The 56,901-nt window shown below is 69.6% G+C and carries 50 protein-coding genes and 2 pseudogenes (2 of these 52 running past the window's edge); 22 read left to right on the top strand and 30 right to left on the bottom strand.

Annotated features, from left to right (window positions below):
- Both OXS27_RS04115 and OXS27_RS04110 read left to right on the top strand, forming a co-directional pair.
- On the top strand, positions 1–1,009 hold the 3' portion of the coding sequence (locus OXS27_RS04115) for an FAD-binding oxidoreductase (protein ID WP_267354388.1). It extends 455 nt beyond the left edge of the window; the window shows 1,009 of its 1,464 coding nt (coding positions 456–1,464); its start codon lies off the left edge, out of view; its stop codon occupies positions 1,007–1,009.
- 255 nt (positions 1,010–1,264) lie between these two features.
- A complete protein-coding gene (locus OXS27_RS04110) occupies positions 1,265–1,558 on the top strand; it encodes a DUF2218 domain-containing protein (protein WP_243924984.1) in 294 nt (97 codons plus the stop codon).
- Positions 1,559–1,613: 55 nt separating this feature from the next.
- Here OXS27_RS04110 and putA read toward each other — a convergent pair whose 3' ends face one another.
- Both putA and OXS27_RS04100 read right to left on the bottom strand, forming a co-directional pair.
- The gene (gene putA, locus OXS27_RS04105) at positions 1,614–5,279 is read right to left on the bottom strand and encodes a trifunctional transcriptional regulator/proline dehydrogenase/L-glutamate gamma-semialdehyde dehydrogenase (RefSeq protein WP_267354387.1); all 3,666 of its coding nucleotides are present in this window, start codon (positions 5,277–5,279) and stop codon (positions 1,614–1,616) included.
- 97 nt (positions 5,280–5,376) lie between these two features.
- Positions 5,377–6,156, bottom strand: coding sequence for a hypothetical protein (locus OXS27_RS04100; RefSeq protein WP_267354386.1), 780 nt, complete (start codon positions 6,154–6,156; stop codon positions 5,377–5,379).
- A gap of 143 nt (positions 6,157–6,299) precedes the next feature.
- Between OXS27_RS04100 and OXS27_RS04095 the strand changes: the two genes are divergently transcribed.
- Positions 6,300–7,346 (top strand): saccharopine dehydrogenase NADP-binding domain-containing protein, encoded by a 1,047-nt coding sequence (locus OXS27_RS04095; protein ID WP_267354385.1) that lies wholly within the window; start codon positions 6,300–6,302, stop codon positions 7,344–7,346.
- Positions 7,347–7,569: 223 nt separating this feature from the next.
- Here OXS27_RS04095 and OXS27_RS04090 read toward each other — a convergent pair whose 3' ends face one another.
- The 4 genes from OXS27_RS04090 to OXS27_RS04075 all read right to left on the bottom strand — a co-directional run bounded on the left by OXS27_RS04090 (position 7,570) and on the right by OXS27_RS04075 (position 12,420).
- Entirely contained in the window at positions 7,570–9,093 is a 1,524-nt protein-coding gene (locus OXS27_RS04090; protein WP_267354384.1) for an altronate dehydratase family protein, read from the bottom strand.
- A gap of 29 nt (positions 9,094–9,122) precedes the next feature.
- A complete protein-coding gene (locus tag OXS27_RS04085; RefSeq protein WP_267354383.1) occupies positions 9,123–10,433 on the bottom strand; it encodes an MFS transporter in 1,311 nt (436 codons plus the stop codon).
- Between the two features lie 96 nt (positions 10,434–10,529).
- The gene (locus tag OXS27_RS04080; RefSeq protein ID WP_267354382.1) at positions 10,530–11,600 is read right to left on the bottom strand and encodes a malate/lactate/ureidoglycolate dehydrogenase; all 1,071 of its coding nucleotides are present in this window, start codon (positions 11,598–11,600) and stop codon (positions 10,530–10,532) included.
- Positions 11,601–11,703: 103 nt separating this feature from the next.
- On the bottom strand, positions 11,704–12,420 hold the full coding sequence (locus OXS27_RS04075; protein ID WP_267354381.1) for a DUF1194 domain-containing protein: 717 nt from the start codon (positions 12,418–12,420) through the stop codon (positions 11,704–11,706).
- Positions 12,421–12,663: 243 nt separating this feature from the next.
- On the opposite strand from OXS27_RS04075, the gene OXS27_RS04070 reads away from it, so the two are divergent.
- Entirely contained in the window at positions 12,664–12,885 is a 222-nt protein-coding gene (locus OXS27_RS04070) for a hypothetical protein (RefSeq protein ID WP_267354380.1), read from the top strand.
- A gap of 30 nt (positions 12,886–12,915) precedes the next feature.
- Here OXS27_RS04070 and OXS27_RS04065 read toward each other — a convergent pair whose 3' ends face one another.
- The 11 genes from OXS27_RS04065 to OXS27_RS04015 all read right to left on the bottom strand — a co-directional run bounded on the left by OXS27_RS04065 (position 12,916) and on the right by OXS27_RS04015 (position 23,022).
- Entirely contained in the window at positions 12,916–13,683 is a 768-nt protein-coding gene (locus OXS27_RS04065) for a DUF1223 domain-containing protein (protein ID WP_267354379.1), read from the bottom strand.
- A gap of 7 nt (positions 13,684–13,690) precedes the next feature.
- Positions 13,691–14,707: a lipid A biosynthesis lauroyl acyltransferase gene (locus OXS27_RS04060; RefSeq protein ID WP_267354378.1), complete on the bottom strand. Its 1,017-nt coding sequence runs from the start codon at positions 14,705–14,707 to the stop codon at positions 13,691–13,693.
- A gap of 83 nt (positions 14,708–14,790) precedes the next feature.
- A complete protein-coding gene (locus OXS27_RS04055; RefSeq protein ID WP_267354377.1) occupies positions 14,791–15,816 on the bottom strand; it encodes a zinc-binding dehydrogenase in 1,026 nt (341 codons plus the stop codon).
- A 53-nt stretch (positions 15,817–15,869) separates the two neighbouring features.
- Positions 15,870–16,220, bottom strand: a complete 351-nt coding sequence (locus OXS27_RS04050; protein ID WP_267354376.1) for a type II toxin-antitoxin system PemK/MazF family toxin — start codon at positions 16,218–16,220, stop codon at positions 15,870–15,872.
- Positions 16,195–16,548: a hypothetical protein gene (locus OXS27_RS04045; protein WP_267354375.1), complete on the bottom strand. Its 354-nt coding sequence runs from the start codon at positions 16,546–16,548 to the stop codon at positions 16,195–16,197. Before OXS27_RS04045 ends, OXS27_RS04050 begins: the two co-directional genes overlap by 26 nt.
- A gap of 101 nt (positions 16,549–16,649) precedes the next feature.
- Positions 16,650–16,937, bottom strand: a complete 288-nt coding sequence (locus OXS27_RS04040; RefSeq protein ID WP_267354374.1) for an SH3 domain-containing protein — start codon at positions 16,935–16,937, stop codon at positions 16,650–16,652.
- 31 nt (positions 16,938–16,968) lie between these two features.
- Positions 16,969–17,736 carry an SDR family NAD(P)-dependent oxidoreductase gene (locus OXS27_RS04035; protein WP_243924997.1) on the bottom strand — a complete coding sequence of 256 codons (768 nt, stop codon included), beginning with the start codon at positions 17,734–17,736 and terminating at the stop codon, positions 16,969–16,971.
- Positions 17,733–19,016 carry a beta-ketoacyl-ACP synthase gene (locus OXS27_RS04030; protein WP_243924998.1) on the bottom strand — a complete coding sequence of 428 codons (1,284 nt, stop codon included), beginning with the start codon at positions 19,014–19,016 and terminating at the stop codon, positions 17,733–17,735. Before OXS27_RS04030 ends, OXS27_RS04035 begins: the two co-directional genes overlap by 4 nt.
- Before the next feature lie 61 nt (positions 19,017–19,077).
- Positions 19,078–20,355 (bottom strand): Zn-dependent hydrolase, encoded by a 1,278-nt coding sequence (locus OXS27_RS04025; RefSeq protein ID WP_243925039.1) that lies wholly within the window; start codon positions 20,353–20,355, stop codon positions 19,078–19,080.
- A gap of 113 nt (positions 20,356–20,468) precedes the next feature.
- On the bottom strand, positions 20,469–20,930 hold the full coding sequence (locus OXS27_RS04020) for a tellurite resistance TerB family protein (RefSeq protein WP_267354373.1): 462 nt from the start codon (positions 20,928–20,930) through the stop codon (positions 20,469–20,471).
- Positions 20,931–21,507: 577 nt separating this feature from the next.
- The gene (locus OXS27_RS04015; protein ID WP_267354372.1) at positions 21,508–23,022 is read right to left on the bottom strand and encodes a CYTH and CHAD domain-containing protein; all 1,515 of its coding nucleotides are present in this window, start codon (positions 23,020–23,022) and stop codon (positions 21,508–21,510) included.
- Positions 23,023–23,360: 338 nt separating this feature from the next.
- Between OXS27_RS04015 and selB the strand changes: the two genes are divergently transcribed.
- Positions 23,361–25,322 (top strand): selenocysteine-specific translation elongation factor, encoded by a 1,962-nt coding sequence (gene selB, locus OXS27_RS04010; protein ID WP_267354790.1) that lies wholly within the window; start codon positions 23,361–23,363, stop codon positions 25,320–25,322.
- Between the two features lie 391 nt (positions 25,323–25,713).
- On the opposite strand, the gene fchA is transcribed toward selB, so the two are convergent.
- The 4 genes from fchA to OXS27_RS03990 all read right to left on the bottom strand — a co-directional run bounded on the left by fchA (position 25,714) and on the right by OXS27_RS03990 (position 29,718).
- Complete coding sequence (gene fchA, locus OXS27_RS04005) at positions 25,714–26,355, bottom strand: methenyltetrahydrofolate cyclohydrolase (RefSeq protein ID WP_267354371.1); 642 nt, start codon at positions 26,353–26,355, stop codon at positions 25,714–25,716.
- A gap of 10 nt (positions 26,356–26,365) precedes the next feature.
- Entirely contained in the window at positions 26,366–27,229 is an 864-nt protein-coding gene (locus tag OXS27_RS04000; protein WP_267354370.1) for an NADP-dependent methylenetetrahydromethanopterin/methylenetetrahydrofolate dehydrogenase, read from the bottom strand.
- 232 nt (positions 27,230–27,461) lie between these two features.
- Positions 27,462–28,406, bottom strand: a complete 945-nt coding sequence (locus OXS27_RS03995) for a D-2-hydroxyacid dehydrogenase (protein ID WP_267354369.1) — start codon at positions 28,404–28,406, stop codon at positions 27,462–27,464.
- Between the two features lie 103 nt (positions 28,407–28,509).
- The gene (locus OXS27_RS03990) at positions 28,510–29,718 is read right to left on the bottom strand and encodes an aminotransferase class V-fold PLP-dependent enzyme (RefSeq protein WP_243925004.1); all 1,209 of its coding nucleotides are present in this window, start codon (positions 29,716–29,718) and stop codon (positions 28,510–28,512) included.
- A gap of 514 nt (positions 29,719–30,232) precedes the next feature.
- Between OXS27_RS03990 and OXS27_RS03985 the strand changes: the two genes are divergently transcribed.
- Complete coding sequence (locus OXS27_RS03985) at positions 30,233–31,048, top strand: UDP-2,3-diacylglucosamine diphosphatase (RefSeq protein ID WP_267354368.1); 816 nt, start codon at positions 30,233–30,235, stop codon at positions 31,046–31,048.
- 10 nt (positions 31,049–31,058) lie between these two features.
- Positions 31,059–32,072: pseudogene (locus OXS27_RS03980) on the top strand (glycosyltransferase family 1 protein); the annotation flags it as partial.
- A 336-nt stretch (positions 32,073–32,408) separates the two neighbouring features.
- Here the strand turns inward: OXS27_RS03980 and OXS27_RS03975 are convergent.
- The gene (locus tag OXS27_RS03975; RefSeq protein ID WP_267354366.1) at positions 32,409–33,665 is read right to left on the bottom strand and encodes a lytic murein transglycosylase; all 1,257 of its coding nucleotides are present in this window, start codon (positions 33,663–33,665) and stop codon (positions 32,409–32,411) included.
- Between the two features lie 177 nt (positions 33,666–33,842).
- Between OXS27_RS03975 and OXS27_RS03970 the strand changes: the two genes are divergently transcribed.
- From OXS27_RS03970 to OXS27_RS03960, 3 genes are all read left to right on the top strand, one after another.
- Positions 33,843–34,337 (top strand): SRPBCC family protein, encoded by a 495-nt coding sequence (locus tag OXS27_RS03970; RefSeq protein WP_267354365.1) that lies wholly within the window; start codon positions 33,843–33,845, stop codon positions 34,335–34,337.
- A gap of 153 nt (positions 34,338–34,490) precedes the next feature.
- Positions 34,491–35,903, top strand: a complete 1,413-nt coding sequence (gene pyk, locus OXS27_RS03965; protein ID WP_267354364.1) for a pyruvate kinase — start codon at positions 34,491–34,493, stop codon at positions 35,901–35,903.
- 103 nt (positions 35,904–36,006) lie between these two features.
- Entirely contained in the window at positions 36,007–36,135 is a 129-nt protein-coding gene (locus tag OXS27_RS03960; RefSeq protein WP_192706684.1) for a TFIIS helical bundle-like domain containing protein, read from the top strand.
- Between the two features lie 44 nt (positions 36,136–36,179).
- Here OXS27_RS03960 and OXS27_RS03955 read toward each other — a convergent pair whose 3' ends face one another.
- Complete coding sequence (locus OXS27_RS03955; protein ID WP_267354363.1) at positions 36,180–37,367, bottom strand: patatin-like phospholipase family protein; 1,188 nt, start codon at positions 37,365–37,367, stop codon at positions 36,180–36,182.
- Positions 37,368–37,846: 479 nt separating this feature from the next.
- Here OXS27_RS03955 and OXS27_RS03950 point away from each other — a divergent pair, with 479 nt between their 5' ends.
- Entirely contained in the window at positions 37,847–38,377 is a 531-nt protein-coding gene (locus OXS27_RS03950) for a GcrA family cell cycle regulator (RefSeq protein WP_267354362.1), read from the top strand.
- A gap of 12 nt (positions 38,378–38,389) precedes the next feature.
- On the opposite strand, the gene OXS27_RS03945 is transcribed toward OXS27_RS03950, so the two are convergent.
- Complete coding sequence (locus OXS27_RS03945; RefSeq protein WP_267354788.1) at positions 38,390–39,289, bottom strand: TAXI family TRAP transporter solute-binding subunit; 900 nt, start codon at positions 39,287–39,289, stop codon at positions 38,390–38,392.
- A 16-nt stretch (positions 39,290–39,305) separates the two neighbouring features.
- Between OXS27_RS03945 and OXS27_RS03940 the strand changes: the two genes are divergently transcribed.
- The 6 genes from OXS27_RS03940 to OXS27_RS03915 all read left to right on the top strand — a co-directional run bounded on the left by OXS27_RS03940 (position 39,306) and on the right by OXS27_RS03915 (position 42,348).
- Positions 39,306–39,482, top strand: a complete 177-nt coding sequence (locus OXS27_RS03940; RefSeq protein ID WP_243925013.1) for a hypothetical protein — start codon at positions 39,306–39,308, stop codon at positions 39,480–39,482.
- 135 nt (positions 39,483–39,617) lie between these two features.
- Positions 39,618–40,592 carry a cysteine synthase A gene (gene cysK, locus OXS27_RS03935; protein ID WP_267354361.1) on the top strand — a complete coding sequence of 325 codons (975 nt, stop codon included), beginning with the start codon at positions 39,618–39,620 and terminating at the stop codon, positions 40,590–40,592.
- Between the two features lie 354 nt (positions 40,593–40,946).
- A complete protein-coding gene (locus OXS27_RS03930) occupies positions 40,947–41,444 on the top strand; it encodes a hypothetical protein (protein ID WP_267354360.1) in 498 nt (165 codons plus the stop codon).
- Positions 41,445–41,537: 93 nt separating this feature from the next.
- A complete protein-coding gene (locus OXS27_RS03925; protein ID WP_243925016.1) occupies positions 41,538–41,879 on the top strand; it encodes a hypothetical protein in 342 nt (113 codons plus the stop codon).
- Complete coding sequence (locus OXS27_RS03920) at positions 41,879–42,193, top strand: hypothetical protein (RefSeq protein WP_243925017.1); 315 nt, start codon at positions 41,879–41,881, stop codon at positions 42,191–42,193. The genes OXS27_RS03925 and OXS27_RS03920 overlap by 1 nt, the downstream gene beginning before the upstream one ends.
- Entirely contained in the window at positions 42,190–42,348 is a 159-nt protein-coding gene (locus tag OXS27_RS03915; protein ID WP_267354359.1) for a hypothetical protein, read from the top strand. Before OXS27_RS03920 ends, OXS27_RS03915 begins: the two co-directional genes overlap by 4 nt.
- Positions 42,349–42,363: 15 nt before the next feature.
- Here OXS27_RS03915 and OXS27_RS03910 read toward each other — a convergent pair whose 3' ends face one another.
- Both OXS27_RS03910 and typA read right to left on the bottom strand, forming a co-directional pair.
- Positions 42,364–42,591, bottom strand: coding sequence for an RAG2 PHD domain containing protein (locus tag OXS27_RS03910; protein WP_243925041.1), 228 nt, complete (start codon positions 42,589–42,591; stop codon positions 42,364–42,366).
- 147 nt (positions 42,592–42,738) lie between these two features.
- Positions 42,739–44,565 (bottom strand): translational GTPase TypA, encoded by a 1,827-nt coding sequence (gene typA, locus OXS27_RS03905; protein WP_243925019.1) that lies wholly within the window; start codon positions 44,563–44,565, stop codon positions 42,739–42,741.
- Positions 44,566–44,934: 369 nt separating this feature from the next.
- On the opposite strand from typA, the pseudogene OXS27_RS03900 reads away from it, so the two are divergent.
- The 3 genes and pseudogenes from OXS27_RS03900 to OXS27_RS03890 all read left to right on the top strand — a co-directional run bounded on the left by OXS27_RS03900 (position 44,935) and on the right by OXS27_RS03890 (position 50,037).
- Positions 44,935–45,636, top strand: a pseudogene (locus tag OXS27_RS03900) (SDR family oxidoreductase).
- Positions 45,637–45,885: 249 nt separating this feature from the next.
- Positions 45,886–48,531, top strand: a complete 2,646-nt coding sequence (locus OXS27_RS03895; protein ID WP_267354358.1) for an ABC transporter transmembrane domain-containing protein — start codon at positions 45,886–45,888, stop codon at positions 48,529–48,531.
- A gap of 69 nt (positions 48,532–48,600) precedes the next feature.
- Complete coding sequence (locus tag OXS27_RS03890) at positions 48,601–50,037, top strand: cytochrome P450 (protein WP_267354357.1); 1,437 nt, start codon at positions 48,601–48,603, stop codon at positions 50,035–50,037.
- Positions 50,038–50,178: 141 nt separating this feature from the next.
- Here the strand turns inward: OXS27_RS03890 and minE are convergent, their stop codons facing one another.
- From minE to minC (OXS27_RS03870), 4 genes are all read right to left on the bottom strand, one after another.
- Positions 50,179–50,517, bottom strand: a complete 339-nt coding sequence (gene minE / locus OXS27_RS03885) for a cell division topological specificity factor MinE (protein ID WP_243925022.1) — start codon at positions 50,515–50,517, stop codon at positions 50,179–50,181.
- The gene (minD, locus tag OXS27_RS03880) at positions 50,514–51,329 is read right to left on the bottom strand and encodes a septum site-determining protein MinD (protein WP_267354356.1); all 816 of its coding nucleotides are present in this window, start codon (positions 51,327–51,329) and stop codon (positions 50,514–50,516) included. The genes minE and minD overlap by 4 nt, the downstream gene beginning before the upstream one ends.
- Positions 51,330–51,358: 29 nt before the next feature.
- Entirely contained in the window at positions 51,359–52,087 is a 729-nt protein-coding gene (minC, locus tag OXS27_RS03875; protein ID WP_243925024.1) for a septum site-determining protein MinC, read from the bottom strand.
- A 204-nt stretch (positions 52,088–52,291) separates the two neighbouring features.
- Entirely contained in the window at positions 52,292–53,047 is a 756-nt protein-coding gene (gene minC / locus OXS27_RS03870; protein ID WP_267354355.1) for a septum site-determining protein MinC, read from the bottom strand.
- A gap of 115 nt (positions 53,048–53,162) precedes the next feature.
- Between minC (OXS27_RS03870) and addA the strand changes: the two genes are divergently transcribed.
- Positions 53,163–56,648, top strand: coding sequence for a double-strand break repair helicase AddA (gene addA / locus OXS27_RS03865; RefSeq protein WP_267354354.1), 3,486 nt, complete (start codon positions 53,163–53,165; stop codon positions 56,646–56,648).
- A gap of 244 nt (positions 56,649–56,892) precedes the next feature.
- Positions 56,893–56,901 carry the 5' end (the start) of a thioredoxin gene (trxA, locus tag OXS27_RS03860; RefSeq protein ID WP_243925026.1) on the top strand. It continues 315 nt past the right edge of the window, so 9 of the gene's 324 nt are visible here — the first part of the coding sequence; it begins with the start codon at positions 56,893–56,895; its stop codon lies beyond the right edge, outside the window.

The following is a 56,901-nucleotide window of genomic DNA, read 5'->3' as shown; positions in this document are numbered from 1 at the left end:
TGCCGGCGGCATCGCGGTGCTGGCTTACGGGAATGCCCGCGATCTCGTCCTTGGGCTCGAGGTAGTCCTGGCCGACGGGCGGGTGTGGAACGGCCTCCGGGCGCTGCGCAAGGACAATGCCGGCTACGACCTCAAGCAGCTCTTCATCGGCTCTGAGGGGACGCTCGGCATCGTCACCGCGGCCGTGCTGAAGCTGTTCCCGAAGCCGCGCAGCACCAGCGTCGCCTTGGTGGGTTTGAACTCGGCACAGGCGGCCCTCGACCTGTTCGTGGCTCTGCGGACCCGGCTCGACCGGGATCTGACGGCCTTCGAGTACCTGCCGCCCTTCGCGCTGGAGATCGTCCTGCGGCATGTCCCGGGCACGGTCCCGCCGCTGGCCGGCGCGCACGGTGCCTACGCGCTGATCGAGGCCGCCTCGGCCCGGCCGGATGCCGACATGCAGGGTGCGCTGGAAGCCGCCCTGGGGGATGCGCTGGAGGCTGGGACGATCGCCGATGCGGTGGTCGGCGCGAGCGGCGCGCAGAACGACGCCCTCTGGCGGCTGCGCGAGGGAGTTCCCGAGGCCCAGACCCGCGAAGGTGCCTCGATCAAGCACGACGTGTCGGTTCCACTCTCCCGCCTGCCTCAATTCCTCGCGCGGGCCGGCGCGGCCTGCGTCGCCGAAATGCCGGGTCTGCGCCCCTGCGGCTTCGGCCATTTCGGAGACGGCAACATCCACTTCAACCTGTCGCAGCCCCCCGACATGTCGGCGGCGGACTTTCTGGCGCAATGGGGCCGGTTCAACAGGATCGTCCACGACATCGTCCACGATCTTGGCGGCTCCATCGCGGCCGAGCATGGGGTCGGCCTGATCAAGCGCGAGGAACTCGCGCATTACGGCGATCCGGCCGGGCTCGACCTGATGCGGCGGCTCAAGGATGCCCTCGATCCCGGGCACATGCTGAACCCCGGCAAGATCCTGGCGGACGTCGCCCCGGAACGCGCGCGAGCGCCCGGATCCAAGGCGTGAAAAATTGTGCGGCGCGCCATAATTCGGCGCCGAGGCCGGTGCAGGACAGACACGGGCTGCCACCATCCGCGGCGGCCGACTACCGCGTTAAGCGTCTGCTAACGCGGTGGCCAGACCTTCTCAGATGACGGCGCAGGCGTGTCGGTAGTAGCCCGGCATGACAATTGCTCGGGAGCCTTCCTATCTCGCAACTGCGAGATCGAGCGACGAACCGTCAACGACAGGCTGGATCACGTCCTTTTGGAGATCGACGGAATGCCTACCTCACTGGCCCGCGTGCAGACCGCGGAAGCGAGCCGCTACCTTCAGCAGCTCTGCCGGCACTGGAGCCACAAGTTCAAGGTCGAGGCGACCCCGGAGCACGGCACCGTGCCGTTTGGCGAGGATCGCGTCTGCACCTTCGATGCCGAGCCCGACGCGCTGGTGATGCGCATCGACAGCGCGGATCCGGTCAACCTCACCCGGCTGGAGAACGTCGTAGCCGATCACTTGGCCCGCTTCGCCTTCCGCGAGAGCCTCGGCGACATCCGCTGGTCGCGCGCCGCCTGAGGGCGCGGGAGCGGTTCGATCGATCCCAGACGCTTGAGGGCGTGAGCGTGCGCCCTCAGCCGACACGCATCAGGCTGGCATTGCCACCGGCGGCGGCCGTATTGATCGCGGTCGACACTTCCCTGACGAGCCCGGCCACGCCGTAGAGATCCCCGTCCGCCAGCGCGCCCGGGGTACGGGCCTGGATGGACAGGATCGCGCCGTCTCGGGCGGCAACTGCCGCGTTGATGACCAACGCGCCATCGGCGCCGCCCTCGAACAGAACCGCCTGGATATCGCCGGCGGCGTCGAGATCCGGCGCATGCGCGACCCGCGCCGCCACGTCGGACGGCAGGTCCCGCAGGAGGGCCCCGTACCGCTCGCCCAGCACCACGACGGCGTGGTTGCCGCAGGCCAGGATCATCCCGATCTGAATCAGAAGCCCCGGTCCCGTCTCGGCGATCGCAGCGACGCGCCCGCGCGGTCGAAGGGCGTAGAGATTGCGCTCGCCGACCGGTCCCGCCAGCTCGATCTCCCTTTGAGCTGGATAGCATACCGTCGCCAAGCGCTCCGCCACCGGGCCGTACCCCTTCGCGATCAACCAAGCGCGGTAGGCCGGCACCGGGAACGAGGCCGCCGCGAGCCCATCGTACGCCCCCTCGGGCGCTCGCCGGATCAGACGACCGAGGTAGAGCGGGCCGCCCGCCTTCGGGCCCGTGCCCGACAGGCCCGACCCGCCGAAGGGCTGCACGCCGACCACGGCGCCGATGATGTTGCGGTTCACGTACCGATTGCCGGCCCGGACGCGGTCGAGGACCCGGGCGATCGTCTGGTCGATGCGACTGTGCAGACCGAAGGTCAGGCCGTAGCCGGTGGCCCCGATCGCGGCCAGTAGGTCGTCGAGGTCCGCCCGCCTGTAGCGCAGCACGTGCAGCACCGGCCCGAAGACTTCGCGCTCGACATCCGCCACGCGGCCGATCTCGATCAGGGTGGGCGGCACGAAGGTCCCGCCTTCGGTTTCGAGCGGCAGGGCGAGCTGGTCGACGGCGAAACCGCGGGCCCGCATTGCCGCGAGGTGTCGGCCGATCCCCTCGGCCGCTTCGGGGGTGATGACCGGACCGACATCCGTGGACAGGTGGCGCGGATCACCCACCGCCAGCTCGCGCATCGCGCCCTTCAGCATCAGCAGGATACGGTCGGCGATCTCCTCCTGCAGACACAGGATCCGGAGGGCCGAGCAACGCTGGCCCGCAGAATCGAAGGCGGAAGCGATCACGTCCGCGACCACCTGCTCGGCCAGGGCGGAAGAGTCCACCACCATAGCGTTCTGGCCGCCGGTCTCGGCGATGAAGGGCACGGGCTCGCCGTGCCGGTTCAATCGCCCGGCGAGGCAGCGCTGGATCGTCTTGGCGACTGCCGTCGAGCCCGTGAATATCACGCCCCGAACCCGCGCGTCCGCGACCAAAGCGGCGCCGACCGTACCGTCCCCCGGCAGGATCTGCAGCACGTCCTGCGGAATGCCCGCGTCGTGCAGCACCCGCACCGCCTCGGCGGCGGTGAGCGGCGTCTCCTCGGCGGACTTGGCGAGGACCGTGTTGCCCGCCGCCAGGGCGGCCGCCACCTGCCCGACGAAGATCGCCAGCGGGAAATTCCACGGCGCGATGCAGGCCACCGGCCCGAGCGGTTCGTATCTCCACTGGAGCGTCCGTTCGGCCTCGGCCGCGTAGTAGCGCAGAAAGTCCACGGCCTCGCGGATCTCCGCGCCCCCGTTGCCGAAGGATTTGCCCGCCTCCCGCACGATGAGCCCGATGAGCGCCGGCATCCGCGCCTCGAACGCGTCGGCGGCCCGGCGCAGGCTGGCGGCCCGCTCGGCGGCGGACGTCCCCGCCCAGGCCAGCGCGGCGGATTCCGCGCGGGCGAGCGCCCGATCGATGTCCACAGCCGTCGCCGCTCGATAGAAGCCGACGATGTCCCGGTGATCGGCCGGGTTGCGCACGGGGGTTTCAGCCGCGCCGCCCCCCGGCGGCTCGGCTTTCCACGCTGTCCGGCCGCTTGCCGTCAGCGCGTCCGCAAGCTGCCGGAGCGCTGCCTCGTCGGTGAGATCGAGGCCGGCGGCGTTGGCCCGTACGGGTCCGTAGAGATCGCGGGGCCGCGCGATCCGCGCGTGCGGCGTGCCCGGTGCCGGCATGGCCTCAACCAGGGCCGCCGGATCGGCGACCAGGGTGTCGACCGGCACCGACTCATCGGCGACGCGGTTGACGAACGAGGTGTTGGCCCCGTTTTCGAGAAGCCGGCGCACGAGATAGGCCAGCAGCGTCTCGTGCGTCCCCACGGGCGCGTAGATCCGGCAAGGGCGCCGCAGATCCGAGCCCGACACGACGTCTTCGTAGAGCGGCTCGCCCATCCCGTGCAGGCATTGGAACTCGTACTGCCCGAGCCGGAAGTCGGGCCCCGCCATCTCCACGATGGCGGCGAGCGTCTGTGCATTGTGGGTCGCGAATTGCGGGAACACCGCATCGGGCGCATCCAGCAGCCGGCGTGCGCAGGCGAGATACGACACGTCGGTGTGGACCTTGCGGGTGAAGACCGGGAAGTCGGAAAGCCCGTCGACCTGGGCGCGCTTGATCTCGCTGTCCCAGTAGGCGCCCTTGACCAGCCGCACCATCAGACGCCGCCGGCTGCGCCGGGCGAGATCGATCAGAACATCGATCACGAAGGGGCAGCGCTTGCCGTAGGCCTGGACCACGAAGCCGAGGCCGTCCCAGCCGGCAAGCTCCGGATCCAGGGCAAGCCGTTCCAGGATGTCCAGCGACAGGTCGAGCCGGTCGGCCTCCTCGGCGTCGATGTTGAGGCCGATGTCGAAGCCCTTGGCGAGGCGCGCCAGGCCCTGGACGCGCGGCACCAGCTCGGTCAGGACGCGCTCGCGCTGCGAACGGACATAGCGCGGATGGAGCGCCGACAGCTTGATCGAGATCCCCGGCCCGCGCAGCACGCCGCGCCCATCGGAGGCCGCGCCGATCGCCCGGATCGCGTCGTCGTAGGCGCCGAGATACCGCGCCGCATCCCCGGCGGTGACGGCGGCCTCGCCCAGCATGTCGTACGAGTAGGTGAAGCCCTTCGTTTCCATCGTGGTGGCGTTGCGCAGGGCCTCGGCGATCGACCGGCCGGTGACGAACTGCTCGCCCATCAACCGCACCGCGAGATCGACGCCTCCGCGGATCAGCGGCTCGCCGCCGCGGGCGATCAGGCGGGTCAGCGCGGCGGACAGCCCGGCCTCGTCCCGGGTGGCGACCAGCCGACCGGTGACCAGCAAGCCCCAGGTCGCCGCGTTGACGAAAGGCGACGGGCTGTGGCCGAGATGGGCCGCCCAATCGCCCGGCGCGATCTTGTCACGGATCAACGCGTCGCGGGTCGCGGCATCGGGGATGCGCAGCAGCGCCTCGGCGAGGCACATCAGCGCGACACCCTCCTCGCTCGACAGGGCATATTCGTGGATCAGGCCCTCAACCCCTCCGCGGCGACGGTGGCGGCGCAGGGATTCGACAAGCCGGCGCGCCAGGGCGGCCACACGAGCGGCTGCGTCGGCGGGGAGGCGCGCCTGTTCGAGGAGCGGCGCGACGCAGTCCGGCTCCGGGCGCCGGCAGGCCGCAACCACGGCCTGCCGCAAGGGCGACAGGCCGGGCAGGTCGGCGAAGGCACCGAACGGTTCGGTTGCGCCGTCGACGATAGGGGACGCGACCATGGATCATACCCCGACTGCAGCGGCTCGACCGCCCGAGGGACAGGCTACGCCGATCCCATCCGCCGTTTAAGCCCCGGCCAGTTCCGCCGATCAGCCGTCACGGCGCGGCATGGGCGGCCTCGATCGCGTCCGTGAGGACAGGCTGGGCGCCCTCGCGACGCAGAACCGCGTTCGGGATGACGACCGTATCGGCGCAGGCTTGCGCGTAGTGGGGCAGATCATACTGGACGGCGAGGCCGCCGGCCTTGGCATCAGGCCACGCCATCATGGCCGGCGGATCGCCCATAGAGGTGTCCTGCACCACTGTTCGGCACGCGTCGTCGTCGCCGTCACGCTTCGCGGCGCCCGTCTTCGGACGGTAGCGTTCGAGATAGAGGGCGTGCAGCCGCTTGGAGGCGAGCGTGACCATCTTGGTCCCGTCCATGCCTTCGACGAGGGCGACTTTGCCGGTCAGCGCCGGCGGAAGCAGCTTCGTCCAGTCGACCGGCGCGCCGGTCGTCAGGTCGTAGATGATCGCCATGAGTCCGGTGCTCGGATGCGCACCACCGCAGAACATGTCGTCGCTAATCTCGACGCTCAGGAAGCGCGGGCCACGCATCGGCGTGCGGATCGTCCGCGTCCAGGAGCTGTTCGCGCCACCATCGGCCTGACAGGACCGGGCCGCCTTGCGGACATTCCCGTCGAGGCGCTTCAGCGCGGCGTTGATTCGGCGCTCCGCGTCGTCGGCAGGCGCCGCGATCTGCGGCATGGCGGCGAGACCTGGCTTCAGCTCCGGTTGGGCCGCCACAGTGACCAGCCGATCGGCCGCCCATGTCGGGTTGGCCACAAGGGCCAGAAGGGTGGCAGCACCAAGCTTGAGGCGAAGGATCTGGTTCATCGTCGCGTCGCTCCCGGGCGAATCGAGGCTTGTCCGGTCGCATTGGCTCCACCGCCGCGTCCCGGGCCAAGCGTCGGTGCTGCAAATCCAGGCCGCACGCGGCGCGCTTTCACACGCGCGGGCACGGTGGCAGAAGCCAGACCATGGGTACGATCCTCATCTACGGCGCCACCGGCTACACCGGCACGCTGCTCGCCGAACACGCGCTCGCGCGGGGCCTGCGGCCGATCCTGGCGGGGCGCGATCCAGACAAGCTGCGTCCGCTCGCCCGGCGGCTCGCCCTCGAATCGCGCGCCGCGCGCCTCGACGAGCCGGAGCGCCTTCGGGCGGCGCTTAACGGAGTCGCGGCGGCGATCCACGCTGCCGGCCCCTTCTCGAAGACGGCGGGGCCGATGGCCGAGGCCTGCCTCGCCACGGGCGTGCACTATGTCGACATCACCGGCGAAATCTCGGTGCTGGAGGCGCTCGCGGCGCGGGACGCGGAGGCGAGGGCAGCCGGCATCGTGCTGTTGCCGGCCGCGGGGTTCGATGTCGTGCCGAGCGACTGCTTGGCGGCCCACGTGGCACGGCGTCTTCCCGGTGCGACGCACCTGCGGATCTCGATCGGCGGCTTCGGCGGGTTCAGCCAGGGCACCGCCCGGACCATGGTCGAGGGTATCGCCTGGGGTACGCGGGTGCGCCGGGACGGCCGCATCGTCGAGTTGCCGAGCCCGCCCCGAAGCAGCGCCGATTTCGGCCGCGGCCCGCGTCGGACCGTGGGGCTCGGCTGGGGCGACGTGTCGAGTGCGTGGTACTCGACACGCGTCCCCAATATCGACGTGTATTTCGAGGCCTTCCCCGCCATGGCGGCCGCCGCCGGCCTGCCGGCCGGTATCCGGCGGATCATTGCCGGAGAGACAGTGCAGCGGCTGATCAACCGCGGCATCGACCGGCTGCCCGCCGGGCCCTCCGAGACCGCGCGGAAGGCGGCGCGCAGCACCTTCCTGGCGGAGGCGTGGGACGGCGCCGGGCGAAGGGTGGCGAGCCGGATGGAGACGCCGGAGGGCTACACGCTGACGGCCGCGACGGCCCTGGAGGTCGCCCGCCGCCTCGCCTCGGGCGCGGTGCCGGCTGGCTTCCATACACCGGTGACGGCCTTCGGACCGGATTTCATCCTCGATTTCCTGGACGTGGTGCGGACGGACCTCTGATCCTCCAAGGAACACGACACAAGACCGGGAAACCCTGGGATGGGTTGTCGAATCCACACCCTCATCGTGAGGTGCCGGAGCGCAGCGGAGGCCTCGAAGGAGGCCTCCAGAGATCGCGCGTGTTGTGGAGCCCTCCTTCGAGGCCCGCTGACGCTGGCACCTCAGGATGAGGTGATTGGGTGGGATCGACCCGGCTTGGCGCTGTCGTAGACCGTGCTACTCCTCACACCGTGGCGCCGATCTGCCAGGGCGCGAATTCCGACGCTCCGAAATCGAACTGCTCACTCTTCGTCCGCTCGCCGCCCGCGACCTTGAGGATCAGCTCAAAAATCCGCCGTCCGGCCTGTTCGACACTCTCCTCCCCGTCGAGGATCGTGCCGCAATTGACGTCCATGTCCTCCTCGAGCCGCCGGTACATGGCCGAGTTGGTGGCGATCTTGATCGACGGGGTCGGCTTGCAGCCGAACACGCTGCCCCGGCCCGTGGTGAAGCACACGAGATTCGCCCCGCCCGCCACCTGCCCGGTCGCCGAGACCGGGTCGTAGCCCGGCGTGTCCATGAACACGAACCCCTTGGCGGTGACCGGATCGGCGTAGCGCAGCACGTCCACGAGGTTGGTGCTCCCGGCCTTGGCCATGGCGCCGAGGGACTTCTCAAGGATCGTAGTCAGTCCGCCGGCCTTGTTGCCGGGCGACGGGTTGGCGTCGATCTCCGAGCCCTCCTTGCGGGTGTATTCCTCCCACCAGCGCATCAGGTCCACCAGCTTCTGGCCAACCTCCGGGCTGACGGCGCGGCGGGTGAACAGGTGCTCGGCCCCGTAGGTCTCGGTCGTCTCCGACAGGATCACCGTGCCGCCGTTCTGCACCACGAGGTCGCTGGCGATCCCGAGCGCCGGATTGGCCGAGACGCCGGAATAGCCGTCCGACCCGCCGCATTGCAGGGCGACGATCAGCTCGCTCGCCGGCACCGGCTCGCGGTGGACGACGTTGGCCTCGTCAAGAATCCCCTTCACGAAGTCGATGCCGGCCTCAACGGTCTTGCGGGTGCCGCCGAGGCTCTGGATGTTCATGCTGCGAGTCCGGTCGCCCAGCCCTTGCTCCTCCAGGAAAGCGCCGATCTGGTTCACCTCGCAGCCGAGCCCAATCATCACGATGTGCGAGAAATTGACGTGCCGTGCATAACCCGCGAGCGTCCGGCGCAGGAGCCGCAGCGGCTCGCCCATCGCCATGCCGCAGCCGGTCTTGTGGGTCAGCGCCACCACGCCGTCGACGTTCGGGTAGGCAGCCAGCGGGTCGAGCCCCAGGATCGGGTGGCGCCGGAACGCGTCGGCGATCAGATCGGCGACGTGGGCGCTGCAATTCACCGAGGTGAGGATGCCGACATAGTTGCGGGTCGCGATCCGCCCGTCCGGACGGCGGATGCCCTGGAAAGTTACGGGCGGCGTGACGAGCCGGGTCGGCTTCGTATCGACCCCGAACGCATAGTCGCGGGCGAACGCGCCCATCCCGAGATTGTGGACGTGGACGTGCCGCCCGGCCGCGATCTCCTCCTTGGCGAAGCCGATGATCTGGCCGTACTTCGTCACCGCTTCGCCGCTCCGGTGCGGGCGCACCGCGACCTTGTGGCCGGCCGGGATCCGCTCGGCGGCGGTGACACCCTCGGTGACCGGTGTGCCGGGTTCGATGGCGCCGCGGGCCACGACGACGCCGTCGTCCGGGCGCAGGGTGATGACGGGATAGGCAGGCATGGCTGTCTCCTGACGATGCGTCGCGTCGCTCATCGGGCCGCCTCCGGCCGGAGAGCCGGGGCGCGGGCCTCGCGCACCGGCAGCGGTGCGATCTCGCCGACCACGAACAGGTAGATGAAGGCGCCGAGCAGGCAGAACCCGCCGGCCACGATCAACGGTATGACGAACGAGCCCTGCGTGACGGTCAGCATCACGCCGGTGAAGGTCGTGGTCACGATGCCGGCGACGTTCGAGGCGAAGTTCTGGATACCGCCGATCGAGGCCACGTGCGCCGGCGTCGGCGCCACGTCGCCGGGCAGCGCCCAGATCGAGGCCGCCGTGAAGGCGAGGCTGCCATAGGCCACCGCGAAGCACAGCAACGCCACGTAGACGTTGGGCGCGATGATCGAGAGCGTGATCACCGAGGACGTCAGCATGCCGCCGACAAGGCAGGTCTTGCGCGCGGCCGTCAGGCTCCAGCCCCGGCGGTACAGCGCGTCGGAGGCGAAACCGCCGAGCCAGCCTGCCGGGATCGAGGCGAGCGCGGGCAGGCTGCCCAGCGTGCCGAGTTCGGCGAGCGAGAAGCCGCGAGCCTTCACGAGGTAGGTCGGGAACCACGTGATGAAAAAGTAGATCACGAAGTTCAGGCAGAAGAAGCCGGCCATCATCCCCCAGACCGTGCGGTAGCGGAACAGGGACAGCCACGGCACCTGTTCTTGCGCCTCCGCAGCATCCACGGATTTCGGCCGGTCCTGTGCGGCCCGTAGGCGGGCGAGTTCCTCCGGGGACACGGCGGGGTGGTTCTCGGGCTCGCGATAGAGCCACATCCAGAACACCGCCCAGACGAAGCCGAGCACGCCGGTGACGATGAAGGATTCGCGCCAGCCGAGCGTCGCGATCACCCAGGAGACCAGCGGGATCGCGAGCGCCGAGCCCACCCGCGAGCCGCTGTCGAAGATGCTGCTGGCAAAGCTCCGCTCGCCGCGGGGGAACCACGAGGCCGTGACCTTGGCGAAGGACGGATACGCCCCCGCCTCGCCGATGCCGAGCAGCATGCGCAGGCCGAGCAGGGACAGGAAGCCTCGGCCCGCCGCGGTCAGCGCCGTGCAGGCCGACCACCAGACCACCGCCACGACCAGCGAGAGCCGCGCCCCGACCCGGTCGGCGACGTAGCCGAACGGCAATTGCATGATCGCGTAGGTCCAGAAGAAGCCCGACAGGATCAGGCCCATGTCGGTGGCGTTGAGCCCCAATTCCTTCGACATGGAGGGGGCGGCGACCGCCAGATTGGCGCGATCGATGTAGTTGATCGCGTTGGCGGCCATGCAGAGGCCGATCATGAGCCAGCGCAGACGAGGCATCGTGTTCCTCCCGAAACGCGGGGATGGCGTCCCCGTTTGGCACGGCGCTCCCGTTGTGGCCGGGGGTCGCCGCAGAGAACGTCGCCGGTCGCCCGATCAGGCGCAGTAGGCATCTCCGTCGAGCCCGTGCGGCCGGCCGGCGGCCAGGAGCGTTTCCCAGACCGGCTCGGGGAGCGGCACGCCCTCCGCGAGGCGCTGGGCCCGCATCCGGCGTTCCGGCTCGCCGGGCAGCAACACCTCGGCGCCGGGCATCGGGCGCGCGCTCTTGAAGAAATCGAGATAGGTCCGCGCCTCGGTGGCCAGCACATCCTCGGTCCCGAGGGCCGCCGGCGTCACGTAGATCGACAGCATGCCGTTGCAGATCCGGCGCTTGCCCGGCCCGGCCGTACCGGACCCGGTAAGCGCGCCGGCCAGCAGCTCGCACATCAGCGCCAGCCCCGAGCCCTTGTGCTCGCCGAAAGCCCGGATCGCGCCGGCGCCGCGCTGGTTGTCGCGCTCGTCATCGTCGAGGGGGCCGAACAGGGTCGCCGGATCCGTGCTGAGGCGACCGTCGGGCTCGATCAGCGCGCCCTCCGGCAGCGCCTTGCCACCCCGGGAGGCGACCAGCACCTTGCCCTCGGCCACCAACGAGGTGGCAAAGTCGAGGATGATCGGATCGGCATCCGGCACCGGGAAACCGGCGGAGAACGGCGCGGTGGAGAATCGCCGCTCGACGGAGCCGAACGGCGCCACCAGCAGGCTGCCCGCCACATTGACGAAATGGACCGAGACCAGCCCGGCAGCGGCGGCGCGCTCGGACCATTCGCCGATCCGGCCGATATGCCCGGAATGCCGGAGGGCGATAATCGCGACGCCGGTCGCCCGCGCCTTGGCGATCCCGAGATCGACCGCGAAAGGTCCGGCGGTCTGTCCGAACCCGTAGAGCGCGTCCACCAGGGCGAAGCTCGGCGCGTCGGTGACGATCTCGGGCGTCCGGCCCGCTTCGACCTCGCCGGTGCGCAACCACTCGACGTAGCGGGGCACCCGAACGACGCCGTGGCTGTCGTGGCCGGTCAGGTTGGCCGCTACCAGGAAGCGGCCGATCCGCTCGGCCTCCGCCTCCGCACAGCCCTCGCGCACGAAGATGTCCCGCACATAGGCAGATAGCCCGTCAGCCGAGATCCGCATTCCGGCTCCTCCCTGGCCGCGCCTCACCGGGCACGTGCGGGATGAAGCTAGCGCCCACGAACGTGCTGTGCGAGCCGTTCGGGTGACGCCTTCACCGGCAGCGTCACGAAATCTCGCGGATCAATTTGGCGATGATGGCGCGTCCGAACGCCGCGAAGCTCTGGGCGCTCATCACGAACGCGCCCTCGCCGCCGATGACGTGATCCCGGTAATAGGCCGCGAGGCCCCCGGGCGGGTTCGTGTGCTCCCTCAAAAAGTTCGGCATGCCGTCCGGGTCGGTGAGGACGACGATGCCGTTCACCGTGATGCCGGCCGAGATGGCGGCGTCCCGCGCGTCCGAGATCGGGCGACCGGCATTGCCGGTCCCATCGCCCGAGATGTCGATCACCTTCCGCTCGGTCCGGAACGGTGCCCGCGCCAGGAGATCGGCCGCGAAGCCGAGGGCGGAGCCGATCGCGGTCCGGCCGTAGAACGGGCGCATCGCCGCGTCGAGCCGGGCTGCTAACAGCGCCGCATCCTGCGCCGACGCGATGATCATCCAGTCGACCGCGACGCGCTGCTCGCCGGGCCCGGCCCAGTCGAACAGCGCGACGCCGATGCGCCCGGCCGGCCCGTCACCGATGGCGCGCAGGACCCTGGCGTCGGCGAAAGCCTCGGCATAGCCGCGCCGTTCGAGATCGAAGCGTGCCTCGCTGATGCTGAGCGACACGTCCACGGCGAGCACCAAGAGCACATCCACCTCCGGGTCGGCCGCCTCGGCGCGGCGTCCCGCGAGCGACAGAGCCGCGAGCAAGCCGGATAGGAGGTGGCGTCGCCGCATGGTCGACACTCGATCGGGAAGGCGACGCGGAAGCGCCGCCGTATCGGGGGCAACGGGCTCGCTGCCCCCGCGGTTCGCGACACCCAAACTCAGCCGTGACCGCCGTTGGGCCGCGTTTCGATTTGGTTCCGCACGCCCTCGTCGAAGCAGCGCCGCTTTTGGTCTCATCGCGCCGGCCTTCGACGACGCTATTTCGCATGGGCGAAGGCGCTTCCCGCGCCGCAAACATCGAGACTGCCGTCCATGCATCGTGTTCGCCGGATCGTACGCGCCATCGAGAGCCTCATCGTCGCTGCCGTGATCGGTACCGTCGCGCGGGTGAGCCGTATCATCGATGGAACGATCGGCCTGGTCGGCCGCCTGTCCGACCGGTGCGATGCGAAACTCGCCGAACTGGCGCACGCGTCGAAGACGCGGCACCGGCGCGAGGGGCGCCGTCAGATCGATCCGATCAGTCTCGACTAGGGCGCCCCGGGGCACGAAAAACCCGGCGGTTCAGAGCCCTGGTCCCTTCGCGGCTCCCAGAATGCGGCCGGGCTTGGTGTCCGCGCCGCCCTGAAGCAGCACGACCCAGCTGTCCGCATCGGCGATCTCGGCCTGCGTGCCGGGCACGTCGAGGGTGAGCGGCTGCCCGCCCCAATGGCCGAGGTGCTGGAGGCCCCGAACCACGTTGACGTAGGTTGCGGTCCGTCCGCCATTCTCGCCGGACTGGATCGCGACCGCCCGGCGGCGCAACACGGGAACCAGCCAGACCTCGCCGTGCGACTCCGCTTTGGCGTCAGGCGCGGATCCGATCTCGACCCAAATTCGGTCCCCACGCGCCTCGCCGCGGACAGCGATCGGCAATCCGCCATGCTGGACCCCGTCCCGCATCAGCCGGTCGAGGGCGACCCTGTCCGAACCCACGGCCACGCCACCGCCATCGACCACCGCCTGCGGCGTAAAGACCTGTCGGCCCCCGCGGCCCCGGGCATACGCGCGCTGGCGCTCGGTCAGCGGCCGCGACGCCAATGTGTCCTTCCAGCCGAGATAATCCCAGTAGGTCACCGGCAGGGTCAGGGCGATCACCCCAGGCTGCCGCGACAGGTCGCGCAGGATCGGCTCGGCCGTGCGGCAGGCACCGCATCCCTGACTGGTGAACAGCTCCACCACCGCGCGGACCGGCTCGGCCCGTGCCGCGGAGGCACACACGGCGGCCGCGAGCAGGACCGCGGCGCCGAGCGCGCTGCGGTCGCGGATCCAGGCATGGTGCCAAGACGTCATGGCGCTATCAGAGCGTCTGGTCCGCCGCCTGGGAAATCACGTTGGCTTGAGACGGTTGTACCGGTACTGCGGCCGATGGCGGCATGGCCCGCGCCTTGGGCAGCATGTCCGGCCGCCATCGACGGTGCATCCACAGCCACTGCCCGGGATTCTCGCGCACCCATGATTCGACCACGGCGGTCATTGCCTGCATGGCGCCGGGCACGTCGATGGTCCCGTCCGCGGCCCGCGGCAGATCGAGTGGCGGCGTCAGTTCGAGCCTGAAACAACCTTTCGGCAGCCGGACGACCCGGACACCGTGGACCGGGCACTCGTAGTGCCGGACGAGCTTGGCGAGCAGCGGATTGGCAAGGCAGGGCCGCCCGAGGAACTGCACCACGACGCCGCGGGTGAAGTGCTGATCGATCAGCTGGCCGAGATGACCGCCCTGCTCCACGACATCGCGCATGGCGAAGACGGCGCCCGGCTTCGAGGCTGCCAGCCCGCCCATGGACCTGCGGCGGACCTCCTGCACGAGACGCGCGGCCGCCGGATTGTTGGGCGGCCGGAACACAGCCGTCGCGTCCAGGCCGAACCGTGCAGCGGCGATCGCCGGCAATTCCCAGTTGGCGAGATGCGCGGAAAAGATCAGGCCCGGCTCGCCGTCGTCGCGCAGGGCGGCGAAGTGCTCGATCCCGGCAACCTCGGTCCGCAACGGGCGCGCTGCCGCCGGATCGTAGTCGAACAGGCTGTCGAGATGGGCGTACTCGGCTCCGACACGGCCGAGATTGTCCCAGGCCTCGCGTGCGATGCGTCGCCGCCCGGCCTCCGGCATCTCCGGGAAGGCTGCCCGCAGGTTCGCCAGCGCGGTGCGATGGGCCGGCAGGAGCGGCCCGATCCGGCGGAGCAGGCCGGCGCCCAAGGCGGTCGAGCGCTTTGGCCCCAGGAGGCGCGCCAGCAAGACCAAAGCACGGATCAGGGGGATCATGGCGTAGCCCGCAAGGCGCGGCCAGGACCGTTTCAGAACGAGGGCGAGACGCAGCACAGTTACTTCCCAGGCAGATCCGGGCCGCCCCCACGCACCCTTACGGCCCCGTTTACGCCATGTCCGGCGCAGCGCGAAGCCCGCTACAGACCGACGAGGATCTTGCCGAACACCTTCCGCGATTCCAGGCGTTCCAGCCCCTGCGCGAAGTCGGCGAGGGGGTAAACGGTGTCGACGACGGGCCGGATGCCGGCGGCCATCTTGTCGAGGGCCTGGCGGATATTGGCGAGCGAGCAGCCGAACGAACCGGTGATGCGGTATTGCTGCTGGAACAGCTGCATCAGGTTCATGGTCGCCGAGACGCCGGAGGTCGAGCCGCAGGTGACCAGGCGCCCGCCGCGCTTCAGGCAGAGCAGCGAGCCGTTCCACGTATCGGCGCCGACATGCTCGAACACCACATCGACGCCCTTGCGCTTGGTCAGGCGCCGGACCTCGCCCTCGAACCGCTCGGTCCGGTAGTTGATGACGTGGTCGGCGCCCAATTCCGCGGCCCGGCGGCCCTTCTCGTCGTCGCCGACCGTCGTGTAGACCGTGCAGCCGATCGCCTTGGCCATGCGGATCGCCGCGGTACCGATCCCCGAGCCGCCGGCATGGACGAGCACGCTCTCGCCGGGCACCAGACGGGCGTTGTCGAACAGCATGTGCTGGACGGTGCCGAACGCGATGCCCGCGCAGGCGGCATCGGTGTCGCTCACCCCATCCGGCACCTTTACGACGAGGCGCCCCGGCAGGGTCACCAGTTCCCGGGCGAAGCCGTCGAGATGGAAGCCCATCACACCGGAGACGTCCTCGCAGAGGTTGTCGCGCCCCTCGCGGCAGGCCCGGCACTGGCCACAGGTCATGGCGCCGTAGGGCACGACCCGATCACCGGGCGCGAGACCCGCAACGCCCTCCCCCACCGACTCGATCGCGCCCGCGGCTTCCGCCCCGACCACGAGGGGCAGCTTGCGCTTGACGAAGGCCATGCCGCGAAAGCCCCAGACGTCGATGAAGTTGAGCCCGACCGCGCGGATGCGGATCCGCACCTCGCCCGGACCGGGGGCCGGCGCGGCCTCGATCTCGGTCAGGCGTAGGTCACGGTCGCCGAAGAGCTGGAGTGCTTGTACCATCAGGTCTTTCCGTCACCGGCGCACCACCGATCTCGGCGGCGTCGCGATCAGCATCAGGCGTGCAGGATCGCTTTGAAATGGGTTGCAAGTTGCGCGCGGTCCGCCTCAGCGAGGCGTCCGATCCGGCGGCCGATCTGTGTGTGCGGCAGCGTGAAAAGCTTGCAGCGGACCACCGAAGGATGCTTCAGGCCGGCCGCCGTCAGATCGATGATCGAATGGTCGCTCGGCCAGTGGCTACCGGCGCCCGTCGTGATCATCGCGGTCACGACATGCCCGTTCGCGGTGTTGAAAGCGCCGTTCGAGAGGACCATCACCGGCCGCGGTTTGCGGACCGGAACGTCGATGAAGGGGAAAAGCGCCGTGAGAACGTCATAGCGTTCAAAGGCCGTCATAGGCTGCGGCATCGTCCGGGCTGTTCCATTCCGTCAGCGTCGCGCTCAGAGACAGTAGATACGGATCAGGCATCGGCCGCTCTGGCTCTACGGTGATCATCGAACCGCGGCGGGTCTGCAAGTCACGCCAGATCTCTGCATCAGCTGGCTCCGGCCGGACGCCATCGGTCGGGTGTCCGGTCTCAGTGTCGACGATCTTGCGGAAGCGCAGGGGCTTGCCCTCGACCCGGAGAACGATGAGTTGGTCCGGCCGCAACGTACGGATCGCCTGCGCGAGATCAGGGTCGCTCTCGACATGCTGCGCCCGAAGGACGTCGTCGCGCAGGATCAGGGTCGCCATCGTTCCACCTCTCATCGAGAGCTACGCGCCGGCCCGTCGCAGATCAACATGGCCTCGCGCATCGGAGCATACAGCGGCGCCAGCGAGCTCGCGCAAACGACCTATCCCGGCGCCAGATACCGCCGCCGCGCCCAGCCCAGGGTTCGCCCGGCCTTGACGCGGCACCATGTCGTGCGGCTCGGCGTGTCGTTGGTGCAGCCGAAGACCAGGGCGCGGACGCGGATCTCGCCGATCTGCTCGGCGGCGGCATCGGGCTCCACGCGAATGCTCAGGGCCTCGCCGGGCGCCAAGCCCGTGACCCGGTAGACTTCGGGCTCGGCCCGGGCTGGCCCGGCGGCGAGCGGCACCGCGAGGCAGACGACCACGGCAAGGGCAGAGCTGGCGCGCATCGGCGGTATCGTCCGGTTCGGCATGCTCCGGTCAGGTCCGGTGGACGCCCATCATCGCGGTCAGGCCGCCGTCCACCGGCAGCACCGCCCCGGTGATGTAGGACGCGCCCGCGCCCATCAAGAAGGTTGCGAGCGCTGCGACATCTTCGGGCTGCGCGAACCGCCCGGCCGGGATCTGGCGCTCCATCCCGTCGCGATAGGCGGCGTAGCGCGCCATCATGGCGGTGTCGACGAAGCCGGGCGCGATCACGTTGACGGTGACGCCGCGCTTGGCCGTCTCGATCGCCAGCGTGCGGCAGTAGGCGATCAGTGCGCCCTTGGTGGCGGCGTAGGCGGCGTTGCCGGCATTGGCCCGCAGGGCGGCGACCGACCCGATCGCCACGATGCGGCCGGACCGCGCCCGCGTCATCGGGCGGATCAGCGACTTGGCGAGACGAGTCAGCGAGAAGAAGTTGACCTGCATGGCGGCCTCGGCCTGCTCCTGGTCGAGCATGGCGGCGAGCGCGTCATAGGATTGGCCGGCATTGTGGACGAGGCCGTAATAGTCGCCCTCCTCGGCTGCCGTGCAGAAGGCGTCGAGGGCCGATCGATCGGCGAGATCGAGGGCATGGGCCGCGAAGCTGCGGTCCGGATGGGCCGCTCCGAGCTCGGCCAGCAGCGCCTGGGCGTCGTCGGCCGAGGACCGATAAGTGAATTCCACCGCAAAGCCCGCGCCGGCCAGGGCCCGGACGATCGCCGCGCCGATCCCCGACGCGCCGCCGGTCACGAGGATACGGCGGGGGGCCATCGCCGCGCTCACGCCGGCTCCGCTCCGAAAACGAGGCACGTATTCTGGCCGCCGAACCCGAATGAGTTCGACAGCACGGTGCGCACCGGCAGGTCCCGGGCCGTCTCGACGATGTCGAGGGCGATCGTCGGATCCGGCACGCGGTGGTTGAGGGTCGGCGGGATGCGGCCATGGCGGATGGTCATGAGCGACACCGCCGCCTCGATGGCGCCGGCGGCCGTCAGGGTGTGGCCGATCATCGATTTGTTGGAGGTCACCGGCAGGGCGGCCGCGCGGTCGCCGAAGACGGCACCGAGACCCAGCGCCTCCATCTTGTCGTTCTCGGGCGTCGAGGTGCCGTGGGCGTTGACCGTGTCGATCCCGTCGGGTTCGAGCCCGGCATCCTCAAGGCTCGCCCGGATCGCCGCGATGATCGGCGCTCCATCGGGGCTGGAGCGGGTGCGATGGAAGCCGTCGCCCTTCTCGCCGCAGCCGAGGACGTAGCCGAGAATTTTTGCGCCCCGCGCCCGTGCCGACGCAGCGTCTTCCAGTACGAGGGCGGCGGCACCCTCGCCCATCACGAAGCCGTCCCGGTCCTTGGAGAACGGCTTCGAGGCCGCCTCCGGATCCTCGTTGCGGGTGGACAGGGCCGAGAGCAGCGAGAAGCGGATCAGCGATTCCGGGTTCACCGAGCCATCCGTGCCGATGCACAAAGCCGCTGTGGCCTCGCCGCGTCGGATCGCCTCGACGCCGAGCTGGATCGCGGTGGCGCCGGAGGAACAGGCGGTCGAGAGCGAGATCGGCGAGCCCTTCGTGCCGAACCGCTCGGCGATGCGATCGGCCACGGTGCCGAAGATGAACAGGTCGTGCCAGTCATCGAACCGGCGTGTCGCGGCGGCCCGGAGCAGGCCGGCGTAATCGACCGGGCCGTCGCCGCCGGCGGCCTCGGCCAAGGCCTGGCGCTGCGGCCATTCCATCTCCACCGGGGGCACCGCGATGAACAGGGCGCCGGGGAAATCGCCCGCCGTCCCGATCCCGGCCTGGGCGATCGCCTCCTCGGCCGCCACCGCGGCGAACCGCTCGGACAGGAGCGGCGCCACCAGTGGCGCGGTGTCGAGAAAATCCACCGTGCCGGCGATCCGGGTGCGCAGGCCCTCGGTGGGGAACCGCGCGATGGCATGGATGCCGGACCGACCCTGGGTCATAGCAGCCCAGGTCTCGGCCTGGCCCTGGCCGAGGGAAGAGACGACGCCGAGACCGGTGACCGCGACGAGCGGTCGGCCCCTGGCGTCGCGGTAGGTTTGCGCGCTCATGCGGCGGCCCTTAGCGGATTTTCCGCCGCCTTACACCACCGGACATCCGAGGGCCGCCCCGTCATTCCGCGGCGGACGCGCCAGGTCCGGTCTCGCGGGGGGCGTTGGCGAGGCGCAGCACGGTCTGGAGCAGCACGTCGGTGCCGGCCGCGCAGTCGGCCTGGGTGGCGGATTCCGACTCGTTGTGGCTGATCCCGTCCTTGCACGGCACGAAGATCATCGCGGCGGGCACCCGGGCGGCGAGGTTGCAGGCATCGTGCCCGGCTCCCGAGATGATCCGGCGCCGGGGATGACCGAGGCCTTCGGCCGCCGAGTCGATCGCCGCCACGATGGCGGGGTCGAACGGCACCGGCTCCTTGCGCCAGATCCGGTTGAGCTGGATCTCCAGGCGGCGGCGCTCTGCGATCTCGGCAGCCGCCTCCTGCAGGGCGGCCTCCATGGCGTCGAGGGTGGGCGAGCGCGGGTCACGCACGTCCACCGTGAAGGCGACCCGTCCGGGCACGACGTTGCGGGACGGCGCCAGGATCACAGCCTCGCCGATCGTGGCCACCGCCGAGGGGGCGTGCGCCAGGGCGATGCGCTCCGCGGCCAGCGCGAATTCGGAGAGCGCGAGCAGCGCATCCCGGCGTCGGGGCATCGGCGTGGTGCCGGCATGGCTCTCGAAACCGGTGATTACCCCGTCGAACCACATGATGCCCTGGCCGCCCTCGACCACCCCGATGGTCTTGCCCTCAGCCTCCAGGATCGGCCCCTGCTCGATGTGCAGCTCGACGAAGGCGCCGATCTCGCGTGTCCCGACGGCCTCGACCCCACGATAGCCGATGGCGTCGAGCGCCTCAGCAACCGTGGTCCCGGCGGCGTCGCGCTTGGCCAGGATCTCGTCGGTGGTGAAATCGCCGGCATAGGCTGCCGAGGCCATCATGGCGGGCGCGAAGCGGGAGCCTTCCTCGTTGGTCCAGTTGACCACGAGGAGCGGCGCTTCGGTCTCGAGGCCGGCATCGTTGAGACTTCGCATCACTTCGAGACCGGCCAGGACCCCGAGCACGCCGTCGAACTTGCCCCCAGTGGGCTGCGTGTCGAGATGCGAACCGAAGGCGATCGGCTTCCGGCCCATGTCCCGGCCGGGGCGGAGGGCATACTGCGTCCCGAGCGCGTCCACCGAGACCTCCAGCCCGGCCGCAAGGCAGGCCTCGCGGAACCAGTCGCGCACGCGGCCATCCTCGGCCGAGAGTGTCAGACGGTTGATGCCGCCGGCCGGCGTGCCGCCGAACGCGGCCGTCTCCAGGATGGTGGACCAGAGCCGTGTGCCATCGGCGCGCAGGTTGTGGGTCTTGCTCAGATTCGTCTCGGCCATGCCGGTTCCTCTCACGGCGCAGCACCGTGTCACGCCTGGGTCGTCGATCCGCCCGCCGTTCTGCGCCGGGCGCAGCGTCACAGCAACGCCGATGCCAGTCAGGCCGGCCGCCGCCGCACCGGGTTGGCGCGTAGAAGCCCGACGCCGTCGACCTGCAGGGCAGCGGCGATCGCCCCGAGGGCACTCGCCTCGATATTGCTGATCCCGTCCTGATCGGCGACATCGGCAGCGATCAGGAAGACGTTCTCGCGCTGACTGTCGGGCCGCTCCGCGATTGCCGTGACATTGCGCAGGTTCTCCGCGCGGCCGAGGCGGGTCCGCGCCCGGGCGATCCCCTCGTAGAGTTCGTTCTCGAGCATCAGGGCATCGTAGCCCTTCATCAGCACAGGATCGGCGCTCAGGCCGTGGAGGGCAGCGTCGAATTCCTGCCCGGCCACCTCACCGTCGGCCACGATGACGTTGGCCGCGGCCGAGACCGCAGCGAGCATCAGCGCCTTGTCGCCGACATAGGCCGTGACGGTGCGGCCCACTTGGCCGAGGAGGTCGCGGAGTAAGCTCATGAAGGCTGTGCCGGGGGCTGGGCGCGTGCTGAATACGGGAGGGATAGCAGAGGCTGGCGCGGAAGGAAGCCGAGGTCGCACATCGGCTCGACGCACCGATCTCCGGCGCAACCGGGATTTGCAACTTCTGCGGTTTCCTGGCTCGGCAGACACGCTTGGGCAACATCGTCATGCGACGAGTCGGTTCAGCCGCGTTGATGCGCGGTCGACGGGTGGCGGGCCAAGTCCCCCCAGCAGGTTCCGCCACCGTCGTCACGCCGCCGGAACGAGGTTCGGGTGCCCCCCAGGCCCGACCTTCGCGCCGGCGGCGGTTTCTACCTACGGGCGATCTTCGTTTCAGCGGCGCCTGTGCCCCTGACCTGATCCGAACGCCCCGTCGGCCCGTGCGGCCATAAGCGGCTACGATGTTCGCCACTAGCAGCCCGACGCGGTCTCCTCTCCGTGCGGAAAGGGGAAACGCGCTTGTTTCTTAAGCACGCGGCTTCGGGCGGAGACGCGTGAACCCGGTATGCCATGCCGGAATCGGAACTCGCACCCTCCGCAGAGCGCGCGAGAACCGCAAGCGGCAGCGGTCGCCTCAGCGCCAGAACGGCTTCAGGTCGAGGAGATCCGATCGGGCATCGGCGGCAGCCTTCAGGAGCTCCTGCGCGCTCGGATCGTCCGAACCGGGCATCGGCGGCCCCGAGAGGCTCTCCGTCATCGCACGGGCGGTCTCAAGGTCGTTGAGCGCCCCGAGATGATCCTGCAGATCCGACAGGGCGTCGCCGAACTTTTCCTGCCGGCGGCGTGCTTTCTTCTTGTGGTAGAGCCCTGCGAAGAACTCCGCGCCGTAGCGCAGCTTCTTGGCCGCGATCCGGGCCCTGTGCCGCGTATGCGGATCGAGATGCTTCAGGCCACGGCCGCGCTTCCTCAACCGCTGGCGCGCCGTGTCGAGTACGCGGACGGCAAAGTCGCGCCCGTCCTCGGCGGCGGCCGCCTGCGTGGTCCAGGCGCCGGTCTCGACCCAACCGGCGAAATCGATGATCAGGCTGCGCCATTGCGGGCTCTGCAGCGTCGACAGAACCACCGCGTAGGCACGCTCTCGTTCCGCCTCGGCCCGCTCGCGAAGCCCGTCAAGCCCGGCCTCGTCCGGGCGCTCCTTCATCAGGTCCGGCAGGGTGTGTCCGAGGAACACGTCGAGGTTGCGCCCCTCACCGAAGGGTTCGGTGACACGCTTGATCTCGTCGGCGAAGCTCACCGCTCGGGGATCCCCAGCAAGCATCGGGGCGAACAGCGACAAAGCCGAACGCAGACGACGCAGGGCAACGCGGATCTGATGGAGAGCCTCGGGCGGCTGCCCGTCTTCCAGGAACACCGTCTCGTTGAGCCGCATGTGGCGCAGGCAGGCCCGCGCCACCGCGCGAAACACCGTGCCGGCGCTCGCATCCTCGGGCAGATCGATCGCCTCGGACTTGACGATGGAGCGTCCGCCGCCGTCGATCAGTGCGAAACCGACCGCGCTCTTGCTGTAGACGCTCAGGTGCAGCGGCACCGTCTCGGCCAGGGCCTGCGCCAGCTGGAACAGGTCGGCCGGATCACCCTCTTGGAGCTCCAGCTCGATCTCGCAGAGCGGCGCCGCGCCCGACGGGCTTTCGACCCGGCCTTCGTCGAGGGTCACGAGGATCCGCGACTCGCCCTGTATGATCGGGATTTCCCGGCGCATCACGACAGTCGAGAAGAGCCGCTCCACCGGTGCATCAGCCTCGCGCAGCACCGCCTCGGCAGCCGTTCCGGCCCAGGCGGCGGGATCGGGATCCTCGCTGGCGATCTCCGTCTCCCACTCGGCGCGGTCGAACAGCCCGATATTGCCCGCACCCGCCTTCACGGTCTGGATATGGCGACCACCCTTGGCACGCACCCGCAGCGTCAGGCCGGCGGCCTGCAGGTCGCGGTTGGCTGTGTCGTAATAGGCGCTGATCAGCTGTTCGGGCTCGACATCCGCCGCGCCCGGAAGCCGTGGATGGGCGGCGAGCACCGTCAGATCCGGCCCCGCGCAGGCGAGCTTCAACTCGACTTCGCGCGGCACCCCGGCGTTGCGTCTGCTCTCGCTCATGCTCTCCTCGTCGTAACCATGCGTGCCCAACCGTCTAAGGCATGCGTCGGGCTGCCGCGACCCGTCGCGCCAGGACCGAACAGCCGCGATCGCCTTCGACGCCAGTCTAGCAAAATCGGGCGGTGCGCGGAGCCGCGCCGCAATCGCTCAGCGGCATTGCGCGCCGGGCATGTTGCACTGCGTAAAAATCGCTCTTCCCCAAATCGAAATCGCATGGCAAAACAAATTGTCCACAATCCATCTGCCGTGCACGCCCCGGCCCCGACCGCCCGGCGGCCCCTGGTTCGACGATGAGCCGGCACAGCGGGATTCCCGACGATTCGAGTGGTGTGCGCTGCATGGACGGCAGCGTCGCGGAGATGGTCAGGTCGGTGACTGCGTTGAAGACACTTCTCGTGGGCGTGGTCGGACACGTGGATCACGGCAAGACGGCGCTCGTCCGGGCGCTCACCGGGGTCGAGACGGACAGGCTCAAGGAAGAACGCGCCCGTGGCGTCTCGATCGTGCCGGGCTTCGCGCTCCTAACCACCGACGCGGGTGAGATCGACCTCGTGGATCTGCCCGGCCACGAGCGCTTCGTGCGCGCCATGGTGTCGGGGGCGACCGGCATGCGGGCCGTCCTGCTGGCGGTGGATGCGCATGAGGGCATCAAGCCGCAGACGGTCGAGCACCTCGAGATCGCGCGGCTGATCGGCGTGCGCCGCGGCGTCCTGGCGCTCACCAAATCCGATCTCGTCAGCCCCGAGGTGGTCGCGACACGTTCGGCCGAGATCACGGCCGCCGCGGCCCGGGCCGGACTTGAGGCAGGACCGGTCATTCCGACCTCCACGGTCACGGGCACGGGCCTATCCGAGCTCGGGGCGGCCCTCGCCGGGCTGCTGACCGATGCCGAGGCCGGTCGCGACGATGGTTTCCCGTACCTTCCGGTGGACCGGGTCTTCTCCCGGGCGGGCTTCGGGACGGTGGTGACCGGAACCCTGCGGCGGGGCGCGCTCTCGGTCGGCGACATGGTCGAGATCGTACCGGGCGGCCGCAGCGCGGTGGTGCGTGGTCTCCAGATCCACGGGCGTCCTGTCGAGCGGGCCGAGCCGGGGCGACGCACGGCGGTCGCCCTGCGCGGGGTCGGCCTCGACGAGATCGCCCGGGGACAGGCGCTGGCGCCGGCGGGCCTGCTCGAGCCGAGCGCGTGGCTCGACGTGGCGATCACGGCCGCCGCCAGCGCGGACGCCGCCTTGGCGAGCGGCACGACCTGCCGCCTGCTGTTCGGGACCACCGAGGTCGAAGCCCGGCTGCGCCTGCTCGATCGTGACGTCTTGGAGCCCGGAGCCAGCACGCAGGCGCAGCTGCACCTCGCTCAGCCGGTCGCCGTCCCGGCGCGGGAACCCTACGTCCTGCGGCTCGATTCGCCTGCGGCGACCATCGCGGGCGGCCACATCCTCGATCCGGCGAGCCGTCGCCGTCGCCGCAACGATCCGCGCACCATGGGCAATCTGGCCGCGCTGGCATCGGGAGAGCCGGCAAAGGCGATCTCCGTCCGTCTCGGGCAGGTCGGCGCGGCCGGTGCACCCCTCGCGGAACTGGCCAGGCTCGCCGGCACGGCCCCGGACCGCGCCCGGGAGTTCCTGGTCGGGTCCGGCGCGCGCGAGATCGGCGACCGCTTCATCGGCGCGCCGGCCTTCGAGGCTTTGCAGACCGGGATCCTCGCGACGCTCTCGCAGCATCACCGCGACTTCCCGATGGAACACGGGATCGCCCTGGAACGCCTGTCGCGGTCGCTCGTGCTTCCCGACCTCCTTGTCGGCTCGGCCCTGCGTGGCCTCGTGGCGGCGGGGGGTGTAAGTCAGGCCGGCACCCTGTGGCGGCGCACCGATTTCGACCCCGCGCGCAACGAGAGCGAGGCCGCCCGCCGGCTGGAACAGATGTTCCGGCGTGCCGGTCTGAACCCGCCCGACGAGAGCGAGGCCGTGGGGCGGGACGTGCGGCGTCGGGAAGCTCTGACCTATCTGGTCGGCGCCGGGACGGTAATCCGAGCTGTCGACCGCGTGCAGCGCCGCGCAGTCCTGTTCCACCGGGAGGCGGTGGCCGATGCCAAGACGCGCCTCTTGGAGGCCTTCCCCAAAGCCGGGACGCCGGAGGCCGGCTTCCTCGCCCGGGAGGCGGGCGCGACACTGGGGATCTCCCGCAAGTTCTCGATCCCGCTCCTCGAGCATCTCGACGCCACGGGCTTTACCCGGCGGGCCGGCGACAGGCGGATCCTCGTCGCCCTCGAATCGCACACGGGCATCGCGGAAGCCGGGTAAGCAGGGCGACGATCCAAGACAGCCACGCCAGCATGCCCAATGGGTACGGGTTCTGCGGGTACGTCGTGCTGCCCTCGCAGGTCTGGCCGAGCCGTGCCACCGCCGGGGCGAAGTTGATCTCGCGCGTATGCAGCGAGAACAGGTAGCAGCAAGCTGCGGACGAGCCGGTCTCGCTGCCCCCGGCCGCGTTGAGGACCAAACGTCCGGTGGTCACGATCCGCTCGAACAGCCAAGCCCCGCTCGCCGCAGCGCGGATGTCGCCGACCCTAGACCCGTCCGTGCCAAAGCCTTCCGAACGAGGAAATGGCCCAAAGACCGAACGGATCCAATCAGATCCGTACAGCCCGTAGCCCTTGCGGGGAGGGAGACCGGCAAGGCCTTCCGAGCGGCGTCAGTTCACCTTGGTCTTCACCACCCCGTAGATTTTCTCGGTCAGCGTCCCGGCCTCTGCCAGCAGGCCTTCCAATTCCTGAAGCCGCTCGTCGGCGAACTCCCGGTCCTCGAGGCCCTTGGCGTTGACGTAGACGTTGAGCGCCGCGCTGCGCAGGCCGGCATAGGCGGAGAGCACCGCCACGCCGGCATCCGACACCACGTTGAGATTGCCCTTGTCGGCCGTGATCGCCGCGAGGTCGATCACCGCGCGGCAGGCCCGGCAGCAGGCGAGCGGCACGTCGCAGGCCGTCTTGAGCGCCGCCTGGATTTTTTCCGCGCGGGCCGCCTTCTCGTCGTCGGTGCCCTTCGGCAGGCCGTAGGCGCCCATCACGGCGTCGAAGGCCTGGACGTCCTCGCCGATCATGCCGGTGAGCACGACCCGCAAGCCTTCAGACGCGGCGAGCACGTCCTTCAGCTCGGCCTCGACCTCGACGTACTTCTTCTTGCCGATGGTGAGGTTGCAGACCATCGACACCAGGGCGGCGCCCATGGCGCCGGAGATGGCTGCAGCGCCGCCGCCCCCGGGGGTCGGGGCGGCGCTCGCGAGCTCCGTCAGGAACTTCTCGATGCTGTCGGTCTCGGGGCGATGCGTCTCGGTCACCGGCGCCTCCTCAGGCCATCGTCTTGGCGAGGGCGTAGATCTCCTCGGCGTCGAGCACCTTATCGGTGCTCTCGAAGAGCTGGCCGACGCAGGCCCGGTGCAGCTTGAGCTTCAGGCCGCCGATGCCGAGGGCTCCGAACGCCTGCTTGCCGTTGCGCTCCTTGCCCTTGTCCATCACCTCGATGCCGCCGATGCCCGTCGGGGGCTGGGCGTTGTAGTCGGCGACGAACTGGATGGACGATTCCTGAGCCCAGGCGGCTTCCGGCAGCAGCTCGACACCGATGGCGCCGGCCGTGAACACGAGGTTGGTGCCCTTGACGAGGGCAACGCGCGAGGCCTCGTCGGGGGTCGCGGCGGCCTTTACGTTGACCTTGAAGCGCGTGTTGATCTGATCGGCGGCGGCCTGGGTCTTGTCGAGGGAGCGACCCGCGATCGTCACCTCGGCGCCCTCGCCGGCGAGCAAAGCGGCCGAGCGCATGCCGACCGGGCCGGTGCCCGCCAGCACGACGGCCTTCTTGCCCTGAAGCGAGCCCGCAGCCTTGGCCACCAGCGCGACGCCGGCGGCGGCCGTGGTGTTGGAGCCGTTGGAATCGAGCATGACCGAGACCCGGAACGGGCCGAAGAACCGCTTCTTCACCGCGGTGAACAGCTCTTCGCCCGCCGCCATGCTGCCGCCGCCGACGAAGATCGCGGTCGACTTCTTCTCGGAGCCGCCGCGGGTGTAGATCGTGCCGTCCACCAGCGCGCCGACATTGTCGGGGTTCACGCCGCCGTAGCCGGTGATGTGGTCCGCGCCGCCATCGTAGCCGACGACGGTGTCGAACACGTTCGGCACGGCGTCGGTGTCGAACAGGAACAGCAGTTTCTTCGTCATCTTTCAGGACCTTTTCGTCGCGCCCGTGAGGCGCCGGCGTTGTTGTTGGTTGGGTCGATGCGTGGACGCAGTCCCTCTCCTCCCCTGGCGACCCCGGGCTTGCCAGGGATCGCTCGAGCTTGCGGGGAGGAGCCGGAGGTGGGGGGGGCTACGATTGAGCAGAGCGGTGCCTCCACCCCCACCCCCACCCTCCCCGCAAGGGGAAGGGGAACGCCCGCCGCAGATCTTGAGGTTATGCTTCGACCACGTTCTGCGGCTTGCCGGCCACGAACGCCTCGACATTGTCGACGAGCTGATCGGCCAGGATCTGCATCGCCTCCTTGCTCGCCCAGGCGACGTGCGGCGTGACGATCAGGTTCGGCAGGTCGGCATCGCACAGAATGTTGCCGTCCTTGGGCGGCTCCTGCGCCACCACATCGAAGCCCGCGCCCGCGATGGTGCCGTCCTTGAGCGCCTCGAGCAAAGCCGCCTCGTCGACCAGCCCGCCCCGGGCCGTGTTGATCAGGATCGCGCTCTTCTTCATCCGCTTGAGTTCGGCCGCACCGATCATCCCCTTGGTGTCGGGGGTCAGGGGTACGTGCAGCGTGATCACGTCGGATTGGGTCAGGATCGTCTCGAAATCCACGAGTCCGTGCTGCGGGAACACGTCGAAGGCCAGAACCTTCATGCCGAGCGCCTCGGCCCGCTTGGCGATCGACTTGCCGAGCGCACCGTAGCCCACGATGCCGAGCGTCGAGCCGGCGATGTCGTAGATCGGATAATCGAAGTAGCAGAACTGTTTGGACTTCGCCCAATCGCCCCGCCGCACCGAATTGGCATAGGGCACGATCGCCCGGCGCAGGGCGAACATCAGCCCGACCACGTGCTCCGGCACGGTGTTGAACGCGTAGTTGCGGATGTTGACGACCGTGATGCCCTGCGCTTTGGCCTGGGCCTTGTCGACCACATCGGTGCCGGTGGCGGCGACCGCGATCAGCTTGAGATCGGGGAGCTGCTTCAGCGTCTCGGCCCGCATCGGGACCTTGTTGATCAGCGCGATCTCCGCACCCTGGAGGCGGGAGACGATCTCCTCCGGCGTCCAGGTCGAGTCGTGCTCGACGTATTCGTGCGGGAAGTTGAACGGTCGGACCCTGGCATCGAGGGATTCACGATCCAGGAACACGATCTTCTTGGTCATAGGACCCCTCTCGGACGACGGGTAGTTTCCCCGATAGTCTTGTTCTTACTTGCGCGTCGGGGCAGGCCCGGCAACCCGGTCCCGCCCCGATCGCGTGCGCGGCTTACGCCTTATGCAGCGGATTCTCGCGCAGATAGCTGGAGGCGGCGGCGACGCCCGAGCCCGGCGTGACCTTGATGCCGCAATCGATCATCGCCATCTCGGCGCCCGCGATGGCACCGAGCAGCGACAGCTCGTTCAGATCGCCGAGGTGGCCGATGCGGAACACCTTGCCGGCGACTTTCGACAGGCCGGCGCCCAGCGAAAGGTTGTAGCGCTCGTAGGCGTGGGTGATCACCTTGGCGGCGTCGGCGCCCTCCGGGACCACGATCGCCGTGACCGTGTCGGAGTTCCACTTCGGCTCCTTGGCGCAGGGCTTGAGGCCCCAGGCCGCCACCGCCTGGCGGGTCGCCTCGGCGAGCACGTGGTGGCGGTGGTAGACGTTCTCGAGCCCCTCCTCCTTCACGACCTGCAGAGCCTCGCGCAGGCCGTAGAGCAGCGGCAGGACGGGGGTGTAGGGGAAGTAGCCGGTGGCGTTGGCGGCGAGTTGGTCCTTCCAGGCGAAGTAGGCGTGGCCGAGCCGGTCGTTGCGGCCGGTGCCGCCCTCGGCGATCTTGAGCGCCTTCGGGCTGATGCAGATCAGGCCGAGGCCGGCCGGCAGCATGAAGCCCTTCTGCGAGCCCGCGATGGCGCAGTCGACCTTCCACTCGTCCATGTAGAACGGCAGCGAGCCGATCGACGAGATGCCGTCCACGAACAGCAGCGTCGGGTGGCCGGCGGCGTCGATCGCCTTGCGGACCGCGCCGATGTCGCTGGTGACGCCGGTGGCGGTCTCGTTGTGGACGACCATGACGGCCTTGATCTTGTGGTCCTTGTCGGCGCGCAGGGCCTCCTCGATCTTCTGGGGATCGGCGCCGGTGCCCCACTCCTCTTCCTGAACGACCACGTCGAGGCCGAGGCGCTGGGCCATGTCGACCCAGAGGTGGCTGAATTGGCCGTAGCGCGAGGTCAGCACCGTGTCGCCGCGGCAGAGGGTGTTGGACAGGGCCGATTCCCAGATGCCGGTGCCCGAGGACGGGAACAGGATCACGGTCCCGGCGGTCGAGCCGAACACCATCTTGGAGTCCTGCAGGAGCGGCTTCACCAGCTCGGGAAAGCTCGGCGAGCGGTGATCCTCGGACGGCACGTGCATGGCGCGCAGCACCCGGTCCGGGATGTTGGTCGGGCCGGGAATGAAGAGGTGGTTGCGACCGGGGCGCCGGGTTGCGGCCATGATGTTTCCTCCGAATAGTCGATTGCGCGCAGGCCGAGCCTGCGCCGGGTGGTCTAAACGTCCTCGGGAGTCGGTCCGGCGCCGGCGGGCGCGGCTCACGCCACACCACCTCGAACGCCATCCTCTGCCGTGGGTGGGGGGCGCAGCGGAGCGGCAGGCGGCCTCGTGCCGCTCGCGTCGCGGCGCGCCCCCGCGCGCCGGTCGCCTCCGAAATGCCGTCCCGCCCGACGGCCCCAGGGCCGTCCTCGCCGCCTTCCTGTCATGCCCGGCCGCGCTCGTACCGAGCCGCCGGTTATCTGGCATTATGAGGCGGTGTAGCCTGAAAGGAAAACCGGAAAAACTTCCGGAACTTGCCAAAAAAATTTTTTGTGCGCCGCAGCGATACTAATCTCCGATTGAGAAACCACGCCGCAACGCACCCAGGCTCCCAGGGCGCCGCCCTCGGCGCGTCATCAAACTGAGATGGGATCGCGCTCTGGATCCCGGCCGTATTCAGCCGCCGGGAGAGGAAGCCGTGGCCGAGGGTGAGGAGATGCCGGTCCGGGTCCGGACGCTGTTCCTGTCCGATCTGCATCTCGGGACGCGGGGCTGCCAGGCCGGTCTGCTGCTGTCGTTCCTGCGGGATTACGACGCCGACACGATCTACCTCGTCGGGGATATCGTGGATGGCTGGCAGCTGCGCTCCGGCTGGTACTGGCCGCAGGAACACAACGACGTCGTCCAGAAGCTGCTGCGCAAGGTTCGCAAGGGCGCCAAGGTCGTCTACCTGCCGGGCAACCACGACGAGTTCCTGCGCAACTACGTCGGCATGAATTTCGGCGGCATCGAAGTCTCCGAGACCGCGATTCACGAGGCCGCCGACGGGAGGCGCTACCTCGTGATCCACGGCGACCAGTTCGACATGGTGGTGCGCCACTCGCCCTGGCTCGCCCATCTCGGCGACGGGGCCTACACGCTGGCTCTGTCCCTCAACACGCTGCTCAACAAGATGCGCCGCCGGGTCGGGCTGTCCTACTGGTCGCTCTCGGCCTGGGCGAAGCTGCGGGTGAAGAACGCGGTGAGCTTCATCGGCCAGTTCGAGACGATCCTGGCCGAGGAAGCGCGCCGACAGGGCGCGGACGGGGTGATCTGCGGCCACATCCACCACGCCGCCGACCGGCCGATCGGCGAATTGCGCTACCTCAATACCGGCGACTGGGTGGAATCCTGCACCGGGCTCGTCGAGCATTACGACGGCCGCATGGAGGTGCTGCACTATCCGAGCCTGCTGCGCGATCGCGCGGCCGAGACCGTGCCGCAGGCGGTCCCGGGCCGGCGCGCGGTGGCGTAAGGGCTCGACCGTGAAGCTCCTGATCGCCAGCGATGCGTGGCATCCGCAGGTCAACGGCGTGGTGCGCTCCCTCGAGCAGATGGTCCGCCGCGCCCCCGAGCACGGATTCGCGACGACGATGCTGACGGCTGCGGACTTCCCCTCGCTGCCGATGCCGGGCTATCCGGAGATCCGCCTTGCCTATGCGGGACGGGAGCGGGTGGCGGCACGCTGGCGAGGGGAGCGGCCGACCCATGTCCACATCGCCACCGAGGGTCCGGTGGGATACGCGGCGCGGCGGCACTGTCTGTCGCACGGCCTGCCGTTCACCACGAGCTACCACACACGCTTCCCGGAATACCTCGCCGCCCGCCTGCCGGTGCCGGAGGCGTGGTCCTACGCCTATCTGCGCCGCTTCCATGGGGCCGCCCGCGGCACAATGGTGAGCACCGCCTCACTCCAGGGCGAGCTGGAGGCCCGCGGCTTCACCCACATGATGCGCTGGACCCGCGGGGTCGACATCGACCGGTTCCGCCCCGCCACGCCCGGTGCGCCGCCGCCCATGGAACTCGCCGATCTGCCGCGACCGCTGTTCATCTATGTCGGCCGGCTGGCAGTGGAGAAGAACATCGCGGCTTTCCTGAACCTCGATCTGCCGGGCACCAAGATCGTGGTCGGTGACGGGCCGGACCGGGGCCGGCTCCAGGCTCTGGCGCCGGCGGCACGGTTCCTCGGGACCCGGACGGGAGCGTCGCTCTCGGCGGTCTACGCGGCCTGCGACGTGTTCGTATTCCCGAGCCTGACCGACACGTTCGGGATCGTGCTGCTGGAGGCGCTCGCCTGCGGCCTGCCGGTGGCGGCCTTCCCGGTGCCGGGCCCGAACGACGTGATCGGGGGCACCCGGGTGGGCATCCTCGATCAGGACCTGCAGGCCGCCGCCCTCGCCGCCCTGGACCTATCCCGGACCGAATGCCGCGCAGAAGCCCTGCGCCGGGGCTGGGAGGTGAGCGCGCGCCAGTTCTTCGGCAACATCATCGAGGCCCATGGCGGCGAGCGCCTTGCCAAGGGACGCCGCCTGAACGGACTTCCGAGGGGCTTGCCCCAGCTCTTTTCAGGTGTTTGCAAAAGGACCGAGATACCGGCCGAGACGCACTCTCTTCTCCTTTCTGGGAAGGGGAATGTGTCTCCCATTGGATACGTAAGGGCCACGGATCGTGCCTCTCGCATCCAGTCAAAACACCCTAAACGGGCTGAGTCGAGACCTTTCGCGGGTGAAAGGCAGAGCCTTGCGATCGTGTCAGGGCTTTGCCCTGACGACCCACCAAAGGGCACAGCCCTTCGGATACCCAGAACCCGCTCATTCCCGACCAGGCGAGCTGCTTCAGGGCGCCCCTCGGATCCGCTCCAGCAGCACGGCGTCAGCGTAGCCATCGGCTGGCAAGCCACTTGAACTCTGGAACGCGCGCAGTGCCGCCCGGGTCTTCGGACCGATCTTCCCATCGACGCCGCCAGTGGCGAAGCCGCGCTCGGTGAGGCGGGTCTGCAGGTCGCGCCGCTCGTCCCCGGTGAGCGCCCGGTCGCCCCGGGGCCAGTCACGGACGAGGCCGGGATCGCCGCGCAGGCGGTCCGACAGCAGCGCGACGGTCAGCGCGTAGGCGAGCGCCGTGTTGTAGCGCAGGATCACCGCGAAGTTCGGCCGCAGCAGAAAGGCCGGACCGCGGATTCCGGAAGGCAGGATCAGGGTCGCCTCCGCGGTCTCGTCTGGGATGCCGCCCGGACGAGCGGGCCGTACGCCGAGCGCCTGCCACGCGGCAAGGCTGCGCGGCGTTGTCTCGTCGGCCAGGGCGGCGTCGAAGCCCTCAGGCAGCAGCGCCTCGGCGCCCCAGCCCTCGCCGGGCTTCCAGCCGTGGGCGCGCAGGTACTGCGCCGTCGAGGCCAGCGCATCCGGTACCGAGGTCCAGATGTCGCGCTTGCCGTCTCCGTCGAAATCAACCGCATCGCGCTGGTAGACGCTCGGCATGAACTGGGTGTGGCCCATCGCGCCTGCCCAGGAACCTGTGAGGCCGCCGGGCATCCGGTCGAGGGGCGCTTGGTTCCAGGCGAGGATCTGGAGCGCGGCCGAGAGTTCGTTGCGCCAGTAGGGTGCGCGGGCGGGATCACCGCAGGCCAGCGTCGCCAGGGAGCGCACCACCGGCTTCACCACGGCGGGGTTGTCGAGCACAGCACCGAAGCTCGATTCCACGCCCCAGAACGCCGCCAGGATGTGGCGGTCGACCCCGTAGCGGGCCTCGATCGCCGCGAAGGTCTCGGCCTGCTCGGCGAGCTTGGCCCGGCCCGCCTCGATGCGGGCCGGAGTGACGCTGGCCTCGATGTAGTCCCAGATCGGCCTGACGAATTCGCCCTGGCTCGCGGTGGCGGCCAGAACGTCGGGATCGGGCGTCAGGTTGGCGAGTTGGGCGTCGGCGAGGGTCTGCGGCACGGCCTGCGTGGTCGCGAAGGCGATGAGGTCGGCGCGGCAGCTTTCGAAGGGTATCACGGGCCGAGCTGCATCGGGCGCCGCGACCACGAGGGTCGGCACCAGGGCGCAGGCGAAAACGGCTCTGCGGGTTCCCGGACAGGGGCGTGTCGGGCTGCTCATCGGCGCTCTGGGCTCGCATTCTGTGGGGCCCAGCATACCCGGCCGATCGGGGCGGTTTCCAGCGGCGAACCGGCCCGCTCCGAGGTGTCGGAGTCGCGCCAACGTGATCGCTGGGCCCTGCCGGAGGGACGACGACCCGGGCATCCTTCCTCGGGAGGGCCCAAAGGAGATCGACCGATGAAGCGGATAGCCTTCGCCACGATCGCTGCGGCTTCACTCGCCGCCGGTCCCGCGCATGCCCTGGACGTCACCCGCAGCCGCGACATCCCCGCCCCCGCGGAGGCGGTCTGGGCGCTGGTCGGCGATTTCTGCGCCATCCAGTTCTGGCACCCGCAGGTCGAGCGCTGCATCCTGTCGGCCGACGACGACGATGACGGCATCCGCGCGCAGATCCGGGGTCTCGTGGTGAAGGGCGGCCTCGGCACGATCGTAGAGGTCGAGACCGCCCGCGACGAGACGGGCCGGAGCTACAGCTACGGCTTGATCCAGGGCCCCCTGCCGGTGCGCGCTTATAATGCGACCCTGGCGGTCCGGCCGAACGGCAGCGGATCCACGGTGATCTGGAGCGCGACCTTCGACGCCGAGGGGATGAGCGATGCCGAAGCGGTCGCCGACATCGCCGGCGTGTTCGAGGCGGGGCTTGCCGGGATCGCCCGCGAGGCGTCCAGATAGCGTCCGGCCGAATCGGGCGGCCGCGCGATCAGGATCCCGGTCGGCGGCGTATCCCCCTCCTCCCGGCGCCCGCCGGCACTGAACAGAGCGGCGTCGGGGCAAAGGATCGCCCGGCTCGATTCCTAGAGGCAACCCCAGGAGGCCGAGACCTGCATGCGCCGCCACCGCCACGCCAAGATCGTCGCCACCGTGGGCCCCGCCAGTTCGGCGCCCGACCAGTTGAAGGCCTTGTTCCTCGCCGGGGTCGATACCTTCCGGCTGAATTTCAGCCACGGCACGCAGGAGGATCACGCCCGCGTCCACGCCGCGATCCGCGCCCTCGAGAAGGAGGTCGGCCGGCCGATCGGCATCCTGCAGGATCTGCAGGGACCCAAGATCCGGATCGGCACGCTGCAGGGCGGCCGCCTCGATCTGCAAGCCGGCGAGCGGGTGCGCTTCGTCCTCGAAGGTGCCGAGGGCGACAAGCAGACGATCCCGCTGCACCACCCGGAGATTTTCGACGCGGTCGTGCCCGGTCAGGATCTGCTGATCGACGACGGGCGGGTGCGGGTGCGGGTCATCGGACCGGAGCGTACTGCCATCACGGCCGAGGTGGTGACCGGCGGGGCGATCTCGAACCGCAAGGGCGTCAACCTGCCAGGCACGCTGCTCGACCTGTCGCCGCTGACCGCGAAGGACCGGGCTGACCTCGCCTTCGGGCTCGATCTCGGCGTCGACTGGGTGGCCCTGTCCTTCGTGCAGAAGCCGTCCGACGTGATCGAGGCCCGGGGGATCATCGGCGACAGGGCCGGGATCATGTCGAAGATCGAGAAGCCGCAGGCGCTTGAGCGGATCGACGACATCATCCGGCTCTCCGACGCCGTGATGGTGGCCCGCGGCGATCTCGGCGTCGAGATCCCGCACGAGGATGTGCCGGGCCGTCAGAAGGAGCTGATCCGCGCCTGTCGGCTCGCCGTGAAGCCTGTGGTGGTGGCGACCCAGATGCTCGACTCGATGGTCAACGCCCCCGCACCGACCCGGGCCGAGGCCTCGGACGTCGCGACCGCGATCTACGACGGCGCCGACGCCGTCATGCTCTCGGCGGAATCGGCCACCGGACGCTATCCGGTGGAGGCGGTCGCGATGATGGATCGGATCATCCGCAGCGTGGAGGGCCACAAGCTCTACCACTCCATCGTGGCGGCCTCGGAGCCCGGCGAGGAGGAGACGCCGCCCCATGCGGTTGCCACCGCGACCGCCGAGCTCGCCGAGGCGATCCACGCCGCCGCGATCGTAGCCTACACGTCGAGTGGGACGACGGCGGCCCGGGTGGCGCGCAAGCGCCCCGCCGCCGCGATCCTGGCGCTGACGCCGAACCTCGCGACCTCGCGCCGGTTGAGCCTGCTGTGGGGCGCCCACAGCGTCCTCACGGACGATGTCGATTCCTATGAGGAGATGACGGCGAAAGCTTGCCAGCACGCGCGGGAGGAGGGTTTCGCCAAGCCGAACGACGTCATCGTGGTGGCCGCGGGCATCCCCTTCCACACCGCGGGCAACACGAACAACATCCGGCTGATGCAGGTGTGAGTGTTACAAGGCTGACTGCGGGCACCGCGGGTGGAACGCGGCCCGCTTCCCATCGTTGACTCGGAAGCTGCGCCGTTTTGGCGCGAAACTGGAGGGCCCTCCCATGAACCTGATCGGACGCCTCGTCACCAAGCTCCTCGGCAACGAGAACCGCCCCATCGACCGCGACGACCGGAACGCCAGCACGGCGACCCCGATCGGCCGCCTCGTCACGAAGATCCTGGGCAAGTAAGCGCCGACGCCGCGCGCCCCGGGCGCGCGGCTTCCAGCGATCAATCAGTTCGCGACCGCGCCCGCGACTTCCTTGACGGTCGGCGCCGCCGGCACGGTGTGCTGCCAGAACGTCCCAGTCCGACCCTTGGCAAAGCCCTCGTCGTAGAGGCTGCGCATATAGGCGGTGTCGAAGCCCTTCGAGGCCGGCACCTTCGGACCACCTCCGTCGATGTAGGTCAGGTTGAAGCCGATGCCGTTGCCCCGCGCCAGCGCGTAGGTCGCGGTCAGCGTAGCCCGCGAGCGGGCGCGGCTCGCCGTCGTGAAGGAGCGCTCCACGATCGAGAGCGTGTTGTCCTTCGTGACCTCGAAATCGGGCTCCAGGCGGCCGTTGATCACGACGTAGATCTCGGCCTTCCCGCCCGTGCGGATCCGCCCGTCGCGCAGCAGCAAGGTCTGCGGCAGGGTGAAGACCGGCGTCACCACCGAACCGTCGACATGCATCTCCTGGAAGCGCGCGTCGCCGGCCGAGACGTCGATGAATTGCGGCGGGAACACCGCCGGGATGCTGGCCGAGGCGGCCAGCACGTCGCGGAACAGCTCACGGGCATTCGGCACGCCGCTCGCCGCGATGGCGCCCATGTTCCAGATGACGGCCCGCTGGGAATCGAGGTTCGTGGTCACCACGAGCAGGCGCCGGCCCTTCGCGTGCTCCTCGGCCACCGCCCGGATCAGATCCGGCGTGACGTAGCGGTCGATCAGGTTGCGCAAGCGACCGTCACCAAACAGCCCGGAGCCGAACAGCACATTGGCGATGTTGGGCGAGGCCACCAGCTCGCTGGCGACGCCGCTGGTGTAGAATTCGGTGAGATAGGCGTCGTAGCCGGACCCCAGGAACGCGAAGGGCGCGATCAGCGCGCCGGTCGAGACGCCGGACACCAGGGTGAATTCCGGCCGCTGGCCCGAAGCCGTCCAGCCGTTGAGGACGCCGGCTCCGTAAGCCCCGTCGCCGCCGCCACCCGACAGCGCCAGATAGTTGAAACCCTTGTTCCGCCGCTGCGGATTGGCGGCGAGTTCCGCGATCGTCTCCACCGAGGCGTCCGCGTAGACGCGCGCGCCGGGGATGCCCGGAACACTCGCAAAGACGGCCTGCTCGGCACTGTAAGGCGTGCGCGGAAGGCTGCCGCAGGCCGCCACCTGACCCGCCAGCCCGAGCGCGGTCAGCGCCCGAAAGCCTGTCCGACGGAAACCCATCCTCGTCACCCTGATCCGTGAAGCTCGGCCACCTTGCCACACGAAACGAGCTTGGCTGTGACGCACGTTCCGACTTTGCCGCCCGGCGGGCCGGATAAAGGCCTGCTGTTGCGCCTGGGTCACGATCCCACAGGAACGCGGCGCAAGCGTGGCCGGACATAGCTTGGTTGCTACCGGGGTCCGTTCGGTGTGCGACGATGCCCGGGCAGCGTCACGATGGCAGCGTCTGGGATCCCGATCGCGCCATTGCCAGTGGACAGGGGCCGCGGAGGGCGTGCGAGCACCCTTGCAACGTTCGTCAGCGCCGCGCTAGGGTTCCGTGCGGCCTGACAGGACAGGGTGTCGCACCGCGGCTCGGCCTGCTTTGATCGGGGGCGCGGTCCGCTCGGTGGCATGATCCGCCGTTGGACGGATCCTTGGACCCGGGCTGCGCGCGCCGGACCTTGGCGCAGCGCGGGCTGCAGGGGGCGGAGGGGTAGATGGAAGCGGCTGTAGGCTGGACAGATGATCGTGTGGCGCTCCTGCGCCGGCTGTGGGAGGACGGGCAGAGCGCGAGCAAGATCGCCGCGCAGCTCGGCGGCGTCACGCGCAACGCGGTGATCGGCAAGGTCCATCGCCTGGGTCTGGCGGGCCGCGCCCGGGGTGGGGAAGAAGCCCCCGTCGCCGCGGTTCAGCCGGCGAAGGCGATCGAGATCGAGACGGCCATCGCGGTGGTGGAAACGCAGGCCCCCGAGCCGGTGGCGATCCTGTCGCATCGTCCGGCGCCGGCCTTCCCGGTGGCAGCACCAGCCGCTTCGCCGACGCCCCTGGCGGTCTCTCAGCGCGTCACCATCATGGACCTCCGGGAATCCATGTGCCGCTGGCCGCTCGGCGATCCGACAACGCCGGAATTCCGGTTCTGCGGCGGCCGCTCGATCACCGGTTTGCCCTACTGCACGCATCACGCCGAGATCGCCTATCAGCCGGCGGCCGAGCGGAAGCGGGATCGCCGCGTCGCCTCGTTCCGCTGATCGGCGGCTCTGTTACGGCTGGACGAGCCCGGCTGCGCGAAGATAGCGCGCGGTCGCTGGATTGATGCGATCCGCCGGCACGAGGCCGATCAGGTTCTTCGGGTTCGTCGTGGCAGTCCCGTCACGGCCGAGCGCGCGGACGATGCGTTCGGCCGCATCTCCATCGAAGCCTGAGCGCGCGAGGATGAAGCTCCACGAGCCCACCGTCTCGATCGGCTCCACCTGTCCGGGGAAGCTACCGGCCGGAACCGTCAGGCGCTTCAGCGCGGCGCCCGGCTGCGCCAGACGCGCGATCCCGGCGTCCGAGGGGCCGAAGAAGCGCGCCCCTCCCGGAGCCCGGGCCATGGTGGCGAAGCCCGGCCAGTCGAGCCCGCCGCCCCAGAGCGCATCGGCCTGACCCTCGCGTACCAGCGTAGGGCCATCACCGGCGTGATCGAGCAGGACCGGGCGGATGTCATGCGCGGGGTCGAGCCCCGAGGCGGCGAGCGCGCTGCGGGCCATCACGGTGAGCCCCGACTTGTGCGTGCCCAGCACGACCGTGCGCCGGTGCAGATCCGCGACCGATCGGATCGGGCTGGCCGCCGGCACGACGAACAGACCGGGCGTCGGATACATCGGAGCCAGCACGGAGACACCGCCGGCGGCCGCGAAAGCGGGGTAGGCGTACTCCCCCTGCACAAGACCCAGATCGACGCTGCCGGCCTGTAGGAGACCGAGATTCTCCGCGGAGCCGCCGCTGGCGCGGGGCTCGATGATCAGGGCCGGGTCCGCTTGGCGGATCGTGTCCGCGAAGGCCGCACCGAAGGCCGGAAAGCCGCCGCCCGGCGTCGCGGTCGCCAGGACCACGCGAACAGGCTCCTCGGACCGGACTGGCCGAGGCGCGAGGAGACTCAGTGCTCCGAGGAGCGTCATCCGGCGGGTCGCCATCGTGATTCCCGAGGCTGGCACGCGCTTCGTCATCAACACCCTCGCCGCGCTGGCGCGCCGGACCGGCACCGACCGGGAGAATAACTTTCTATCGCTTTCGCGACAGCCAGCAAGGCTATTCCACGACGCGGCAGAGATCGAAGCGAAAGCGGAAAGAACTTTTGATATGGGCACTTAGCCCAATTGCCCCCGTGGCGGCAACGCGATATCGCAGCCTCCCGTCCGGGCCGATCCAAAACCTCCCGCCCGGGGGCTTGGTCTCGACCGACCGGACCCACATCTCACCGATCCCACTACGAGCAGGAGCTCCGCGATGGCCGATTCCCTCAACGCGCCGGCGAAGGTCGGGCATGGCCGTGTCTACGGCTCGATCACCGAGACGATCGGCAACACCCCCCTGGTCCGCCTGAACCGCCTGCCGAAGGAACACGGGGTCGACGCCGAGATCCTGCTGAAGCTGGAGTTCTTTAACCCGATCGCCAGCGTCAAGGACCGTATCGGCGTCAACATGATCGACGCGCTGGAGGCGTCCGGCAAGCTTCAGCCGGGCGGCACGCTGGTGGAGCCGACTTCGGGCAACACCGGCATCGCGCTCGCCTTCACGGCCGCGGCCCGGGGCTATCGCCTGATCCTGGTCATGCCGGAGACGATGTCGCTGGAGCGGCGCAAGATGCTGGCGTTCCTGGGCGCGGAACTGGCGCTTACCCCGGGCGCGCAGGGCATGAAGGGCGCGATCGCCAAGGCCGAGGAGCTCTTGAAGGAGATCCCCGGCTCGGTGATGCCGCAACAATTCTCGAACCCCGCCAACCCCGAGATCCACCGGAAGACCACCGCCGAGGAGATCTGGAGCGATACCGGCGGCCAGCTCGACGCGTTCGTGGCGGGCGTCGGCACCGGTGGTACCGTGACGGGCGTCGGCGAGGTGCTGAAGCCGCGCCTGCCGAATCTGAAGGTCTTTGCCGTCGAGCCGGAGGATTCTCCGGTGATCTCGGGCGGCCAGCCGGGCCCGCACAAGATCCAGGGTATCGGCGCCGGCTTCATCCCTGACAACCTCCACACCGACATCCTCGACGGGGTGCTGAAGGTCTCCAACCAGACCGCCTTCGAGACCGCCCGGGCGCTCGCCCGCCTCGACGGCATCCCGGGCGGCATCTCGACCGGCGGCAACGTCGCCGCTGCCCTGGAGCTGGCCAAGCGGCCGGAATTCAAGGGCAAGCGCATCGTCACGATCGCCTGCAGCTTCGCCGAGCGCTACATCTCGTCGGCGCTGTTCGACGGGATCGGCTAAGCCGAACGCAGCCCGTTCCGCGACGGAACGGGCTCTGGCTCCGCGCTGGATCGAACGGCGCGGAGCCATACCATCGGTGGATCCGATCGCGGGCGACCCTGCGGGAAAGCCACACGCCCGGTGTGTTTCCCGAGGATGGCGTGGTGCGAGTTACATATTCCTGCTGAACTGTTGGCGGCTTTTCATAGTTTTGTTTCTAAAAATAGCGATTAATTTCTAAAGTTACGTCGATTTCTTCTAATAAAATACAGCTGTTTTTGCCATAACCCTTATCGATCAACGTTGCATTTCGAGCCTGGATCTTCCTCGATCGTTCCGGTACCGCAAGAAGCGTGATTGATCGGGGGTTCTGTCATGCGTTGTTTAGTCGTGATCTTGTGCTGCCTCTGGTCGCAAGCCGTGCTGGCGCTGGGTTTTGCAGTGCACGATCTGACACCGCTGGCGGAGGACGCACGCACGGCCCTCGGCAAGGATGCCACCGCGCAGGCGGAGCCGTTCCAGCTCATGCTCATCTGCCCCGGCTGTGACGGCGCGCCGACGGTCGCGCTGCAGTTGGGCCGTCTCACGGACGGCACCGAGGGCCGGATCCGCTCCGGCAAGACCACGATGGGCGCGCTGGAGACGATATGCGTCAAGAAGAACCCGGATTGCCGGCTCACCACTCTGCCGGCCGGCCCGGGGGTCGCGTGGATCACGTCCTACGCGTTTGAGACGGGCGCCGGCGCGACCGCCATCGTCCTCCGTGACGGCGATCTTCTGACGATCGATGCCCGGTCGATCGACCGCGGTGCGGCGGAGGATACGGTGCTGCGCCTAGCCCAGAAGCTCCTGCCGCGCATCATCGGACGCTAACGTCCGAACGCTGTTGCCCGCGCCCCATCGCCCGGGGGGCGCAACTCTCCCGCGCCGCCCCGGTTGTCCTGCGAAGACACGGAAAGGCGCGCCATGACCGGCCAGACAGGACGACCGTCCCTCAAGGACTTCGACGCGAACGCGGACCGAAACGGCCAGGATCTTGGCCAGGACTCGCCGCTGGATATCGGCTTGCCTGACCGCACGCAGGCGGATCTAAAGCGAAACCCGGCGGGCGACGCCGAATCCGCGCGGATCGCCTCCGGCACCCCCGGCTCCGATGCAACGGATGCGACCGAGGCGGAGACGCCGCGCGAGAACCTCGACAAGCTGAAGGGTACGTTCAGCGAGAACGCGTCCGGCAGCGGCTCGGATCTGAGCGAGGCGATCGACCGCGCCACGGCCGCCGTCGGCCAGGACGACGGGAAGCGCTGATGGCCCGGCCGACCAGCGAATCCGGCACCGTCACCCGCAAGCCCGACGACGCGGTCGGGTCCCGTGGCGATTCGCCCGCCGGGGGCGGCCACCAGACGGCCGATCAGGCGGCCATCACCAACATGGGCGGGGGCGAAAAGCCTCAGCCGGAACCTCGCGAGGGTTGGGGCCAGACCGGCGAGCCTGGGCGGTCGCCGCCGGCGACCGGGGGCTCGTCCGGTGGCCACTCAGACCAGAAGGCGTCCCGCGGTCCTGACGCCGGCGAGACAGTCGCGGACGGGCACTACAGGGCGGAAGGGGAGAACCAAGAATGAGCGAGCGCGAGGACGCGGGTGCGAAGCCCGAGAAGCCCAGGAACATCGCACCCGACGCGGTCAAGGATCCGAACGAGAAGACCGAGGGTCATCCCGGAGCCGGGCCGTCGAGCGGTGGAAGCCAGAACGACGAGACCGACCCGGGGGGGAGCTGACGCCAGCCGGACGGCTCAGACGAGCCGGAACGGGATCGGATCTGTGGCCAGCTTCACCGCGTCGGGTCGGCAGCCGCTTTCGACGCAGGCGTAACGGATCGCATCCTGGCGGCTGCGGAAGATGCCCCCTGCACGCCCGCCGGTCTCGACGGCCACCCAATGGCCCGCGCCGTCCTGACCGACGAGATAGGACAGGGGCGTGCCGGCTGAGGCCGGCAGGGACGAGTTCAACGCGACGGTCATGGTCGTCTGGGGGTTCACGCGGACCTCTCGGGTACCGCCATGCCAAACTGGGAAGCCCGGCATAAGGATTCGATGGACCCGAGAGCGATCCGGAATAAGGTCTGCATTAGCAACCGGACATGAGCGTCCGGTTGCCGGCCGTTCAGTTCAGGCCGCGCTGTCCTTCGAGGAACGCTCGACCCGCTTGCGGTCGTTCGGATCCAGCACGGTCTTGCGCAGCCGGATCGACTTCGGCGTGACCTCGACCAACTCGTCGTCCTGGATCCAGGCCAGCGACTTCTCCAGGGTCATCCGGATCGGAGGCGTCAGGCGCACAGCCTCGTCCTTCGAGGTGGTGCGGATGTTGGTCAGCTTCTTGCCCTTGAGCACGTTCACCTCGAGATCGTTCTCGCGGTTGTGCTCGCCGATGATCATGCCCTGGTAGACCTTCCAGCCGGGCTCAATCATCATCGGGCCGCGGTCTTCGAGGTTCCACATGGCGTAGGCCACCGCCTCGCCCTTGTCGTTCGAGATGAGCACGCCGTTGCGGCGGCCGGCGATCTCGCCCTTGAAGGGCTCGTAGGCCTTGAACAGGCGGTTCATGATCGCCGTGCCACGGGTGTCGGTCAGCAGCTCGCCCTGGTAGCCGATCAGGCCACGGGTCGGGGCGTGGAATACGAGGCGCAGGCGATCACCGCCCGACGGCCGCATCTCCAGCATGTCAGCCTTACGCTCCGACATCTTCTGGACGACGACGCCGGAATGCTCCTCGTCCACGTCGATCACGACCTCCTCGATCGGCTCGAGCAGGTTGCCCTCCTCGTCCTTCTCGAAGACGACGCGGGGACGCGAGACCGCGATCTCGAAGCCCTCGCGGCGCATGGTCTCGATCAGGATGGCGAGCTGCAATTCGCCGCGGCCGGACACGTAGAACGAGTCCTTGTCGGTCGCTTCCTCAATCTTGAGCGTGACGTTGCCCTCGCCTTCCTTGAACAGGCGGTCGCGGATCATCCGGCTCGTGACCTTGTCGCCCTCGGTGCCGGCCAGCGGCGAGTCGTTCACGATGAACGACATCGTCACGGTGGGCGGATCGATCGGCTGGGCCTGGATCGGCGTGTCGACCTGCGGGTCGCAGAAGGTGTCGGCCACCGTGCCCTTCATCAGGCCGGCGATCGAGACGATATCGCCCGCCTCTCCGACGTCGATCGGCGCGCGCTCCAGGCCGCGGAAGGCCAGGATCTTCGAGACGCGGCCGGTCTCCACGACCTTGCCGTCGCGCGAGAGCACCTTGATCTGCTGGTTCGGCTTCACGGTACCGGAGGCGATGCGCCCGGTGATGATCCGGCCGAGGAACGGGTTGGCCTCGAGCAGGGTGCCGAGCATCCGGAACGGCCCCTCCTCCACCTTGGCGGGGGGGACGTGCTGGAGCACGAGCGCGAACAGCGGCTCCAGGCCGACCGAGGGGTCGGCATCCGGGCTGTCGGCCATCCAGCCGTTGCGGCCGGACCCGTAGAGGATCGGGAAGTCGAGCTGGTCGTCGGTGGCGTCGAGGGCGGCGAAGAGATCGAACACCTCGTTCACCACCTCGGTGATGCGGGCATCCGGCCGGTCGACCTTGTTGATCGCCACGATCGGGCGCAGGCCGATCTTGAGGGCCTTACCGACCACGAACTTGGTCTGCGGCATCGGCCCCTCGGCGGCGTCGACCAGCACGATCACGCCGTCGACCATCGACAGGATACGCTCGACCTCGCCGCCGAAATCGGCGTGGCCGGGGGTGTCGACGATGTTGATGCGGGTGTCCTTCCAGACCACCGAGGTGGCCTTCGCCAGGATCGTGATGCCACGTTCCTTCTCGAGGTCGTTCGAGTCCATCGCCCGTTCCTCGACCCGCTGGTTCTCGCGGAAGGTGCCGGACTGGGCCAGCAGCTTGTCGACGAGCGTCGTCTTGCCGTGGTCGACGTGAGCGATGATGGCGATGTTGCGCAGATTCATGTCGGCCCGAAACGGGTTGTGCCGGCTCCCTGGCGGCCGCGCGGCGCGGCCGTCCGCGCCGGTCCAGGTACGGAGTCGTGGTGGTTGCGTCGCAATATAAGGACACGCGCTCCGGGGCAAGGCCGACGCGTGCATGGTTGCATCCCGCCGTGCCCTTAGCTGCCGGACCACGAGGGCCCGACACCTCTGTAGGGAACAGCAGAACCAGCATAATGCGCGCCCACTCTCGCAGAGGAAAAGGTATGCGAGAGGGGGCCCGGACAGCCCGACCTGTCGATGGGACACTGCCTGAGCTGGGAAAATCGCGGGCGGTGGCGATTCGCCGCCCCGGTTTCTTCGAAACGTCAGAGGACAGCGGAGCGGACGACAATGGGCGGGAAAGTGGCGCTCGTGACGGCAGGGGGCAGCGGCATGGGGGCGGTGGCCGCCCGCAAGCTGGCGGAGGACGGTTTCGCCGTCGCGATCCTTTCGTCCTCCGGCAAGGGCGAAGCGCTGGCCCAGGAGCTTGGCGGGTTCGGCGTGACCGGCTCGAACCAGTCGCCCTAGGACCTGCAGCGCCTCGTCGACGGAGCCATGGCGCGTTGGGGCCGGATCGATGTCCTGGTCAACAGCGCCGGCCACGGGCCCCGGGCGCCGCTGCTCGACATCACGGACGCCCAGTGGCACGCCGGCCTGGACACCTACCTGATGAACGTCGTGCGCACGGTCCGCCTCGTGACGCCGATCATGCAGGCGCGGTGCGCCGGGGCGATCATCAACATCTCGACCGCCTGGGCCTTCGAGCCGAGCCCGATGTTCCCGACCTCGGCGGTGTTCCGCGCGGGGCTCGCCGCCTACACGAAGCTGTTCGCCGACAGCTACGCCGCCAATAACGTCCGCATGAACAACGTGCTGCCGGGCTGGATCGACAGCCTGCCGGCCACGGAGGAGCGCCGACAGAGCGTGCCGATGGCCCGCTGCGGACGGACCGGCGAGTTCGCCGCCACGATCGCGTTCCTCGCCTCCGAGGATGCCGCCTACATCACCGGCCAAAACCTGCGCGTGGACGGCGGCCTGACCCGCGCGGTCTGACCGCGCGGTCGCCACCTCCAACCCGGACGACGCGGCTGCGCGGCAGCCATGCGATCGAAGGCGCCGGCCTTCTCCTATATGACGGACCGATGACGCAGCGCTGCGGTCCACCAGTTCGCGCAGGGCGGACCTCTCGGGTGCATTGGATGAAACCAGACCGCTGGGCTACCGTGTTGATTCTACGCCCACGCATGGGCGCGGCGAACCGGTATGACCTCCGCTCCGACGGCTGCCTCATGGAACGAGCCGATGCGCGCGCTTGAGCCGCGGCTGTTTCCGTACATCTGGCGCTACTCGAAGGCCGACCAGTTCCGGATCTGCGCCGTCGTCCTGGCCTCACTGCCGTTCTACTTCGCCTCGCTCGACCTGCCCAAGCGCATCGTCAACGACGCAATCACCGGCAAGGCCTTCTCCCACGGCGAGGCGACCGCTTCGTTCCTCGACATCACCGTGTCGTGGCCCCAGGCGCTCTGCGGCGGGACGACGCGGCTGTTCGAGGGGTTTCAGGTCGACCGGTTCGAGCTGCTGCTCGGCCTTTCCACCCTGTTCCTCGGCCTCGTGCTGATCAACGGCGCCTTCAAGTTCTGGATCAACCTGCAGAAGGGTATCTTGGGCGAGCGGATGCTCCGACGCCTGCGCTTCCAGTTGTTCTGCCTGATGCTGCGCTTCTCGCCGGAGACGCAGCGGGAGGTGAAATCCTCCGAGACCGCGACGATCATCCGCGACGAGGTCGAGCCGATCGGCTCCTTCATCGGCGACGCGATCGTGGTTCCGGTATTCCTGGGCACGCAGGCCGCAACCGCGCTCGCCTTCATCCTGATGCAGAACCTGTGGCTCGGCCTCGCGGCCGGCGGCATGGTCGCGGTGCAGATGACCGTGATCCCGCGGCTGCGCCGAGAGATCATCCGTCTGAGCCGCCGCCGACAGATCGCCTCGCGCGCCCTCGCGGGCCGCGTCGCCGAGGTGCTCGACGGGCTACCGGCGGTACTCATCAACGATACCGGCCGCTGGGAGCGGGCGGAGATCGGCGGGCGACTCTACAGCCTCTACGACCTGCGCCTGCGGATCTACCGGCGGAAGTTCGCGGTCAAATACCTCAACAACCTGCTCGCCCAGGTGACGCCGTTCCTGTTCTACGCGATCGGCGGCGTCTTCGCCCTGAAAGGCGAGCTCGATATCGGCCAGCTCGTGGCCGTCCTCGCCGCCTATCGCGACCTGCCCCCGCCGCTCAAGGAGCTGATCGACTGGGATCAGCAGCGCCTCGACGTCGAGGTGAAGTACGAGACCGTGGCGGCGCATTTCGGGCCGCAGCGCCTGCAGCCCGCCGAACCCGAGTTAGGCGAGACGCCGCCGCCGCTCGGTAGCCCGCTCCGGGTCGAGGGCCTGACCTTGCGCGATCCGCAGGGCGGCGGCCCAATCGAGGTCGGCGACGCCGAGGTGCCACTGCCGACGCGGCTCGCCCTCGTCCCGCCCGGCCCGGCCGCCCAGGAATTCGCCCGCGTCCTCGCCGGCCTGCAGACCGCGCCGGGCGGCACGATCCGGATCGGTAAGCACGACCTGTCGATCCTGCCGCGGCCGGCTCATGCCTATCGCATCGCCTTCGCCGGCGTGGAGCCGGTCCTGTTCCCGGGGACCTTGCGCGACAACGTGCTCTACGGCCTGCGCATCCGGCCGCTGCGGATTGGCAGCCTTGATCTCAGCAAGATGCGGATCAACGAGGCGGTGAAGACCGGCAACCCGTGCGACAGCGTTGACGACCCGTGGATCGACTACCGGCGGCTGGAAATCCGCAACGCCGAAGAACTGGACGCACACCTCCTCGATCTGCTGAGCCGCCTCGATCTCGGCGACGACCTGTACCGGTTCGGCCTCGGCGCCCTCAGCTCGGTTACCCACGAGACGCCGGTGGGCCAACGCATGATCGCGGCCCGGGAGCACCTGCGCGCGCATTTCGTCGAGAAGGGCCTTGCCGACCTCGTCATCCCCTTCGCCCGCGGCCGCTACAACGATCAAGCGACCGTTGGCGAGAACCTGCTGTTCGGGGTCCCGCGCGACCCGACGCTGTTGGATCCGCAGCGCCTCGCCGCGGCCCCGCTGTTCCGCGAGGCGCTGGAGGAGGCGCACCTCCTCGACGACCTCGACCGCATGGGCGTGGCCATCGCCAGCAGCCTCAAGGACATCTTCGCCGACGTGCCGCCCGGCCATCCGCTGTTCCGGCGCTTCTCGCTGATCACGCCGGATGCCCTGCCGGATTATCTGCGCCGGCTCGCGCGCCTGCCCGAGGATGGGCGCCTCAGCGAGGCCGACAGCGTGGCGTTTCTTGCCCTCACCCTGGCCTATGTCGAGCCACGGATGCGCTTCGGCCTGCTCGACGAGGCGCTACGCCAGCGCATCGTCGGCGCGCGGACCATCGTCCAGCGCCACATGCACGGTGACCATGGCTGCGACGTCGAATCCTACGATCCCAACCGGATCAACCCGCGCAGCACCGTGCTCGACAACCTGCTGTTCGGCCGTATCGACACGGCGCGGATGCACGGCGAGGCGATCATCCAGCGGGAGGCGCGGGCGGTATTCCGGGAGTTCGACCTGGAACGCCCGATCCAGCTGCGCGGTCTGGATAAGGAGGTCGGCAATCGCGGACAGCTCCTGACCGAGCGCGTGCGGGTGCGGATCGGCCTCGCCCGGGCCATCCTGCGCCGGCCGGAGGTTCTGGTGGTCGACCGGGTGGACGAGTTCCTGGAGCACGGCGTCGACACGCTGCTGGATGTCGCGGAGGCCACCCTGCCCCAGGCGAGCCTGGTGGCCAGCCTATCGGCGGAGACGGATGCTGCCCGCTTCCCCGCGCGGCTGCCGCTGCGCAAGCCGGAGGCACGCCTGAAGGCCGCCGAATGATCGCGGCGTGATCCGGCGCACTGGCCTGCGGTTTACAGCCCAGCCCGTCTCCGGCACAGGGTGGCGCCTATGCCCGTTCTCTTGGACGCGACCGTGACACAGGCCGGCACCACCCCGAACCTCGCCGGGCTGCCGCGCGTGGTTCCTCCGCACCGCACGCCGCCGGAGCGGGAATTGCCGATCTGGGCCTATCTGCGCTCGATCCGCGACAACAGCCTCCGGGGTTTCCCCCGCCGCGCCTTCGAGGAACCGGTGACCCGCAGGGGCCTGCTCGGCCGGTCGAGCTTCATCCTGAACGATCCGGAGGCGATCCGCCGGGTCCTCGTCGAGAATCAGGCGAATTACGCGCGCACCACCGGGACGATCCGGATCCTGCGCCCGATCCTCGGCGACGGCCTCCTGATCAGCGAGGGCTCGGCCTGGCGCCACCAGCGCCGGACGCTGGCCCCGGCCTTCACGCCGCGGGCGATCGACGGCCTCGTACCGCACATCGCGACCGCCATCACGGAGGGACTGGAAAACATCGCCGTCGAGGCAAAAGCCGGCCCGGTCGACCTGTTCACCGCGTACTACCGACTCGCCCTCGAAGTGGCCGGGCGCGCCATGTTCTCGGTCGGCATGGACGAGCACGGACCGGAGCTGCGCCGGCTCATCGCCGCGTACGGCGAGCGGATGGGCCGGCCGCACCTGCTCGACATCGTAACACCCCCGGGCTGGCCGGTGCCGCTCGACTGGGCGCGCGGGCGCTTCCGCCGCCGCTGGATCCCGTTCCTCGACCGGATCATCGCGGCCCGCCAAGCCACGGACCGCAGCCAGGCCGGGTCGGGCGACCTGCTGGACCTGCTCGCGGCGGCGCGCAATCCCGACACGGGCGCCCCGTTCTCGCCGGCCGAGCTGCGCGATCAGGTGGCCACCATGATCCTCGCAGGCCACGAGACCACGGCTGGAACGCTGTTCTGGGCATCCTACCTACTAGCCCTCGCCCCGGAGGTGCAGGAGCGCGTCGCCGCGGAGGCACGGAGCGCTGATCTCGCCGATCCCACCGGCTGCCAGAGCGACGGGCGCCTCCCCCTTACCCGCGCGGTGATCGACGAGACCCTGCGCCTCTACCCGGCGGCCTTCGTGGTGGTGCGCCGAGCGCTTGGGCCCGACACGGTGGCGGGCCACGCGGTTAAGACGAGCGATATCGTGATGATGAGCCCGTGGGTGCTCCACCGGCACCGGACGCTCTGGTCGGACCCCGACGCGTTCGATCCCGGCCGGTTCCTGCCGGGGGCGCCCCCGCCGCCGCGCTTCGCCTATCTGCCGTTCGGCGCCGGCCCGCGGGTCTGCATCGGCGCGCAATTCGCGCTCAGCGAGGCGGTGATCGCGCTGGCGCACCTGCTGCGGCGGTTCCGGTTCGTGCTGGACGATGCGGAGCCGATCCTGCCCCAGGCCGTGGTCACCACCCAGCCGGAGCGGGCGGCCCGATTCCGGCTGATCCCGCGGGATCCGTTCGGCTCCTGAGGTTCGGACGCATCTGCCCAGACACGGGCCGCACAGGGATAGCGTCGACCGGATACAGCCTCGCGAACACGACGAAACCGCACCCGGCGGACCGGGCGCGGCTTCTGGATTGCGTGCCGGCGAGAGCGACTCCGCTGCGGCTCAAGCGGCCTTCTTGGAAGAACCGAGCCGCCCGCCCTTATTGGCAGCGACCTCGGCGAGCTTGGCCGCGAGCTTCGCGTCGAGCTTGCCGGCGACACCGAGCGGAAGCTCGATGTCGAGGCCGAGGGTCGAGACGCCCTCGCCACGCTCCAGGGTGACCTTCACCTTGTCGGCTTCCACCGACACGTGGTTGGCGATCACCGCCAGGATCTCGTCCCGGAGCTGCATCACGAGATCCGGACGCCCGGACTCGGCCCGCTCGTGGGCGAGGATCAGTTGGAGGCGGTCGCGCGCGACCGAGCCAGAGTTGCGCTTCTGGAAGAGGCCCAGGATGCTCATGCCGCCCTCCGCATGAACAGCTTGTCGAGGAACGACTTGCGCTCGACCGGCAGGCTCATCGGAACCTCCTCGCCCTTCAGCCGGCGCGCCGCGTCGGCATAGGCCCGCGCCGGGGCGCAGAGGGGGTTGTTGAGGGTCACCGGGCAGCCGAGGTTCGAGGCGCGCAGCACCTCCTGGCTCTCCGGGATGATCGCGAGCAGCGGGATCGACAGGATGTCGAGCACGTCCTCGGTCTTCAGCATGTCGCCGCGGTCGGCCCGCAGCGGGTCGTAGCGGGTGAGGATCAGGTGCTTCTCCATCTCCTCGCCCTTCTCCGCCTTGGCGGTCTTGGAATCGAGCAGACCGATGATCCGGTCGGAGTCACGCACCGAGGACACCTCGGGGTTGGTCACCACCACCGCCACGTCGGCGTGGTGCATGGCGAGCTGGGCGCCGCGCTCGATGCCTGCGGGCGAGTCGCAGATCACCCAGTCAAACTTCTCGCGCAGCTCTTCCATCACCCGGGCGACGCCGGCGTCGGTGAGCGCATCCTTGTCGCGGGTCTGCGAGGCCGGGAGCAGGTGCAGGGTATCGACCCGCTTGTCCTTGATCAGCGCCTGCGTCAGCTTGGCGTCGCCGTTGACCACGTTGATCAGGTCGTAGACCACGCGGCGCTCAGCGCCCATGATCAGGTCGAGGTTGCGCAGGCCGACGTCGAAATCGACGACGCACACGCTCTGACCACCCTGCGCCAGGGCCGCTCCGAGGGCCGCGGTCGTCGTCGTCTTGCCGACGCCGCCCTTGCCCGATGTGACGACGAGAACCTTTGCCACGCGTCGATCTCCCTAAATCCAGAGCTGAATTAATCTAAGCTTGCCATTCGGATGTTGCCGCCATCGAGCCAGACCTGGGCGGCCTTGCCGCGCAGGGCCGTGCCCATGTCCTCCGCCGTCCGCACGAGGCGGTCGATCCCCAGCAACTCGGGCTCGAATTTGCGGCAGTAGATTCGTGCGCGCGGGTTGCGCGCGGCTCCGGCGATCGCGCGACCGCGCAGGGCGCCGTAGACGTGGATCGAGCCCCCCGCCAGGATCTCGGCCCCCGAGGAGACCGAGCCCATCACGGTCACGTCGCCGGTCGGGTTGATGATGCTCTGACCGGAGCGAACCGAACCCTCGACGGTGATCGAGGTGACCACCTGCGGCTCCGGCTCGGCCGGGACGCTCGGGATCTCGATCTTGTCGGACGGGTGTCCCTTGAGGAGGAGCGGCGGCAGGCCCTCGCCGATGAGGTCGGTACCCTCGATCCCCAGGACCGCGATGCCGCGGGCCTTGAGTTCACGCATGAGTGTCTCGAGGGCGTCCGGCTCGGGCTTGAGCTGGGCGCAATCCAGGATGACGGCCCGGCCTTTCAGCAGAGCCGGCGAGCGCTTGAGCGCCGCGTCGAGACCCGCGAGCCACTGCGGAAGCGGCGGTTCGGGGGAGAGGGCCAGGGCCTTGAAGGCCCGCCCGCGCAGGCTGAGCGGCCGGGGCGCGGAGGGAGATGCCGCCTGGGCGGTCTCCGGATCGATTGGCTCGGGGTGGGTCTCGCTCATGTCCGCCCGTTAAGAGTCCTTACCGGACCATTGACGGCGGGTATGGTTACCGAAGGGTTAAGTTTCTGATCCGGTCGGCAAATTCTGCCGGGATCCCGGTATCAGTGCGGTAATGGACGATCGCGAGCCGTGATCGGACCGTCCCAACCCTCACGAAAGCCGCACTCAGCGGGATGGGCCGAAACATTCGGCGATCGACGACCCTCAGCCCCGTTCGAACAAATTCAGCTTGATCGCGTCCTCGAGGAGCCGCACCTCCACGGCCTGTCCCCGAAAGGCCGGATCGAGATCGTCGGCGGCGCGGTAGAGGCCGTCGATCGCCACCAGTTCCGGCTCGAACTTGCGGCACCAGATCCGCGCGGCCGGGTTCCCGGCCGCCCCCGCGATCGCCCGGCCGCGCAGGGCGCCGTAGACGTGGATCGAGCCCCCCGCGATCACTTCGGCCCCCGAGGCCACGGCGCCGAGCACGGTCACGTCGCCCTCCAAATGCAGCACGGTCTGGCCCGAGCGCACCGGCGTATCGAGGATCAGCGAGCGCGCGGCCTCTTTGGGTTGGGGCCCCGTCGGCGGCGCTTCGCCGGAAGCGGACGTGTCGATCTCACCGGCGGCGCGCCCGCCCGACAGGGCCGGCGGCATCCCGGACCCCAGCAGCGCCGGCGGTGCGCCCTCGATCCCCAGGATGGCGATGTGGCGCGCCGCGAGGTCGGCCAGCAGCCCGTCGAGGTCCTCCCGCGTCAGCCGCAGGCCCCCGAGGTCGAGGATCACCGGACGTCCCGCGAAAAAATTCGGCGCGCGCCGGTTCAGCGCGTCGAGGTCGCCGAGCCAGTCGCCCACAGGCGGGATCGGCGCCAGGACGGTCGCCATGAAGGACCGGCCGCGGAAACGGATCGGCGGGCGGGCCGGCTCGGATGTCGGCTGGGTCACGGGTATCTTCGATGTCGCTGCAATCGTCGCCTGCATCCATGCTTTGCCGGCGCGCGCTGGGCAATCCCGCAGAGGCCCGTGTGACGCCCTGGCGAGGTCGCCGCTGCGTTTCTGTTGTAGAGAGGTGCCGCAGCCGATCCGGACGAGGCCCTTGAGCAGCATCCCAGTCCAGAAACCCTTCGTCGTCGATGACCTGACCCGGGCCAACCAGCGCCGGGCGGCCGATCCGCGGGCCTCGGCCTGGGTCTCAGCCAATGCCGGCGCCGGCAAGACCAAGGTGCTGACCGACCGCGTGGTGCGCCTGCTGCTCGACGGGTCGCCGCCCGGGCGGATCCTGTGCCTGACCTTCACCAAGGCGGCCGCCGCCAACATGGCGATCCGCGTGTTCCGGCTGCTCGGGCGCTGGGTGACCCTCGACGACGCGACGCTGGCGGCGGAACTCGCCGAACTCACCGGCGAGCGCGCGGATCCTGAACGCCTGCGCATGGCCCGCCGGCTGTTCGCCCGGGCGGTGGAGACACCGGGCGGCCTCAAGATCGAGACCCTGCACGCCCTGTGCGAGCGGCTGCTGCACATGTTCCCCTTCGAGGCGAACGTTCCAGCCCGCTTCGTGGTGCTCGACGACACCAAGGCCCGGGAGATTTTTGAGATCGAAATGGCCAACGTCCTGGCCGACGCGGTCTCGAACGGCGACACGCCGCTCAGCGCCGCCCTGGCCCGGGTGACCCCCGAGGCGACGGGCGATGCCCTGCGAGCGGCGATCCGGTCCGCGCTGCGGGCCAGGGGCTTCATCGGCGACGCGGCCGGCCTGGAGGCCGCGTTCGGGCGCCTGCACGGGGCGCTCGGGCTCGCGGCCGAGGAGACGGCCGAGCGGATCGAGGCCGCGATCCTCGATGGCGGCCCCGGATGCGCACCGGAGGACAGGGCCGGATTGGTCGCAGCGCTCCGCACCGGCAAGGCCAACGACGAGAAACTCGCCGACGCGCTGGCAGAGGCGGAGGCGGAACGCGCCCGCTCCGAAGGGTTTCCCGACCGGGCCGAGGCGCTGGCCCTCTACCGGTCGGTCTTCTTCACCCAGAAGGACGAGCCCAAGGCCGACAGCAGCCTGGGCACCAAGGCCGTTCCGGCCGCCGCCAAGGAGGCGCTGATCGCCGAGCGCGACCGACTGGACCCACTGTTCGATCGCCTGCGCGCCGCCCGGGCCCATGCTCGCACACAGGCGCTGTTCCAGATCGCCGCCGAGATCCACCGTCGGATCGAGGCCCAGAAGGCCAGGCTCGGCGCCCTCGACTTCGACGACCTGATCCACAAGGCCCTCGACCTGCTCGGGCGGGTCGGCGCTGGCTGGGTCCTGTACAAGCTCGACCGGGGGATCGATCACGTCCTGGTCGACGAGGCGCAGGACACCAACCCGGAGCAATGGGCGATCCTGCGGGCGATCACCCAGGAATTTGCCGCCGGCGAAGGGGCCCGGATCGGGAACCGCACCCGCTTCGCAGTGGGCGATCCCAAGCAGTCGATCTACGGCTTCCAGGGTGCGGAGCCGCGGGAATTCGCACTGACGCGTGCGGCCTGGATCTCGGAATCGCGCTCGGCCGGCCTGACCTTCGAGGACGTGCCGCTCACCCTGTCGTTCCGCTCGACCAGCCTCGTGCTGCAGGCCGTCGATGCCGTTTTCGCCCTCGATGCCCACAACGAGGGCCTGTCCTTCGAGGACACGGTGCGCCAGACCGTCCATGCCAGTGCGCGGCCCGGCGCGCCCGGCGCCGTGGAGCTGTGGCCGATCGCCGAGCCCGAGCCCGCGGCCGAGCCCGATGCCTGGACGGCCCCGGTCGACGCGCCGGAGACCAGCGCTCCCGCGATCGTTACGGCCCGCCGGGTGGCGCAGGCGGTGCGGACCTGGGTCACCCGGGGCGACGCGACCGGCCGCGTGTGGCGCCCCGGCGACGTGCTGATCCTCGTGCGCAAGCGCGGACCGGCCTTCGAGGAGGTGATCCGCGCCCTGAAGGGCCTCGCTGTCCCGGTGGCGGGCCAGGACCGGCTGGAGGTTTCGGCCCATATCGCGGTGGCCGATCTCGTCGCTGCCGGCCGGGCCGGCCTGCTGCCCGCCGACGACCTGACGCTTGCCACCGCGCTCAAGACGCCGCTGGTCGGGCTGACCGACGAGGATCTGGTGCGGATCGCCGCCCGCCGCGACCTGTCGGAAACGCTGGAGGATGCCCTCCACCGCCACGCCGCTGCGGGCGACGCGGCGGCGCTTCACGGGCTCGCGACACTGACAGAGTGGATCGCGCTGGCGAGCCTGCACGGTCCGTTCGGCTTCTATGCGCGACTGCTCGGGCCGTTGGGCGGCCGGGCCAAGCTCGTCGCTCGACTCGGCGGCGAGGCGGGGGACGCCATCGACGTGTTCCTTGCCGCCGCCGCGCAGGCCGAAACCGGTGAGGATGCCCCCTCGCTCGGCGGCTTCCTGGCCCGCTATGTCGGCGCCGAGGCCGGGCACACGGTCAAGCGCGACCTCGAATCCGGGCGCGACGAGGTGCGCGTCATGACGGTTCACGGCGCCAAGGGCCTGGAGGCGCCGGTCGTGGTCCTCCTCGACGGCTGCGAGCCCCTGGGCCGGAACGATCCGCCCCTGCTGCCGCTGCCGGCGACCGGACCCGCTTTGCCGCCGGTCTGGTCCGGCGGTCGGACCCAGGATTGCGCCGCCACCGAAGCCGCCCGCGCCGCCCTGCTCGCCCGGGCGCGGCAGGAACACAACCGCCTGCTCTACGTGGCCATGACCCGGGCGGCCGACCGGCTCATCGTCGCGCCCTTCCGCGGCCACGAGTGCGAGACCGAGGCCGCGTGGTGCCGCATGGTCCAGGCCGGCCTTGAGACGACGCTGGGTGCGGGCCAGACTGTCGAGCTCTCCTACGGCCCGGCGACCGTGTGGCAGGAGGGGGCCGAGTCGCCCCGCGAGCGCGAAAAGCTGCCCCCGGCCGCGGCGCCGGTACCAGAGCCTGGCTGGCTCCGTAGCCCCGTTCCGCCGGAGCCGGAGGCCCCAACGCTCAACCCGTCCGGAGCGCTCGCTGCGGCGGACGGCGCCCGGGTGCCGCCGCCACGCCTCGCCGATGCCCAGGCACGGCGCCGCGGCATCCTGATCCACGCCCTGCTGCAGCACCTGCCCCGCGTCGAGCACCCGCGGCGGGAGGCGGCCGGCCTCGCCTTCGTCCGGTCCCGGGCACCCGGCCTGCCCCGGCCTGCCCACGTGGCGATCGTGCGCTCGGTCCTGCGGATCATCGACGATCCCAACCTCGCGTCCCTGTTCGACCCGGACGCCCGCGCGGAGGTGAGCCTGTCGGGGCGGGTACGCACGGCTTCTGGCGAGCGTGTGGTGCAGGGGCGTGTCGATCGTCTGAGCGTCACCACCGATACGGTGCGGATTGCCGACTTCAAGACCGGGCGGCCGCCGGATTTGGATGCGCCCCTACCACCCGCCGAGGCAGGACAGATTGCCCTCTACGCCCGTCTGCTCGGCCAGATCTATCCCGGACGCACGATCCGCCCGATGCTGGTCTGGACATCGGGGCCGGTGATCCGCGCGCTCGACGCGACCGACATCGCGGCGGCGCTGGAGCGAGCCGGAATCGTGACTTGAGTGAGCCGCATCTCCGATCCCGCCAGGCTTACCTGTGCCCGATCTCCGGCCAATGAGCCGCGCTCCATGGCGAAGGCGCTTATGCGAAAGCGCACATGTGAGAGGCATGTCCCCATATCGGATCATACTGGCGCGTCCGCTCTTCTTGACCACGCCCCGACCCGTCGCCAATTCTGAGCGAAGCGCGCGGGCCCCTGCCCGTCCGACACCGCCCCTCTGGCGGCGACTTCCGAAGGGTGACGTTATGGCGACC

It is taken from the genome of Methylobacterium sp. GC_Met_3 (genome assembly GCF_026540775.1).
Lineage (GTDB): Bacteria > Pseudomonadota > Alphaproteobacteria > Rhizobiales > Beijerinckiaceae > Methylobacterium.
This window is presented reverse-complemented; position numbering and strand designations above follow the sequence as displayed.

Coding starts and splice junctions, on each gene's coding strand:
- OXS27_RS04075 (WP_267354381.1), bottom strand. CDS start 12,420: ATGCGGCGACGCCACCTCCTATCCGGCTTGCTCGCGGCTCTGTCGCTC.
- OXS27_RS04055 (WP_267354377.1), bottom strand. CDS start 15,816: ATGGTACAAGCACTCCAGCTCTTCGGCGACCGTGACCTACGCCTGACC.
- minC (WP_243925024.1), bottom strand. CDS start 52,087: ATGAGCGAGACCCACCCCGAGCCAATCGATCCGGAGACCGCCCAGGCG.
- minC (WP_267354355.1), bottom strand. CDS start 53,047: ATGCAGGCGACGATTGCAGCGACATCGAAGATACCCGTGACCCAGCCG.
- OXS27_RS03895 (WP_267354358.1), top strand. CDS start 45,886: ATGCGCGCGCTTGAGCCGCGGCTGTTTCCGTACATCTGGCGCTACTCG.
- OXS27_RS04065 (WP_267354379.1), bottom strand. CDS start 13,683: ATGACGTCTTGGCACCATGCCTGGATCCGCGACCGCAGCGCGCTCGGC.
- OXS27_RS04015 (WP_267354372.1), bottom strand. CDS start 23,022: ATGAGCGAGAGCAGACGCAACGCCGGGGTGCCGCGCGAAGTCGAGTTG.
- OXS27_RS03970 (WP_267354365.1), top strand. CDS start 33,843: ATGAAGCGGATAGCCTTCGCCACGATCGCTGCGGCTTCACTCGCCGCC.
- OXS27_RS03975 (WP_267354366.1), bottom strand. CDS start 33,665: ATGAGCAGCCCGACACGCCCCTGTCCGGGAACCCGCAGAGCCGTTTTC.
- OXS27_RS04040 (WP_267354374.1), bottom strand. CDS start 16,937: ATGCGCGCCAGCTCTGCCCTTGCCGTGGTCGTCTGCCTCGCGGTGCCG.
- OXS27_RS03920 (WP_243925017.1), top strand. CDS start 41,879: ATGGCCCGGCCGACCAGCGAATCCGGCACCGTCACCCGCAAGCCCGAC.
- OXS27_RS04045 (WP_267354375.1), bottom strand. CDS start 16,548: ATGGCGACCCTGATCCTGCGCGACGACGTCCTTCGGGCGCAGCATGTC.
- OXS27_RS03955 (WP_267354363.1), bottom strand. CDS start 37,367: ATGGGTTTCCGTCGGACAGGCTTTCGGGCGCTGACCGCGCTCGGGCTG.
- OXS27_RS04030 (WP_243924998.1), bottom strand. CDS start 19,016: ATGAGCGCGCAAACCTACCGCGACGCCAGGGGCCGACCGCTCGTCGCG.
- minE (WP_243925022.1), bottom strand. CDS start 50,517: ATGAGCATCCTGGGCCTCTTCCAGAAGCGCAACTCTGGCTCGGTCGCG.
- OXS27_RS03960 (WP_192706684.1), top strand. CDS start 36,007: ATGAACCTGATCGGACGCCTCGTCACCAAGCTCCTCGGCAACGAGAAC.
- OXS27_RS04095 (WP_267354385.1), top strand. CDS start 6,300: ATGGGTACGATCCTCATCTACGGCGCCACCGGCTACACCGGCACGCTG.
- OXS27_RS04020 (WP_267354373.1), bottom strand. CDS start 20,930: ATGAGCTTACTCCGCGACCTCCTCGGCCAAGTGGGCCGCACCGTCACG.
- selB (WP_267354790.1), top strand. CDS start 23,361: ATGGACGGCAGCGTCGCGGAGATGGTCAGGTCGGTGACTGCGTTGAAG.
- OXS27_RS03950 (WP_267354362.1), top strand. CDS start 37,847: ATGGAAGCGGCTGTAGGCTGGACAGATGATCGTGTGGCGCTCCTGCGC.
- OXS27_RS04100 (WP_267354386.1), bottom strand. CDS start 6,156: ATGAACCAGATCCTTCGCCTCAAGCTTGGTGCTGCCACCCTTCTGGCC.
- OXS27_RS04085 (WP_267354383.1), bottom strand. CDS start 10,433: ATGCCTCGTCTGCGCTGGCTCATGATCGGCCTCTGCATGGCCGCCAAC.
- putA (WP_267354387.1), bottom strand. CDS start 5,279: ATGGTCGCGTCCCCTATCGTCGACGGCGCAACCGAACCGTTCGGTGCC.
- OXS27_RS04070 (WP_267354380.1), top strand. CDS start 12,664: ATGCATCGTGTTCGCCGGATCGTACGCGCCATCGAGAGCCTCATCGTC.
- cysK (WP_267354361.1), top strand. CDS start 39,618: ATGGCCGATTCCCTCAACGCGCCGGCGAAGGTCGGGCATGGCCGTGTC.
- OXS27_RS04080 (WP_267354382.1), bottom strand. CDS start 11,600: ATGCGGATCTCGGCTGACGGGCTATCTGCCTATGTGCGGGACATCTTC.
- OXS27_RS04050 (WP_267354376.1), bottom strand. CDS start 16,220: ATGCCGCAGCCTATGACGGCCTTTGAACGCTATGACGTTCTCACGGCG.
- OXS27_RS03990 (WP_243925004.1), bottom strand. CDS start 29,718: ATGGCCGCAACCCGGCGCCCCGGTCGCAACCACCTCTTCATTCCCGGC.
- OXS27_RS03890 (WP_267354357.1), top strand. CDS start 48,601: ATGCCCGTTCTCTTGGACGCGACCGTGACACAGGCCGGCACCACCCCG.
- OXS27_RS04110 (WP_243924984.1), top strand. CDS start 1,265: ATGCCTACCTCACTGGCCCGCGTGCAGACCGCGGAAGCGAGCCGCTAC.
- pyk (WP_267354364.1), top strand. CDS start 34,491: ATGCGCCGCCACCGCCACGCCAAGATCGTCGCCACCGTGGGCCCCGCC.
- typA (WP_243925019.1), bottom strand. CDS start 44,565: ATGAATCTGCGCAACATCGCCATCATCGCTCACGTCGACCACGGCAAG.
- OXS27_RS03910 (WP_243925041.1), bottom strand. CDS start 42,591: ATGACCGTCGCGTTGAACTCGTCCCTGCCGGCCTCAGCCGGCACGCCC.
- OXS27_RS03995 (WP_267354369.1), bottom strand. CDS start 28,406: ATGACCAAGAAGATCGTGTTCCTGGATCGTGAATCCCTCGATGCCAGG.
- OXS27_RS03945 (WP_267354788.1), bottom strand. CDS start 39,289: ATGACGCTCCTCGGAGCACTGAGTCTCCTCGCGCCTCGGCCAGTCCGG.
- OXS27_RS03915 (WP_267354359.1), top strand. CDS start 42,190: ATGAGCGAGCGCGAGGACGCGGGTGCGAAGCCCGAGAAGCCCAGGAAC.
- OXS27_RS04090 (WP_267354384.1), bottom strand. CDS start 9,093: ATGCCTGCCTATCCCGTCATCACCCTGCGCCCGGACGACGGCGTCGTC.
- OXS27_RS04000 (WP_267354370.1), bottom strand. CDS start 27,229: ATGACGAAGAAACTGCTGTTCCTGTTCGACACCGACGCCGTGCCGAAC.
- OXS27_RS03930 (WP_267354360.1), top strand. CDS start 40,947: ATGCGTTGTTTAGTCGTGATCTTGTGCTGCCTCTGGTCGCAAGCCGTG.
- OXS27_RS03925 (WP_243925016.1), top strand. CDS start 41,538: ATGACCGGCCAGACAGGACGACCGTCCCTCAAGGACTTCGACGCGAAC.